Origin of the sequence: Providencia sp. PROV130 (genome assembly GCF_028482225.1) — a bacterium.
GTDB lineage: Bacteria > Pseudomonadota > Gammaproteobacteria > Enterobacterales > Enterobacteriaceae > Providencia > Providencia rettgeri.
Window position 1 is genome coordinate 57,672 of sequence record NZ_JAMPQC010000030.1, and the last position, 44,736, is coordinate 102,407.

General features: G+C 41.2%; 33 protein-coding genes (1 of these 33 cut by a window edge). 10 read left to right on the top strand and 23 right to left on the bottom strand.

All coding sequences use genetic code 11. From position 1 onward, the window contains the following. On the bottom strand, positions 1-884 hold the 5' portion of the coding sequence (locus PSF28_RS19585) for a tyrosine-type recombinase/integrase (protein ID WP_272685513.1). 364 nt of this gene lie to the left of the window's left edge; only the first 884 of its 1,248 coding nucleotides appear in the window; it begins with the start codon at positions 882-884; its stop codon lies off the left edge, out of view. A 158-nt stretch (positions 885-1,042) separates the two neighbouring features. Then, on the bottom strand, positions 1,043-1,564 hold the full coding sequence (locus tag PSF28_RS19590) for a single-stranded DNA-binding protein (protein WP_109912589.1): 522 nt from the start codon (positions 1,562-1,564) through the stop codon (positions 1,043-1,045). Between the two features lie 540 nt (positions 1,565-2,104). Between PSF28_RS19590 and uvrA the strand changes: the two genes are divergently transcribed. Next, positions 2,105-4,939 carry an excinuclease ABC subunit UvrA gene (uvrA, locus tag PSF28_RS19595; RefSeq protein WP_210835817.1) on the top strand — a complete coding sequence of 945 codons (2,835 nt, stop codon included), beginning with the start codon at positions 2,105-2,107 and terminating at the stop codon, positions 4,937-4,939. A gap of 243 nt (positions 4,940-5,182) precedes the next feature. Continuing rightward, positions 5,183-6,382, top strand: coding sequence for a hypothetical protein (locus PSF28_RS19600; protein WP_210835819.1), 1,200 nt, complete (start codon positions 5,183-5,185; stop codon positions 6,380-6,382). Positions 6,383-6,450: 68 nt separating this feature from the next. On the opposite strand, the gene PSF28_RS19605 is transcribed toward PSF28_RS19600, so the two are convergent. The 10 genes from PSF28_RS19605 to dnaB form a co-directional block, all read right to left on the bottom strand. After that, positions 6,451-9,012, bottom strand: coding sequence for a fimbria/pilus outer membrane usher protein (locus tag PSF28_RS19605; protein WP_272685514.1), 2,562 nt, complete (start codon positions 9,010-9,012; stop codon positions 6,451-6,453). 66 nt (positions 9,013-9,078) lie between these two features. Continuing rightward, positions 9,079-9,831, bottom strand: a complete 753-nt coding sequence (locus PSF28_RS19610) for a fimbrial biogenesis chaperone (RefSeq protein WP_247605251.1) — start codon at positions 9,829-9,831, stop codon at positions 9,079-9,081. A gap of 1 nt (position 9,832) precedes the next feature. After that, the gene (locus PSF28_RS19615; protein WP_210835822.1) at positions 9,833-10,537 is read right to left on the bottom strand and encodes a fimbrial biogenesis chaperone; all 705 of its coding nucleotides are present in this window, start codon (positions 10,535-10,537) and stop codon (positions 9,833-9,835) included. A 10-nt stretch (positions 10,538-10,547) separates the two neighbouring features. Beyond that, complete coding sequence (locus tag PSF28_RS19620) at positions 10,548-11,081, bottom strand: fimbrial protein (protein WP_210835824.1); 534 nt, start codon at positions 11,079-11,081, stop codon at positions 10,548-10,550. Between the two features lie 8 nt (positions 11,082-11,089). Continuing rightward, positions 11,090-11,668: a fimbrial protein gene (locus PSF28_RS19625; RefSeq protein WP_272666226.1), complete on the bottom strand. Its 579-nt coding sequence runs from the start codon at positions 11,666-11,668 to the stop codon at positions 11,090-11,092. Further along, complete coding sequence (locus tag PSF28_RS19630) at positions 11,643-12,356, bottom strand: fimbrial biogenesis chaperone (protein WP_210835828.1); 714 nt, start codon at positions 12,354-12,356, stop codon at positions 11,643-11,645. Before PSF28_RS19630 ends, PSF28_RS19625 begins: the two co-directional genes overlap by 26 nt. Before the next feature lie 93 nt (positions 12,357-12,449). Continuing rightward, the gene (locus PSF28_RS19635; RefSeq protein ID WP_210835830.1) at positions 12,450-13,010 is read right to left on the bottom strand and encodes a fimbrial protein; all 561 of its coding nucleotides are present in this window, start codon (positions 13,008-13,010) and stop codon (positions 12,450-12,452) included. Positions 13,011-13,436: 426 nt separating this feature from the next. Beyond that, positions 13,437-14,633, bottom strand: a complete 1,197-nt coding sequence (locus PSF28_RS19640) for an amino acid aminotransferase (RefSeq protein WP_115166560.1) — start codon at positions 14,631-14,633, stop codon at positions 13,437-13,439. A 104-nt stretch (positions 14,634-14,737) separates the two neighbouring features. Further along, positions 14,738-15,820 (bottom strand): alanine racemase, encoded by a 1,083-nt coding sequence (gene alr / locus PSF28_RS19645; protein WP_210835835.1) that lies wholly within the window; start codon positions 15,818-15,820, stop codon positions 14,738-14,740. Positions 15,821-16,114: 294 nt separating this feature from the next. Beyond that, positions 16,115-17,527, bottom strand: a complete 1,413-nt coding sequence (dnaB, locus tag PSF28_RS19650) for a replicative DNA helicase (protein ID WP_042848859.1) — start codon at positions 17,525-17,527, stop codon at positions 16,115-16,117. Positions 17,528-17,740: 213 nt separating this feature from the next. Here dnaB and PSF28_RS19655 point away from each other — a divergent pair, with 213 nt between their 5' ends. Further along, on the top strand, positions 17,741-18,724 hold the full coding sequence (locus PSF28_RS19655; RefSeq protein WP_210835686.1) for a quinone oxidoreductase: 984 nt from the start codon (positions 17,741-17,743) through the stop codon (positions 18,722-18,724). 60 nt (positions 18,725-18,784) lie between these two features. On the opposite strand, the gene dusA is transcribed toward PSF28_RS19655, so the two are convergent. Beyond that, positions 18,785-19,822, bottom strand: a complete 1,038-nt coding sequence (gene dusA, locus PSF28_RS19660) for a tRNA dihydrouridine(20/20a) synthase DusA (protein WP_210835748.1) — start codon at positions 19,820-19,822, stop codon at positions 18,785-18,787. Between the two features lie 229 nt (positions 19,823-20,051). On the opposite strand from dusA, the gene PSF28_RS19665 reads away from it, so the two are divergent. Beyond that, on the top strand, positions 20,052-21,569 hold the full coding sequence (locus PSF28_RS19665) for a phosphoethanolamine transferase (RefSeq protein WP_272685515.1): 1,518 nt from the start codon (positions 20,052-20,054) through the stop codon (positions 21,567-21,569). A gap of 74 nt (positions 21,570-21,643) precedes the next feature. On the opposite strand, the gene ycaC is transcribed toward PSF28_RS19665, so the two are convergent. The 6 genes from ycaC to PSF28_RS19695 all read right to left on the bottom strand — a co-directional run bounded on the left by ycaC (position 21,644) and on the right by PSF28_RS19695 (position 27,819). Next, positions 21,644-22,270 carry an isochorismate family cysteine hydrolase YcaC gene (gene ycaC / locus PSF28_RS19670; protein ID WP_210835690.1) on the bottom strand — a complete coding sequence of 209 codons (627 nt, stop codon included), beginning with the start codon at positions 22,268-22,270 and terminating at the stop codon, positions 21,644-21,646. Positions 22,271-22,406: 136 nt separating this feature from the next. Further along, complete coding sequence (locus tag PSF28_RS19675; protein ID WP_109912594.1) at positions 22,407-22,616, bottom strand: YdgH/BhsA/McbA-like domain containing protein; 210 nt, start codon at positions 22,614-22,616, stop codon at positions 22,407-22,409. Positions 22,617-22,856: 240 nt separating this feature from the next. Next, a complete protein-coding gene (locus PSF28_RS19680) occupies positions 22,857-23,330 on the bottom strand; it encodes a DUF6882 domain-containing protein (RefSeq protein WP_210835692.1) in 474 nt (157 codons plus the stop codon). 3 nt (positions 23,331-23,333) lie between these two features. After that, on the bottom strand, positions 23,334-24,269 hold the full coding sequence (gene uriH, locus PSF28_RS19685; protein WP_272685516.1) for a uridine-preferring nucleoside hydrolase UriH: 936 nt from the start codon (positions 24,267-24,269) through the stop codon (positions 23,334-23,336). Positions 24,270-24,367: 98 nt separating this feature from the next. Then, positions 24,368-26,527 carry an ornithine decarboxylase gene (locus PSF28_RS19690; protein ID WP_272685517.1) on the bottom strand — a complete coding sequence of 720 codons (2,160 nt, stop codon included), beginning with the start codon at positions 26,525-26,527 and terminating at the stop codon, positions 24,368-24,370. Positions 26,528-26,799: 272 nt separating this feature from the next. Further along, entirely contained in the window at positions 26,800-27,819 is a 1,020-nt protein-coding gene (locus PSF28_RS19695) for a mechanosensitive ion channel family protein (RefSeq protein ID WP_210835695.1), read from the bottom strand. A 143-nt stretch (positions 27,820-27,962) separates the two neighbouring features. Between PSF28_RS19695 and PSF28_RS19700 the strand changes: the two genes are divergently transcribed. Further along, positions 27,963-28,370 (top strand): DUF2750 domain-containing protein, encoded by a 408-nt coding sequence (locus tag PSF28_RS19700; RefSeq protein WP_272685518.1) that lies wholly within the window; start codon positions 27,963-27,965, stop codon positions 28,368-28,370. Positions 28,371-28,403: 33 nt separating this feature from the next. On the opposite strand, the gene PSF28_RS19705 is transcribed toward PSF28_RS19700, so the two are convergent. The 3 genes from PSF28_RS19705 to rbsK all read right to left on the bottom strand — a co-directional run bounded on the left by PSF28_RS19705 (position 28,404) and on the right by rbsK (position 31,824). After that, positions 28,404-29,420, bottom strand: a complete 1,017-nt coding sequence (locus PSF28_RS19705; protein WP_272685519.1) for an aldose 1-epimerase family protein — start codon at positions 29,418-29,420, stop codon at positions 28,404-28,406. Between the two features lie 58 nt (positions 29,421-29,478). Continuing rightward, positions 29,479-30,786 (bottom strand): L-fucose:H+ symporter permease, encoded by a 1,308-nt coding sequence (gene fucP / locus PSF28_RS19710; protein WP_210835698.1) that lies wholly within the window; start codon positions 30,784-30,786, stop codon positions 29,479-29,481. Between the two features lie 108 nt (positions 30,787-30,894). Further along, the gene (rbsK, locus tag PSF28_RS19715) at positions 30,895-31,824 is read right to left on the bottom strand and encodes a ribokinase (RefSeq protein ID WP_004915011.1); all 930 of its coding nucleotides are present in this window, start codon (positions 31,822-31,824) and stop codon (positions 30,895-30,897) included. Between the two features lie 168 nt (positions 31,825-31,992). Between rbsK and deoC the strand changes: the two genes are divergently transcribed. Further along, the gene (deoC, locus tag PSF28_RS19720; RefSeq protein ID WP_272685520.1) at positions 31,993-32,661 is read left to right on the top strand and encodes a deoxyribose-phosphate aldolase; all 669 of its coding nucleotides are present in this window, start codon (positions 31,993-31,995) and stop codon (positions 32,659-32,661) included. A gap of 55 nt (positions 32,662-32,716) precedes the next feature. Further along, on the top strand, positions 32,717-33,496 hold the full coding sequence (deoR, locus tag PSF28_RS19725) for a DNA-binding transcriptional repressor DeoR (RefSeq protein WP_272685521.1): 780 nt from the start codon (positions 32,717-32,719) through the stop codon (positions 33,494-33,496). Between the two features lie 42 nt (positions 33,497-33,538). On the opposite strand, the gene rnz is transcribed toward deoR, so the two are convergent. Next, on the bottom strand, positions 33,539-34,453 hold the full coding sequence (rnz, locus tag PSF28_RS19730) for a ribonuclease Z (protein WP_272685522.1): 915 nt from the start codon (positions 34,451-34,453) through the stop codon (positions 33,539-33,541). 226 nt (positions 34,454-34,679) lie between these two features. Between rnz and PSF28_RS19735 the strand changes: the two genes are divergently transcribed. From PSF28_RS19735 to PSF28_RS19745, 3 genes are all read left to right on the top strand, one after another. Further along, positions 34,680-36,962, top strand: a complete 2,283-nt coding sequence (locus PSF28_RS19735; protein ID WP_272685523.1) for an inverse autotransporter beta domain-containing protein — start codon at positions 34,680-34,682, stop codon at positions 36,960-36,962. A 164-nt stretch (positions 36,963-37,126) separates the two neighbouring features. Beyond that, a complete protein-coding gene (locus PSF28_RS19740) occupies positions 37,127-39,316 on the top strand; it encodes an inverse autotransporter beta domain-containing protein (RefSeq protein WP_272685524.1) in 2,190 nt (729 codons plus the stop codon). Positions 39,317-39,753: 437 nt separating this feature from the next. Then, positions 39,754-44,736: inverse autotransporter beta domain-containing protein (locus PSF28_RS19745; RefSeq protein ID WP_272685525.1), on the top strand; the 4,983-nt coding region annotated here is incomplete at its 3' end.

The window sequence follows — 44,736 nt, forward strand, 5'->3', positions numbered from 1 at the left end:
TCATTTTTCTTTGCATTTCGGACTTTCCGGCGATCTTGGATGATATAACTATGTAGTTCTTGAACTAGGGATTCAGCCAATGGCAAGAGCCGGTCTCTCGTTTTAGCATGGGGCTGATTGGTTCTAGAATCAGCTAGCTCATCTGCTCGCCTAAATATACGGATCCTGTTAGTACTAAAATCAATATCTTGTATTCTGATGTTTAACAATTCCCCACCTCGAATACCAAGATAAAACAGAAGTAAGATCATCAGCCGATTGCGACGCTGAACATCTATTGAGAAAGGATTTAAATCTGATCCCGGCTTGATAACTTCAAATAGCGTATCCAATTGCACATCATTCAATGACCTGTCTTGCCATTCACTGTTTCTGCGCTTTTTCGACGGTCGACGTATCTTTATGTGCTGCAACATTTCATTGATCTGTTCGACAACGCCCGGTTCTGCCGTCTTTAAAATATGCATTGCATACCAACCTAAATATTTGGCATATGTTGTCAGCCGGGAATGCAATGTTCCGTTATCAACAGTATCGCTACTCGCATCTTCCAACCAAGGTGTAGAAGAAGCAACTAACAGCTTCTTTCCCTGCTTGCGCTGAGCAAAATCCCGCAGATCGTCCAGTTCGTAAGGTTTGAAGAAATTTTTGGTCAAAAATCGCTGTTCTAGGTCAATGCCACGATTATCTAAGAAGCGTAGCAGCACAACAAGGTTGCTAGCTGCTGCTAGCATAGTTGAAAAAGCATCCCCTCTGTTGCGGATTTGGGTTGTTAAAAAAAGAGTCGGGTAATACACGGGAAGGCAAGAAGAACGATCCACCACCATGCAGTATCGCTCGCCACTGTCCATGACAAATGTTGTAACCTTGTAGTTATCCTTCATGTGCCCATACCCCATACACTTTACATAATTGCAAGGTACACAGTATGTTAGGAAGATATCAATTACGATTTGACACTTTTGAGACGCGGCAAATAAAAAGCCCCTGTATTAACAGAGGCCTGATAGATAATTAATTACATAAACGTCTTAGGTAAATCCTAGAATGGAATATCGTCATCAAAATCCATTGGTGGTTCATTGGTTTGTGGTGCAGGTGCTGATGGGCGTGCGGCTGGCGCTCCACCACCACTGAATTGTTGTGCTGCTTGGGGCTGCTGTGGTTGGCCCCAACCACCTTGACCGCCTTGACCTTGTGATGGTGCATCACCGCCACGGCCACCTAACATTTGCATTGAGCCACCGATATTCACAACAACTTCTGTCGTATAACGATCTTGACCGCTTTGATCTTGCCATTTACGTGTTTGCAGAGAACCTTCGATATAGACTTGTGAACCTTTTTTTAGGTATTCACCTGCTACTTCAGCAAGTTTGCCGAAAATAACGACTCGGTGCCATTCGGTTTTTTCACGCATCTCACCGGTTTGCTTGTCACGCCAACTTTCAGAAGTTGCCAGAGTCAGGTTCGCCACAGCTCCGCCGTTAGGCATATAACGGATTTCTGGATCTTGTCCTAGGTTACCGATAAGAATTACTTTATTTACGCCTCTGCTGGCCATTTATTACTCCTGATGCATTGAATTTTAATCTCTGGATTAGCCGTGAAGTTTACCACGACCTCGCTTTTTTGCACCACGAAATTGAAACTACTGAGCGTTCTTGCGAAACGCTTTCCAACTTTTGGTGAAACGCTACCGTGCCAATTTTCAGTATAGACACAAAATAGTTCACACCGTATCTATCTTTTCGATAAATTCAGATCGCTGTTTTTCTGTTTTTCTGTTTTTCTGTTTTTCTGTTTTTCTGTTTTTCTGTTTTTCTGTTTTTCTGTTTTTCTGTTTTTCTGTTTCACCATTAAAATCTTACTCTAAATAGTTCAAGCTGTGGCTAGGCGGCAAACGAAGATATCGTAGGGAGCATACAAAAGTTATGTGACCTACGTAGCTGAGCGCAGCCAACCCACTGTGGATTGAAATATGACGAGTAGGAAAATATGACATGCAGGAAAATATGACAACCACTGTATATCCATTCAGCCATAAATATGTGATAATAGTCTCTTGCGATTGTTCAATATCAAATCATCCGGGAAGTGGTAAATGGATAATATCGAAGTCCGCGGCGCACGTACGCATAATCTGAAAAACATCAATCTCATCATCCCTCGCGACAAACTCATTGTTATTACTGGGTTATCTGGTTCAGGGAAATCATCTTTAGCTTTTGATACCCTGTATGCAGAGGGTCAGCGCCGTTATGTTGAATCTTTATCTGCTTATGCCCGCCAGTTTCTTTCTTTAATGGAAAAACCGGATGTCGATCATATTGAAGGGTTATCTCCTGCTATTTCAATTGAACAAAAATCCACTTCACATAACCCACGTTCGACGGTCGGAACCATCACAGAAATTCATGACTATCTGCGATTATTATTTGCCCGTGTTGGTGAACCTCGCTGCCCTGATCACGACATACCGCTTGCGGCTCAAACGGTTAGCCAGATGGTCGATAATGTTTTGGCTCAGCCCACCGATCGCCGAATGATGCTACTTGCTCCTGTCGTTAAAGAACGTAAAGGGGAGCATGTTAAGTTACTCGATAACTTGGCCAGCCAAGGCTATATCCGCGCCCGAATTGATGGAGAAGTTTGCGATCTATCAGACCCACCAACGCTTGAATTACAAAAAAAACATACAATTGAAGTCATTGTTGACCGTTTCAAAATTCGTGATGATATTGCTCAGCGTTTAGCCGAATCTTTTGAAACCGCACTAGAACTATCTGGTGGTACCGCAATTGTCGCGGATATGGATGACACAAACGCAGAAGAGCTGGTTTTTTCAGCAAATTTTGCCTGCTCCGTTTGCGGCTATAGTATGATAGAACTTGAACCTCGCCTATTTTCTTTTAACAACCCAGCTGGAGCCTGTCCAAGCTGTGATGGCTTAGGTGTCCAGCAGTTTTTTGATCCCGAAAGAGTCATCCAAAATACCGAAATCTCACTTGCCGGTGGCGCAATTCGGGGTTGGGATCGCCGTAACTTTTATTATTTTCAAATGCTGATGTCATTAGCTGAGCATTATAAATTTGATGTGGAAGCACCTTACGACACCCTGAGCCCCGCTATCCAAAAAATTATTTTATATGGTTCAGGCAAAGAAACGATTGAGTTTAAATACCGTAATGACCGTGGCGATATCACTGTACGCCGACACCCTTTTGAAGGCGTACTCAATAATATGGAGCGCCGCTATAAAGAAACGGAATCAACGGCTGTCCGTGAAGAATTAGCGAAATATATCAGTAACCGTCCATGTGTCTCTTGCCATGGAACACGCTTACGTAAAGAAGCGCGATTTGTCTTTGTTGAAAATACGACTTTGCCGGAAATCGCAGATTACAGCATTGGCCACGCAATGGAGTTTTTCCAAAACCTAAAACTCACTGGCCAGCGTGCTCAAATCGCAGAAAAAGTCTTAAAAGAAATTGGCGATCGCCTGAAGTTTCTCGTCAATGTTGGGCTTAATTATCTGACCCTATCACGCTCTGCCGACACCTTGTCCGGTGGTGAAGCACAACGCATCCGTTTAGCAAGCCAAATTGGTGCAGGTTTAGTGGGCGTGATGTATGTCCTTGATGAACCATCAATTGGCTTACACCAACGTGATAATGACCGATTACTTGAAACATTGATCCACCTACGCGATCTAGGAAATACCGTGATCGTGGTTGAACATGACGAAGACGCGATCCGCGCCGCAGACCATGTGATTGATATCGGCCCTGGTGCTGGGGTGCATGGCGGGCAAATTGTTGCCCAAGGAACATTGGAAGATATTGTCGCAAACCCAGATTCACTCACAGGTAAATTTTTAAGTGGTGAGCGCAGAATTGACATCCCGCAAAAACGCGTTCCAATTAATAAAGATAAAATGCTGACCGTGTTTGGGGCAAAAGGTAACAACCTGAAAAATGTGACATTAAAAGTCCCAGTTGGGTTATTTACTTGTATTACGGGTGTATCGGGTTCCGGTAAATCGACCTTAATAAACGACACGTTGTTCCCTATTGCTCAACGCCAATTAAATGGCGCGACCACCATCACACCCGCGCCTTATTTGGATGTCGAAGGCTTAGAGCACTTTGATAAAGTGATTGATATTGACCAGAGCCCAATAGGCCGGACACCACGTTCGAACCCTGCCACCTATACTGGTGTGTTTACACCTGTGCGTGAGTTATTTGCTGGTGTACCTGAATCTCGGACTCGCGGTTATAACCCAGGACGTTTTAGCTTTAACGTAAAAGGTGGCCGTTGTGAGGCTTGTCAAGGTGATGGAGTCATCAAGGTTGAAATGCACTTCTTACCTGATGTGTATGTCCCTTGTGACCAATGTAAAGGTAAACGCTATAACCGTGAAACTTTAGAGATTAAATATAAAGGTAAAAATATCCATGAAGTTCTGGATATGACTATCGAAGAGTCTCGTGAATTCTTTGATGCTGTACCCGCCCTTGCCCGCAAGCTACAAACTTTGATGGACGTTGGTTTATCCTATATCCGTCTCGGTCAGTCAGCCACAACTCTATCAGGGGGTGAGGCACAACGTGTGAAATTAGCTAAAGAGTTGTCTAAACGCGGAACAGGCCAAACTATCTATATTTTGGATGAACCAACAACAGGTCTGCATTTTGCTGATATCCAACAACTTTTAGTTGTTTTACATCAGCTTCGTGATCAAGGAAATACCATTGTGGTGATTGAGCACAACCTTGATGTCATTAAGACAGCGGACTGGATTGTCGATTTAGGCCCAGAAGGTGGTAGTGGTGGCGGTGAAATTTTAATTGCTGGCACACCAGAAGAAGTCGCTGAGTGTGAAAAATCGCACACTGCAAGGTTCTTGAAAACAATTTTAGAACGCGGCTATTAATCAACAAAACATAAGGGAAAGCCGATATTGCTTTCCCTTTACTTTATCGATATTCACTCAAGTTTCGCAGCAATAACGAGCAAATTATCGCCGAAACCTCGACATTCTATTTATCTTAGCAATTTCTATGACGAAGAAATTAAAACAACGTATATTATACGAAATACTTCTTTCAATGTAGATTAGTATCTATGAAGTACTAAGTCTCCTTTTCTTTTATGTGGTCAGGATATGACAATAGCGATGAACACAAACATACATAAAAAAAACACTTATACGCGATCGAGCCTCATCGCTATGTTATTTGTTGGTATGTTAGGGGTATCTCTTTCATCTGAGTCAGCCGTTGTTGGTACCGCGACACTAAAATTACATGGCGTCATTGATCTAACTTTATCAGATCGGTTCGCACAAGAAGTACAAGGAACGTTAACTGGAGATACAGTCTTAGATGCCGAACCTATTTTTGATAATGTAGAAAAAAAATACTGGTTAGAAACCATCCCCTTGTTAGGTATCAGTAATAACCAATCACAATGTGACTTATCCGGCTTTGCTAAAATTCCTTATATGATTGCTAATACTTATGGTGCACCACTCGTCAATAATGAAGGGGGAGTAAATGCATATGTGGTTCCGCAACTAGATTATGATTTAATTATTAGTAAATATTCTAACCGGTTAGAACCTGCATACCATGGTACCTTTTTTACCCGAGATAATAGCTCGAAACTCAGCCATATCCCGAAACCTGGGGTCACCGGGGCTTGTTTTATTCCGTCAGACAGCTATAACACTGTCCCTAAAGGTGGTCATAAAAACCTAACATTATCTGTTTCGCGTCCCCAATTACTGTATGTTGATAGCAATTTACCTTCAGGTAAGATGCAATACAGTAATAAAGTTCCATTGTATTTTATGACCAGTGGATATATTAATGCAGCAAAAAGCGCCATCCGCTTAAATATTGATGCGGATATTACTATATTGCGCTATTGCGAAGTCAGTAATCTCACTAACAGCCAAATTAAACACTCTTTCTCAGATGAAATGCAATCATTACATAAATCTTCACTCACAATAACCTGTAATGGTAGTAAACAGGACAGTGTCAGAATGATAGCAAAAGCAAAAGACACCGATTTTGATGCAAGTAATCCCAAAAAATTACTCTTAAAACCTGTTGATACCACCGTTAAGTCAGAGGTTTTACCTTGGGTTATTGGTCGCATTTATGAATCAGGGAAATCTGCATCCTTAAACTGTAATGATTCCACCAATTCACAATTAATGAGTTTCCACGGTGAGGAAGTCGATCTTGGTGTAAAAAACACCCAAAAAGCGATGTTGTTTGATATTTCTTGGGCATTGTGTAGAACACCGGAGGTACCAAGTGGGGAGTATCAAGGTAAAGCAGATCTAGAATTTTTTATTAAAAGTTAGTTTTCATGACGTGACTAAATAGATGAGAAGACGTGCTAATGTTAATGCACGTCTTTTTATTTTTTATATTAACGAACACAATTTAGAGAAAGTGTCCTGATGGGATTATCTGGGGTTGGCGTTATATTTTGCAAATCACTGAAATGCACATCGCATGATTGTTTATTTTGCATTCCCCATTGAATGCGCAACACTCCCGAGTTTGGCAACCCACTCATATACAATTGGCCGTCATCCCCGACTAACCCTGTATTTTCCTCTGTTACAGAATCATCCACTAATGTGGCAACTGCTCCAAATGGAATGATCCCATTATCATCATTTAGTTGAATAATAGCCTGATAACCTATACGGGTATCAAATTTCACTTTAACAATAGCGCCTGAGGTTGGATAAATATTTTTCGATGTTTGTGTTAGTGTCACATCATCAGGAAGAGAGTTGACATCTAAACCGACACTATTTTTTGAATATTCAGAGAGATAAGGATAAATTGCCTGGCCTTGAGCATTGATTTGCGTACTCCCTATCGCTAGATGGGTTCCTTCAGCACCTTCAGCTTCAACAATAGCAAAGCTATCACTCATACTACGACCAAATAATAACCCTCCCGAATAAATGACCATTCCGCCATTAATTCCCGCATTTACAGAATTATAACTATTTGAATAATTATACCCTGCAGAAACGGTTCCTTTTGAGCCTGCATAGTTAGTGTAAAGGCTGCCTGAACTACGTTGGTTTTGGTTACCCCAGCTTTGTGAAACGCCATAAGTCAGTTTTGAATCTAATAAGCTCCCACTAACACCTGCTTGCTGAATTGTTTTACCGTTATTATCGTGGCTAATAGAGTAAGTGCTGCTAATGTTACGGGCCGCTGGTGAATTCGAAAATAAACTAAAAGGGATACTGAGGTTAAAACTTATTTGGCGATTTTCTGGCCATTGCTCGCTATTTTTAGTTCTATCAATGCTGTAATTGATACCGTATGAGACCCCTTTAATACTGGTATTGTAACCCGCTGAAACTTGAGTGACATTCTGTTCATCATTCCAATATTCATTACGACTTCCAGAAAAATATAGGTTGCCATAGTTTCCCAGCGGTTGCGAGATTGAGGCCGAATATTGTCGACGTTCCTGTATCCCCGTCCAAGGTGCAACATAATCAACATATCGATAGTTATAATTATTAAAATTATTGAAAGTATAATAATCTTTCGAGGTATAATGTGTTCCAGATAAATCAATTGAGGTATTCGTGGCTACAATATTTTTTGCGTAGCGCACACGATAGGCCTGTGCTTGGTGAGTTTGTTGATCTAACGTTGCCTGAGCATGGGTAATATCAGCAGAAATAGCACCGATATCTCCCATTGAAAACCCAATCCCAGAAACACCAGACCAATAGTCTTGTGCTGCAATCACTCCCCCATAAATCGTAATATCATTTGGCAAGCCATAGATACCACTAGCCAGAAGAAAATCAGACTCTTTTGACCCAACAGTTACACCACCATCATAGCGACCTGTTGTGAGTTCATATTGCCATCCGCCAGGGCGCTGCATAATCGGCAAAGACGAAAAGGCCACCGTAAATGTCCGCTCAGAACCATCTTCTTCCTTTACGGTGACATCTAATGCCCCCGAATTACTACCTGTTGCAAGGTCTTGGATACTAAAAGGCCCAGGAGATACGTAGGTTTGATAAATAACATAACCATTTTGACGTACGGTAATTTGGGCATTTGATTGAGCAATCCCTTTGATATCAGGAGCAAAACCACGGAGACTACTTGGCAGCATTTGATCGTTAGAGCTTAATTGAACCCCTTTAAAAGGGATCGAGTTAAATAGCTCACCACGAGTACTGCTTTCACCAACCAATAATTCAGAACGCATGCTATACAAATTTCGAGAGACCGCTGTATTTGAAAAGTGGCTTCTCGTTTGATTATGGCGAGTACCATTACCATACTGACGATTAACGGTATGAGAAAAATTTGAACGAAGTCGCCATGCACCAACGTTAAAACCATTATTTAGATTAATAAATAAATTATCGTTCTTTTGCTTTCCTGATGAAAACTGCTCATTCGTTGAATGGTTACCTGTTATCATATAATTTGTTTTTAATGCCGTAATACCATCATCAAGAAGTTCATTGGGAATATAGCCTTCTGCGGTATTATCCATCGCAATTTGTGGAATACTGATATTGACACTTAGTGTTGATAAATGTGTATCGACACTTGCATCTTCAATAAAATCAGGTAGTTCCGTAATAATATAATCTTTAGGCAACCCTCGTAATTTAGAAATAGCATCAATTTTTACACCGAGAGAAGACAACAATTCAATCGTTAGTTCGGGGACTACAACATCATGCTTATTAATAATAAAGTTAAGACGATGTTCACCTTTAGGTTGCTGGTTAACGAAAACCTGCAAAGTATATTCCCCTGTAGGGGTGCTGTTATTTTTTGTAAACTGGCTTAGGTTGATATCACTGGCATCAATACCAAGCTGTTCATTGAGTAAATTCGGATCAAAATATTCATCACCTTGACTCATAAAAGGCAATAAAACTAATGAAGGCAGTAAGCCAATTTTAAAATAAGGTAACTTCATGATAAGTTCATCGCCTGTGCTGTTCTGCTGAGTCATAGACAAAATAACAGTAAAAAATTCTAATAATTATTTTATTAAGCTTACTTTTTGTTTTGTTGGTAATAAGTATTCATCTAAAATTGCCCACGAAACAGAACCTGATGGTAGGTTATCATAATAAAACCGCTGCTCTGAAAAAGGCGGAACTGATAAAAAAAGCACCTCTTCACTAAATGTATGCCCATTTATTGAAAGGTTATCAAAAGTGGCATAAATAGGGCTGTTATTTTTAACTACCAATGCATTCTTTTCACGTTGAAAGGACAGATTTTCCGCCACCTGTTCTAACGTTATTTCTTTTAATTCCACTGGTCGATAATACACTTTAAACAATAAAGAACGCGTAACCGTAAACTGTAGTGATTGCTCAATTTGACGTTCTGTCGAAGGAATAGCTTTTAGCTGAACAAGGAAAACGCTTTCCCTATCTGATGGTAAATTTTGCGTTTGCCCAGTAAACATAATCCGCCAACTATAATACTCACCACCATTTAATTTATGCAGGGGAGGTGTAACAGTAAAAGGAATTCTTTCACTTTTATTGAGAATATTAATACCTGTTCTTTCATCAAGCCACTGCATATTCGCTTGAATTAAGTAAGCATGGGTACTTACATTACGCAAGCTAACTGAAACGCTTTTTTCTCCCGTCACATAAGTGAGCCGTTGTAATGAAAATTTTAGGTTATCAGAGTCCGCTTTAACTGAAAAATAAGTTAGCGCCCCGATAATCAGTACTAAAACTCTCAGTAACCTTAACAAATTAAAATGTAGTCCCATGTTATTTTACCGATGAAGGGGCTAAGGGATAATGAAAAAAATCAGATAACCCACCAAAATCATTGATCATTTGCCAGCTTGCTGTCGTGATTTTACCATTAACACCATCAATAGTTGTTTGGTTAAATGGGGGTAACGTCAGGTTTTTTTTATAAGTTTGTTGGTTTATTTTTATGTTCACAACAGTGAGATAATAAGGTGTTGGATTATTAAATTGCCATTCAGTCCCTTTTGGGATTAACGTCACTTGCTCAAATATATTAGTGTTTGGTACCGCTAAATGATTTGGACGATATAAGACCTTAATGATGATATTGGTCACAAAGGTAAGTTTAGCATTACTTTCCTGCTCGTTTGGCTGTTGTGTGGCAGGAATAGCACGAGTATAAAGATAAAAAAGTGATTCTTTATCGGTTGGTAACTCTTTCTTATTATTAACTAATATTTTTGCACTAAATTTACTTTTTGCATCTAATCTAAATAATGGCGGCGTTACAATGAAAAAAGGTGACTTTTTTCCTTCCAGCTTATCGGTAACCGCTGTTTGAATTAAGTATGGTGAATTATCATCATTCAAAATACTAAAAACTTGGCTAGCACTGTCACTATTTATAATGACTCTGGTTTGGTCTAATCGAATTCCATCGGCCTGAGCAGTCAAGCTTAATGAAAATGCCAAAAATAACAGCGTAATTAATTGCTTCATATCGCCTCAGTTAATCCACAATAAAAGAAAATGTAATCGTGGATTGAAAGTTCCCGACTTGCGGATCACAAGGTGTTCCCGATGCACATCTCACGTATGTATAGAGTGTTTTATCCAACTTATTTGCATCAATTTGAGTCCAGACATTCGATTCTTTTTCCATAAAATCACTGATGTTCGCTGAACTTGCAACATTGTCATTCTCAGAAAAACTAATCCCAAAACCTTTGGTTGGATCATCAATGAAAGTAATCGTATCAAGATAGTTTTTTGGTGATATTTTCACCGAAGAGTTAGTGAAGTTTTTGGTTAAACAATCTGATAGAGAAATTTTAATCGGAATGGGCTGAACTTTATTTGCTTGGATATCGGAGAATGTTAAGTTACCAAAATCAACTTCATTAGTCGACGTGCCAGTTACTGATATTTTGCACATTTGAGCAATAACTTTCACATTAAAAGTAAACTCTGCATTATTATTTGATAATGCGAAAGGTGAGATAAACAACAAACTAAATAAAATAAAGCTAAATATTAATTTCATTATTCTCCTCATGGCTGTAAGAACGTAAAAACAATAGCCGCACTGAGTTTTCCTGGTTTTATCGCTGAATCGTCTAATTTAACCACTTTAGCTTCAAAATGTTTTTCGTTATCTCCATTTTGAATTGGAAAATCAAGAATGCTTTCATGGTTAGTAAAATTAATTGTTGTGCAATTTTTTTTCAAACTATCACATTGCAAGAAAGTAAAGGCTGCATTCGTCATATTATTCTTTGGTGACAGTTTACCCTCTATAATTTGAGACTGACTATCCGCTGCCATTGTTACCTGTAAGTCAGGCAATATTTCATTATTATAGTCTTGGCACTGGTATTCCACTGAAAAAGGCTCTACAAGTCTTGTATTATCTATATTATTAATATCTTTTACTGTCAGCACTCGAGAGAAATTAACCACTTTATGGCTAAAGGTAAAACCGCACGTACCTTTTGATACATGACCTTTAACAATCAAGTCAACATTCGCATCTTGTTCCGTAAGCGAATACGCTGAATGATATGCTGTACTCAGAGAAAAGATAACAGCACAGCAAGCTAGGAATTTAAGGAAGCTGCGCTTTAAACTCATTCGTTCCACCTAAATCAGTGATAGCACGCCAAGTAATTGTTCCTTTCTGCATATTGGATGAAATTGGGTAAGTTAATGATGAATAGGGAGCAATTGTTGTATTTCCTTTTTCCATACTCATACTGATTTTTTGTTTATTAATATTTATTTGGGCAAGATTAATATAGTAAGGAGAGTCATTCGTCACTTTCAATTGGTTACCCTGACTTTGAAATGACAGTTTTTTCTGTGCTTCTTCTGAGGTTAATTTCAAATTTTTGGGTCGATAAAATACTTTAATAACATGATCATAACCAATATTTAAACCATCACCATCTACCTTTTCAGATTGACCTGCAATCATTGTGGCATGAAAAAAGAATAGTGATTCTCTATCACTCGGTAAATTATTGCTCTTTTCTAAAATTCTCACTTCTTGTTGAGACCTGGGCGCTATCTTAAATACAGGCGGCGTTGTCTCAAATGGTACATTACGATCATTATTCGTTGAGGTAATAAAAGTTCGCGTTAAATATGAAACTTGTGAATGACTATTTTTTATAGATATCGATACACTTTTATCCCCTTGAGGATAAACAATACGAGTCGCATCTAAGCTGACACCATCAGCAAAAGAAAATGTTGAAGCTAACAATAACAATGAACTAAAACTAAATATTTTGGTGGTGTGAAACATTTCAAATTTCATATTGTTACCTTAATGTTCAAAGTCCCCAAAGGGACTCTGAAAATATTTCTATTGCTAATGTAGCATAATATTAATATTTTTTAACCTGTACTTTTAATTATAGGATACAGTGAAAGTTACAGGTACTTTCAAGCTATCACCTACAGTCGCTTGATTAACCATAATGAGTCGTGCTTGCATCGGAATATTAGCAAAACCATCTTTAGCAATCGTATCTTCAATAGTCATCTGGGTTTCTTTATTTGGTAAAATATCTTGTGCTTTATTATCAGCATCGATTGCTTTTAATTCAACTGCCAGAGATTTCGCCGCAGAGTTAGCAAATAATGATGGATTAAATGGTGAAGCAGCACCTGATGCATGAACAAAGACAGTTGAATCACCAGCGTCTGCTGCTGAGCACTCAGTTAATGTTAAATGGAAATTTTTAGTTTCGCCAATCGCATTCCCTTTAGTTGCGCTTGCTAATTCTTGAGTCGTAAATACTCCCCAGTTAACCATTGAACCTTCTGTTGTTGATGACACATTACAGCTTGCTGCACGTACTAAGGCTTCAAATGTAATTGTTGCTGCTTGATTTTCAGCAAATGCAGCTGGCATAGATAATGTTGATGCAATGATAAATGCTGGAGCAATTTTATTTAATAAAGTCATGTGTGTGTCTCTCATATTAAAGTTTAAGTTTTAAAAGTTTTAAATTCTTTTTTACATTCATTAATTAAAAATAAAGACTGGTTTTAATTAATAAAGCAGCTTATATCTCTTGTTTCGATGAGAGAATAATACGAATATTGTTTTTAGAAATAAACATTAAATGTGTAAGATAACTCAGATTAAGTGTGAATAATTTTAAAAACAAATAAAGAACAAAACCAAAATAAACCATAAAAATCAATTATTTAATAATTTCACATTGAAATATTTGTTCACATTTCATGAAAATATACTTAAATACTATTAATCTGTAGTCGCATTGTTTTTATTTGAGAATGGCTAATATCATTAACTATGGGATATAAAGAAATAAAAAAACGCAGGCTAAGCCTACGTTTTTTAACAACTCTTTTGGGGAGTAAATAATTATTGGCTAACGGCGGCAAATGCTTCCACAATACGTTTAACATTATGGCGATTAACACCTGCCATACAAACACGGCCAGTTCCAACCAAGTAAACCGCAAACTCGTCTTTCAGGCGAGCCACTTGCTCTTTAGAAAAACCCGTGTAGCTGAACATACCGCGTTGCTTTAATAAGTGGTCGAAATTTTGGTTTGGTAGTGCCTTTTTCAGCTCATTAACCAGTACCGTACGCATGTCTAAAATACGTAAGCGCATCTCTTCCACTTCCGCTAGCCATTTGGCTTTTTCAGCGCTATTGGTTAATACCGCAGCAACAATTTTTGCGCCATTAGATGGTGGGCTAGAATATAAACGGCGAACACCCGCTTTTAGCTGACCTAACACACGGTCACGTTCATCTTGGTTTTCACAGATCACCGACAGGCCACCTGCGCGTTCGCCGTAGATACCAAAGATTTTAGAAAATGAATTACTAACAAATACGGGTAAACCCGCTTTAACCATCGCTCGGATAGCATAAGCATCTTCATTAATGCCTTCTGCAAAACCTTGATAAGCAATGTCTAAAAATGGGATCAGTTTGTGTTCTAATGCCACCTTAGTGACTTCATCCCATTGTGCAGGAGTCAGGTCGGAGCCTGTTGGGTTATGACAACACGGGTGCATTAGGATGATGCTATTTGCTGGCAATTTTTTGAATGTTGCTAGCATTTCATCAAATTTAACGCCTTTGGTTTTTTCATCAAAATACGGGTAGTAATGCACTTTTGTCCCCGCGCCTGAAAAAATAGAGGCATGGTTTTCCCAAGTTGGGTCACTGCACCACACTTCGGAATCGGGATAATATTGATGTAAAAAATCAGCACCAATTTTTAACGCACCAGAACCACCAATCGTTTGGACAGTAGCGATACGTTCCTGTGCAATTAGCGGGCAATCCTCACCAAAGACTAATTTTTGTAATTCAGTACGGTAATCTTTCAAACCTTCCATAGGCAAATACAGTGATGCGCTTGCTGGCAGTTTATTTAACGCCGCTTTTGCTGTACCGACTGTCGCCAGTTCAGGGGTTTTTCCTTCACCATCATAGTAAAGACCGATACTCAAATTAATTTTATTTTCACGAGTGTCTTTATTAAATTCATCCATTAACGACAGAATTGGGTCGCCCGGATAAGCATCAACATGTTCGAACACAGGACATCTCCTAATCATTGTTTTACGCTAAATAAACCAAGCGATAATTTGCCATATTTAGCACCATTTTTTTACGTTGTTATCTGAAAATAACCCTTTGCTGACTATTCGTCTACATATTCCATTGCAACTCTAGAGGTTAACTTCGTCAGTAACTCATAGTTTATAATGCCTGTTTGTGTGGCGATTTCTTCAACTGGCAGTTGATTTCCCCATAAAATAACGTCGTCTCCCACTTTATCTTCGGCATTTAATCCCAAATCCACCACGGTCATATCCATGGAAATTCGCCCAACAATAGGCACTTTTCGCCCATTAATTAACACGGGTGTGCCTGAAGGAACGTTACGTGGATAGCCATCCCCATAACCGATGGCAACAACACCAAGCAGCGTATCTTTATCACTGCACCATGTTTCACCGTAACCCACACATTGCCCAGCCGAATGTTCCCTAATTGCAATTAATGTTGATTTTAATGTCATCACAGGAAGTAAACCGAAGTCTTTTGCACTTTTCCCTTCTTGTGGGGATGCACCATACATCATGATCCCTGGGCGAACCCAGTCATAGTGAGCTTCTGGCCACAGTAAAATTCCGGCGGAGGCGGCAATGGATTTTTCTCCCTCTTTACCCGCAATAAACTGTTTAAAACAAGTAATTTGTTTTTCAGTTGTCGGTAAATGAGGTGCATCTGCTTGGCAAAAATGGCTAACAATATTAATAGGAAGCTGAACTTGTTGGCAGCGTTGTAAACGTTGATAAAAGTCTTCAGCATCTTTCGGCAGTACACCAAGGCGGTGCATGCCTGTATCCAGTTTCATCCAAACTTTAAGAGGATAAGGTAATTTGGTCGCTTCTAGCATTTCAAGCTGTTCAATACAATGGATCACGGTGTCAATCTGGTGCTCTGCCATCAACAGCAAGTCAGACTGCTCAAAAAAACCCTCCAGTAAAACAATCGGTTTTATCACGCCATGCTGTCGTAAAAGTAGCGCCTCATTGAGTCTTGCCACACCAAAGCCATCCACCAGCTCTTCTACTGCCTGACCAACCCCTACTAATCCATGACCATAAGCGTTTGCTTTGACAACTGCAATCATTCGGCTATTTGGTGCAATTTCTTTCACCCGTTGCAAGTTGTGTCGCAGAGCGCGGCGGTTTATCAATGCGGTTGCCGCTTTCATTGTTTCCTCGTTCTTTTTCTCTAAACCCGCTAAAAATTGAGCTGCCATTTGGCAGCTCAATATGTTCTCTATTTGTTATACGCTAAAAAATATCAATTTCCATTCGATCTTGTTTCTTTATAAAGAAAAAAATCATTTAAGGTAGTTTCGCTTTAATACTCTAACGTCAATACTCTAAATAGTTTGCAGTGTCGCTAGGCGGCAAGCGAAGATATCGCGGGGAGCATACATAAGTATGTGGCTCGCGTAGTTGAGTGTAACCAACACCGCGACAGTGTAAAATATGACGAGTATTTAGTCTTCGTCGTTATACGCAGGCCCCGCGTAATTATCAAACCGAGACCACTGCCCATTAAACGTCAACCGCACCGTACCAATTGGCCCGTTACGTTGCTTACCGAGAATGATTTCCGCAACGCCTTTGAGTTCACTGTTATCGTGATAAACTTCATCACGGTAGATAAACATGATTAAGTCCGCATCCTGCTCGATAGACCCTGATTCACGCAAGTCCGAGTTAACAGGGCGTTTATCTGCACGCTGCTCAAGACTACGGTTTAACTGTGACAACGCCACTACGGGAACATTAAGCTCTTTTGCTAACGCTTTAAGTGAGCGAGAAATTTCAGCAATTTCTAACGTTCGGTTATCAGAAAGAGCAGGAACTCGCATCAATTGGAGGTAGTCAATCATGATCAAACTTAAACCACCATGCTCACGATAAATGCGACGCGCACGTGAACGTACCTCTGTAGGAGTCAGGCCCGAAGAGTCATCGATGTACATGTTGCGCTTTTCCATCAAAATACCCATCGTGCTTGAAATTCGCGCCCAATCCTCATCATCTAACTGCCCAGTACGAATGCGAGTTTGGTCAACGCGGGATAATGATGCCAACATACGCATCATAATTTGGTTGCCGGGCATCTCCAAGCTGAAGATCAGTACCGGTTTTTCTTCCGTCATTGCTGCATTTTCACACAAGTTCATCGCAAAGGTGGTTTTCCCCATCGACGGACGTGCAGCGACAATAATTAAATCAGAGCCTTGTAAGCCTGCTGTTTTTTTATCGAGATCTTGATAACCTGTTGAAACCCCAGTAACACCGTCGTGTGGTTGTTGGTAAAGTTGCTCAATTTTCTCAACGGTTTCCGACAAAATGGCTTCGATGCCTTTCGGCCCTTCGTCTTTATTCGCACGAGATTCTGCAATTTGGAAAACTTTGGTTTCGGCAAAATCGAGAAGATCTTCACTACTACGCCCCTGAGGATCATACCCTGCATCCGCAATATCATTAGCGACAGAGATCATATCACGCACAATGGCACGTTCGCGGACGATGTCAGCATAAGCATTAATATTCGCCGCACTTGGAGTGTTTTTCGATAACTCGGCTAAGTAAGCAAAGCCCCCAACGCTATCCAGCTCACCTTGTTGTTCAAGGGATTCTGACAAGGTGATTAAGTCAATGGGCTTACCCTGCTCAAGCAGGATCTGCATTTGTGCAAAAATAGTACGGTGGGGACGGCTAAAAAAGTCAGCATGGGTAACACGCTCTGAGACTGTATCCCAACGCTCATTATCCAACATTAACCCCCCTAAAACAGACTGCTCCGCTTCGAGAGAATGAGGTGGAAGTTTCAACCCTTCCATTTGATGGTCTCGAGGGGCGTCAGTTTTAAAATTCGATGAGGGTTTTTTAGCCATACATTAATATCCAAGTCTATAATTAACCAAGAGAGCCGTAGTATACGCCAATCTGCTTTGAGTTGTGGTTTTCTTTACGTCTTTCCTTTGCAAGATACCAATCAAAATAAACAATACAAAGCACAAACCAATAATTCTTCTGATTGAAACATGGCGTTATGATAAAACGATTGTTATTGTAATTAAAACGAATAGTCCTTATTGGAGATTGTCATGGCAAAACGTATTGAATTCGCGCAACATGGCGGCGCTGACGTACTTAACTTGGTAGATTATTCCCCAGCAAATCCAGCAGATAACGAAATTCAAATTGAAAACCGGGCTATCGGGATTAACTTTATCGATACCTACGTTCGCAGCGGCTTATATCCTGTTGCTCAACTTCCCTGTGGTCTAGGTACAGAAGCAGCGGGTGTTGTTGTGAAAACAGGTGCACATGTTACAGGTTTCAAACCAGGTGACCGTGTCGTTTATGCGCAAGGCCCTTTAGGCGCTTATAGCGAAATCCATAACGTGCCTGAGAGTGCGGTTGCCCATCTCCCTGATAGTATTACTTTTGAACAAGCCGCCGCCAGCTCATTAAAAGGCATGACGGTTTATTACTTATTCCATCAAACCTATCAACTGAAACGTGATGAAGCCTTTCTGTTCCATGCCGCAGCAGGTGGTGTTGGGCTGATAGCTTGCCAGTGGGCAAACGCACTCGGTGCTAAGATGATAGGCACTGTGGGTTCTGCGGATAAAGCATTAAGAGCCAAAGATGCCGGGGCATGGGAAGTCATCAACTACCAAACAGAAGACATTGCAGCTCGCGTGAAAGAAATCACTAATGGCGAAAAAGTAAATGTGGCGTATGATTCTGTAGGGCAATCCACATGGCTTGCCTCGTTAGACTCGCTCAAACGCCGTGGCTTGATGGTTAGTTTTGGTAATGCCTCAGGCCCTGTCACCGGTGTAAATTTAGGGATTTTAAACCAAAAAGGCGGGTTATATGTCACTCGCCCATCACTTGGTGTGTATGTGACTAACCGCGCTGAGCTAGACCAAGCTAGTAATGCCTTATTTGATATGATTTTAAGCGGAAAAGTGAATGTAGATGTGCCGCAATCACAAATTTTTGCCCTAAAAGATGCGCAAAAAGCCCATATCACCATCGAATCGAGGAAAACCCAAGGCTCAAGTTTATTAATTCCGTAATCAGCCGCCCAACATACAAAAAGCGCCAATTGGCGCTTTTTCTTTTCTCTTCGCACTAAGCTATTCACCGCGAGTGACAAACTCCAGAGCTTGCTCAACAACGGCTAAGTCAGCGCCTTTTTTATGTGCATTTTCACTTAAATGACGGCGCCATTGGCGTGCACCGGGGATACCTTGAAAAATTCCTAACATATGGCGAGTCATATGGCCTAAATAAGCGCCTTTTGTTAATTCATTTTCTATATAAGGGTACATTGCCCTAACCGCATCAACACCATTGGTGACAGGAAAGTGCTCACCAAACAATTGGTTATCGACTGCGGTTAAAATTGACGGATTTTGATAGGCTTCACGCCCCACCATCACACCATCTAAATATTGAAGGTGCTGTTTGGCTTCTTCTAAGGTTTTAATACCGCCATTAATGGCCATCGTCAGATGCGGAAAATCACGTTTTAGCTGGTAAACACGCGGGTAGTCTAACGGTGGGATTTCACGATTTTCTTTTGGGCTAAGGCCTGATAACCATGCTTTACGCGCATGAATAATAAACATTTCGCAACCGCCTTTATCAGAAACGGTTTCAATAAAATCACATAAAAACGCGTAACTGTCTTGCTCATCAATTCCAATACGCGTTTTTACGGTTACCGGGATAGAAACCACGTCTTGCATGGCCTTCACACAATCGGCAACCAATTGGGCATCACCCATTAAACAAGCGCCAAAACGCCCATTTTGGACGCGATCTGATGGGCATCCCACATTTAAGTTAATTTCATCATAACCACGTTCTTGAGCCAGTTTCGCACACTGTGCTAATGCAGTTGGATCGCTGCCGCCAAGTTGTAATGCGACTGGATGCTCTTCCTCACTAAAAGCAAGGTAATCCCCTTTCCCGTAAAGAATCGCTCCCGTTGTGACCATTTCGGTATACAACAAGGTATTTTTGCTTAATAGGCGGTGAAAGTAACGGCAATGGCGATCTGTCCAATCGAGCATCGGCGCAACGGAAAATCGGTTTAGGTTGGTATAGTGTGTCTTACCTTGAAAACTCTTGTTTTCATTGTTTTTTATATTTGTCGTGTTTCCGTGCATTTTTACCTGGTTGAATGTCATCAATGTATTAATTTGGCATAAAAAGTTAAGATAGATTATTATAGCACAGGCAAAAATGAGGATAGAGTAGAAGTTATGCGGCAATACCACTCTCATTGTTCTTACAATGACAAAAAATTAATAGCTAAAGAACCAATTTTCGTGACAAGATAAAAGTATGTTGTTACATTTTTCATAAAGTTAACGTATAAAACCCCAAAATAAAAATATGCCAGTAGCAAAATTTCTCACTAAAAACAGTTTCTTATTAAATGTACTCTTAATATTTCTATTTTTTACGCTTGTCCATTATGCTATGGGGTATCACTTTAAGCCTTTTTATGTACTGGCTATTACGGGATTCGCTATATTCTTAAATAAGTATAGAAAACTCTATTTGGCTACTATCTTATTTTACACTGTAGTTGCATCGTTTTATTTCCCTGTTGGCGTACTTTATGGTCCTCCTGACTATAATATTTTTTCATCCTTTTATTATACTAATACCGAAGAAGCTAAAGGGTTTATTAGCAATATAAACTTAAGGTACTATATCTGGTCTATCCTACTATTCTTTTTTGGAATTTTTATTTGCCGAATTAAATTCAATTTTAGTAAGAAAATAAGAATAGGTGGATTTTCATTTTTTATTATCGTGGTACTGATACAACCATTCAAAGCGGTTTATAGCAACAGCCCGAAACTGTTTTTAACATCTGGCCTTCCTGAAATTAGATTTTTTACTGAAAGTTTGTACTATTTAGACTACTTAGATAAAGAAAAAAAATCGATAGAAGGGGATAACACTTTCGGTTCTCTCACCACTGATAGTCCATATGACACTTATGTTGTCATCATAGGCGAAAGTGTGCGCCGTGATTTCATGAATAACTATGGGTTTCCTATCAATAACACACCTTTTATGAACAACGTTAATGGCGTTTTTTATAATAACTACATCTCAGCAGCAGGATCTACGAATTTATCATTATCAAGAAGCCTTTCTATGTACCCAACAATGCCTAACAACATCATTACATTGGCAAACAAAGCAGGCTTTAGTACGTTTTGGATATCACGACAAGGACAAAGTGGTAAACATGATGGCCCTGTCGCTTCTATTGCTAAAAAAGCGGGAAAAACGTACTTTGTTAGTGGTAAAGCAAAAATTTCTGATACGGTAATCTCGGATGATGGTCCAGTCTTACCTAAGTTTATTGAATCACTTAATAACCCTGCCCCTAAAAAGTTAATTGTTATTCACTTAATTGGTAGCCACTCACCATTTTGCACAAGAGTTTCTGAGCAGTACGATACATTTTATAAAAGCAAAGACTTATCTTGTTATATTCAGAGTATAAAAAATACCGATTTACTTCTTTCTCAAGTGTACGCTGAACTATCAAAAACCCAAAAAACTTGGTCTATGTTATATTTTTCAGACCATGGGCTCTCTTTTATCGACCAACAGCAAGACCTAATTCATGGCTATAGCCGCCATCAAAATTTTGATGTCCCACTTTTTATCACCTCATCTGATTCTGATAAGAAAGAAATAATACAAGCACGAAGAAGTGGGCTTTATTTATTTGATTTATTTTCAGAATGGCTAGGAATAAAACAAGATAATAGAAATACATCTTGTAAAATGTTATCGAATGACGACTGTAGTAACCAAAATACAGTTGTTAACTCCGACCAACAACACATCGATTATGACCAGCTATCAGATGATAGTATTAAATAAATAACCCCCGATATGCGCAAATACATATCGGGGGTTACTAAACCAATTATGTCATTTTAATACTCAGTCACACACTATTTTTTCGCAGAAAGCAGTGCATAGCTAGTCATTAAGTTACGGTAATCAGGGATATGGTTTGAAAACAACGTCCCTAACCCTTCCACATCATTACGCCAGTCACGGTGTAATTCACAAGCAGCACCAAACCAGCTCATTAGCTGAGCTCCTGCTTTTGACATTCTATCCCATGCGGCATCACGTGTTATTGGGTTAAATGTACCTGAGGCATCAGTAATAACAAAAACTTCATAGCCTTCTTCCAGTGCAGATAGTGCAGGAAAGGCCACACACACTTCTGTCACAACACCGGCAATAATTAGCTGCTTTTTACCCGTGGCTTTGACAGCTTTGACAAACTCTTCGTTATCCCACGCGTTGATTTGGCCTGGGCGGGCAATGAAAGGGGCATCCGGAAATATTTCTTTTAATTCAGGAACTAATGGGCCATTAGGACCATCTTCAAAAGATGTCGTCAAAATAGTTGGTAAGTTAAAATACTTTGCCAGATCGGCTAGTGCTAACACGCTATTCTTGAATTTGTCTGGATCTTGGTCACGAACTAGCGATAACAAACCCGTTTGATGGTCGACAAGTAATACAGCTGCATTATCTTTATCTAGGCGGTTATATTTAAAGCTCATATCAGCGACTCCTCAATGATTAGAAAAGTACTCTATGTTGGTTTAGATAAAACAAAAGTGGCATTTAATCTACTTACTGCTCTAAAACACCACTTTTCATCAAAAATATTTCAACAAGATGAATTCACACAATTCGTTATTTAGTTTCTGCACTCATTGTGACAAAATTTCCCATACGAGCACTGGTGATTGTATAGCTATCCGCACCGGCTGCTTTCGCTTTAGCTGCAATTTTTGCTTCTGTTGAAGCCAGCGTATCACCTGTTGCAGTAATTGTTGCTGCTGATGCACCAAATGCAACGAAAGATAATACAGAAGCTGTCATCAAAGTTTTTAACATGTTCATAGTTTAATTCCTTCACTTATTATTCAATGAGACAACCCTTGTTGTCTGCGATGAAGGTATCTTATCGATAATCACATTTAGGTTAAAGCTAATAATATCGCCCATCTAGTTCAATTAAATTGAATGATATATATGTAAGTGAAATAAGAAAGAGATTTATTGATGGTTAAGTGGAGAAATACATCGAGCTAAATAAGGTGTTTAAATGCCTTATTTAATGCGTCATAAGGCATTCAAATACTAGATTTGTTGAAGAGAAACCTCACCAAATGTCATAAAGATCAAAGTATGCCCCGCAATTCCACGGTATACTCCTTGTTGACTATTGAGTTCGCAGGCTAATGCCGTTAATTGCCATACGTCATATTCTTCGATTTGACTAATGCGAGCGGTTAATAATGCATTGTCTTTCCGCTCACCATAAGCTTTCACCGCGATTGCATCTTGTGTTAAAGCGCTGTCGATAGAACTGTTTGCCCAACTCCACATCCAACTACCTTGGCTTTGGTCATAAGTACCAACAATTTGCACCGGTGCTGTTGCCATAAGATTATCAGGTGCATGAAAAATAATGGTTCCTTCATCTTGGTTTACTGACCAATCTGCTTCATCTAATTTCCATGTATCACAATGAAATTGGTTTTTAGCCTGTAACGCGTTCATGCTACGTTCAATTAATGCCTCATAAGGCATTTGTTCTATTTCATTATCCATTGATTACCCAATATTTTTTAATGCATTGATAATTAACTGCCAAAATTTATGATGATCTAATTTAACAGCAACTTGAGTATGGCAATTTTCAGGCGCTGGATGGCGGAAATCAGCCACTGTCATGCCTAACGTGTGTGTCCCAGTAAGCTCAATATTTATAGGGACTTTTTGTGTGGTCATTACAGTCGGATCAATAACATAAGCAACCGCACAAGGGTCATGTACGGGGGGCGCATCGAAGCCTTGGGCTTGCTTGTACATTTTCCCAAAGAAATCCAGTAGTTCGACGACAAACTGTGAACAATCACTGCCAATCGCAGCAATTTTATTCACCACATCAGAAGTTGCCAGCGCTTGATGGGTAAGGTCTAAGCCCACCATGGTTAACGGCCATTTTTCATTGAAAACAATATGAGCCGCTTCTGGGTCTATTTTGATGTTAAATTCAGCTACCGCACTCCAATTCCCAACATGATAGCCCCCTCCCATCAGCACCACTTCTTTAACTCGCTCGACAATACGAGGCTCAAGGCGAGCAGCAAGCGCAATATTGGTTAATGCGCCAGTAGGCACTAAAGTTACCGTTTTAGGGGGGTGAGACATAATAGTTTCGATAATCAGTGAAACGGCATGTCTTTCATCAAGCTTCAATGTTGGGGTCGGTAATACAGGCCCATCAAGCCCTGAATCCCCATGAATGTCAGGTGCAACTTCAATTTCTCGAACTAAAGGACGTACCGAGCCAGCAGCAAAGGGAATATCTGTAATTTTCGCCATTTCAGCGATAGCGAGTGCATTATGAGTCACTTTTTCGAGGGTTTGATTGCCAGCAACCGTTGTTACCGCTAATAGATCAATATCTGGGTTACCGTAAGCCAGTAATAACGCAATAGCATCGTCATGGCCGGGGTCACAATCGAGGATTATTTTTTTGCTCATACCTTACCTTATTAAAATTGGAGTCAGAAATGGCACTGACTCCAATTTAACGAGCTAGTAAGGTAAAATCTATGCTTAATATCTGAATATTAGGAAATTTATTTTAAAACATGTGCATAGACACGTTTTTTCTCACCTTCATTCTTCGAAATATACACGCCTTGTAATTCAGGAGCGAAACCGGGTAGCGCATTAATACCGGTTTCTAACGCTTTGAAATAACGCAGTACTGGCCCCGACCATACTTCACCAGGTACAACACACAATACGCCCGGAGGGTACGGTAATGCCCCTTCAACGGCAATACGCCCTTCTAATTCATCCAATGGCAATAATTCACAATTACCACGAATAAATTCTAAATGTGCTTGCTGCGGTGCCATTTTCACTTCAGGGAAGTGCGCTTTACGGAACATCTCTTTTTGCAACTGCTTAATGTTGTCATTCACACTGAGCTGGTGCATTTCTTGGCACAAACGACGCAAGGTGTAGCCTTGGTAATGCGCCTGATAACGCTGATAAACCGATGGCAAAACCTCTTCCAATAGTGCATCTTCATCCAGTAATTGCTCAAAACGAACTAAATGAGATACTAATAGTTCCAGTTTTTCATGTGTTTCTGCAGGAGTTAACAAAAATAAAATTGAGTTTAGGTCACATTTTTCAGGGATCACGCCATGTTCACGCAAAAAATGCGCCAAAATCGTCGCAGGTACACCAAAAGCTTCATATTCTCCACTTTCAACATCAATACCCGGGGTCGTTAGCATCAATTTGCAAGGGTCCACAAAGTACTGATCCTGCGCATAACCCTCAAATGCATGCCAACGCTCTTGCGGTATGAAGTTAAAGAAACGCTGCTCAGCGGCGATCTGCTCTGTAGGGTATTCTTGCCATAACTTGCCATCAACAATTTCAGGGACAAAAGGCTTAAAATAGCGGCAGTGCTGAAATATCGATTTTCTTACCTCAATTCCCACTTTCACACAGTCCATCCACATCATTTTACCTGCATCACCTTGGTGAATACGTGCATTGACATCTAAAGAAGCAAATAGAGGATAAAATGGGCTGGTAGAGGCGTGCATCATAAAAGCATTATTGAGTTTTTTGTGTGAAACAAAGCGCTCTTGACCCTTGATATGATTATCTTTTTTATGGATTTGTGACGCTTGAGAAAAACCAGCCAGTTGTTTATGAACTGACTGAGTGACCATGATCCCGGGATCGTTTTCATTTAATTCAAGTAGCAATGGCGAGCACTGGCGCATCATGGGAATAAATTGTTCGTAACCGACCCACGCAGAATCGAATAAAATGTAATCACATAAATGACCTATTTTATCAACGACTTGCCTTGCGTTATACACAGTGCCGTCATAAGTTCCAAGTTGGATCACTGCTAAGCGAAATGGCCGTTTAGCTTGCGCTTTTTCTGGCATCACTTCTTGGATAAGTCTACGTAAATAACCTTCGCTAAAGCAGTGCGCATCAATACCACCAATAAAACCAAAAGGATTACGTGCCGTTTCAAGGTAGATAGGTGTTGCCCCTGCCTGTATCAGCGCCCCATGGTGGTTTGATTTATGATTATTACGATCGAACAAAACTAAATCACCCGGTGTTAATAGCGCGTTTAGCACCACTTTATTGGATGATGAAGTGCCATTTAATACAAAATAAGTTTTGTCCGCATTGAACACTTTCGCAGCAAATTTCTGCGCTTCTTTAGCTGCGCCTTCGTGGATCAATAAATCGCCCATTGCGACATCCGCATTACATAAATCGGTACGGAACAGGTTTTCACCATAAAATTGATAAAACTGTTCCCCTGTCGGGTGGCGACGGAAAAATTGGCCGCCTTGGTGCCCTGGGCAGGCAAAAGTCACATTATGACCCGCAGCATAATCCATCATTCGAGCAAAAAATGGCGGTAATAACTGCTCAAGATATTGATTCGCAGCATCAAGTAATTGACGACTATTTTCTTCACGAGCAGCAGGGGCGGGTGGTAATAGCGCCGTCAAATAAGGCGGTAAATTTTCATCGGTTGCCCGCTGTTTATCACTGATGATAAACAGCGGAATACTCAGCTGACTCTCAACGACTCTTTCCCACAGCCCTTGGTTGGCATCTTGTTCAGATAGCACTACAGCGGCAATATTGTTTAACTGTGCATCGCGAATATCTACCCACTGAAATTGATTAGTGAAATAGATTGCGACCCCCTGGCTACATGCCACATTGATTTTGTTCATAGCAGTCTGGCTCTTAGTTAGCTGAGGAAAAGAGGCGGACAATATACTTGATAGATCAGGGAATTGAAATGATTAGCATGGTAAGAAAAGATAGCTAGATTTAGAAAGTCGAATATATTTTATAAGCCACTGGTTAATAGCATAAAAATTCTATCTCATCACACTCCACTCCCCCATACTTTAGGCCATCATAAAGATAATAAAAAGATAAATTAACCAATTAACCCGGTGATCACCACCAATTAATCGGTCAATTTATCCGTAATGGGACGTTAGTTGTTTTTTTCCACATACAAAGTCTGTGATGGGAATGCAAAGTCCGCATCGTGGCGTTTAACTATTTCAATGATCTTCAAATACACGGCTTGTTGCGCCGCTAACCATTCAGCCCAAACTGTTGTTTTGGTAAAACAATACACCATAATATTTAACGAAGAGTCGGCAAAAGCATCGAAATAAACTAATAAGGTTTGACTGGTATCGATATTCGCATCTTGTTGTAACATTGTGCGGATATCGTCGACAATCGCCCCAATTTTGTCTGAATCTTCGTAACGTAAACCAATTTCAGTTTTAATGCGCCGGTTAGTCATGCGCCCTGGGTTTTCCACACTAATAGAAGAAAAAACCGAGTTGGGGATATATAGCGGGCGGTGGTCAAACGTAATAATTTTGGTGATCCGCCAACCGATTTCAACCACCGTTCCTTCGATATTTCGATCCGGTGAGCTGACCCAGTCACCAATGTTGAAGGGCCGATCAAAATAGAGCATTAACCCAGAGAAAAAGTTACTCAGGATATCTTTGCCGGCCATACCAATAGCAATACCGCCAATCCCGCCAAATGCCATCAAACCAGAAAGGCTCATCCCAAAATGCTCACCAAACAGTAGCACCATAATGACAAATATTGCGGTTTTAAATACACGGGCGACAATACGTGCCGAAGTAGGGTCACTACCTTTTTTAATCTGCGTTTTTTCTAATCGGTTAGCTAACTGGAACAGCTTCCTCATTAAAATCAATGTAATCAATGAGATGGTGACAAAATTAACCAGAGAAGTTGAAATAAAGGTTAAATCAAAATCCGTTGCTGCCATGTCTACATATTGAGCAATAACGATAACCACGCCACACAGCACAAGAGTTTGAACCACATGGATCAAAATACTTTTGCGCTTATGTTTATGTTTACGTCGTTTATGTACAACCTCAAAAACTAAATAGACTGCGAGAAAAGCCGCAATTAAGGTCATGCCAATCGCATATTTTTCAAGTAATACTTCTATCATTTCTAACCGCCCTAAAATTTACCTGATAGATCTTATTTTTATTTGTTTTACTGTGTATTATTTCTCGTTATCTTGTTATTAAGATAACAATTATAAAGATAATTTTCCCAATAATTATCAGTTACTTTTTAGATTATCCAATAATGAATAACAACCTATTTTCCCCAAATGACAAAGAAATAGACAATGTCCATGCACTTAGGCTGTCCCAACAGTATAACTATTTCATTGGTAAAATAGCTGACTGGGAGCAGGTATGGAGCCTCGGTGATGGGGAAAACCTCGTTACCGCATGGAATGATGAAAAATGCCTCTTTCTGCCCCTCTGGCCTGCCAAAGCGTATGTTGAGTTGTGTTTAACGGGTGAGTGGGCGAATTTTACGCCAATGCTATTTACTCTTGAACACTTGATGACAGAAATTTTACCTGATATGCATGAAGCAAATATTAAGGTTGCGTTGATGATGCAACCTGATGGGAAAAAAACATTAGTTTATGATGCGGCGGCATTTCTCGCTGATTTAGAAGAAGAATGTCAGCAATATGAGTAAAAGGCAGCAATTCACTGCCTTTTATTACGAGAACTACTTTTCAACACCGGTGGTCACGGTGAATTCACGGGTTTGCCCCGCTTCTAACCAAATCAGAGTTTGGCTATTTTTTGCGGCTAAAAAGCCTTCTGGACGACAAGTGGCAGGCAATACAAATGCGCCAACTTTTTGGTCACCATTGTACAAAATCCAACGAGTTGCATAATTTAGTTGGTTAGATTTAAAACGCGTAACAAACGTATCTCCTGCGGGTGAAATCATCCTAAACTCAGGCGTTGCGGTATATTGGCTGAGGTCATCCATAAAAAACACAATTTCAGGGTCACACATTTGTGGCTGATTAAGCTGATTTAATGAGACTTTGCCAGATTTCAATGCTTCATTAAATTCGAGCCATTTTTCAGTTGGCTGTACATGCCCCGGTATTGATTCACGCAATTTAATCGCATTTTCAGGAATATTTTGTGTTAGCGTTGCATTCTCCACGTAAGCATAATTCATATGGCACATATATTGGAGAGGCATAGGAACCGATGCTAAATTGGTGACTGACATATGAATATCAAATAATGCACTGCCCGCATTTAATTGCACTGACGGTGTCGCATGGTAATGGTGACCAAAACCCATCACATACTCATATTCGCCGACAACGTTCAAACTTTCGTCTGTCAGTTCCAGCCAAGCGCTATCCATTGATGCACAGGGCATTTCTCCATGTAATGGATGTGAATCTTCTGGAGAAGGACAACCATTGCTGATTAAACCTGAATGGAATGCAAAGCAACCGTAGGTTTCAACTACTGTTGGAACACGTTTTGGCGCTGAAAACATATTTTCCATTTTCAGATTTTGGCCACAAAATTCCGCATCCCAAATCATTTGTCCTAAAAAAGGCAAAATAGTTAAATGCCCTTGTTGATTTTCAATTCGTAACCCTTCCACGCCAGTGTGATAACGAAATGCCGTGGCAGTAAATTGGTTATTTTTTAGAATAAGCGTCGGGTTTTCCGTAAATAAGCTTTTGTGAAGCGGTATCAATGTTTTCATTTTCATACTCACGGTTTAATAAAAGAAGTTGGGTAGCACACGCTACCCAGTTTGAAGACTATTTCGTGGCTTGTTTCGCTTTAAAACGGCGTTCACCAACAAAGTAAATACCGACATACACGAAACACAACATGGAAACGAGGAATGAAAGTTGTAATGAGTGCAGCATATCTGCGACATAGCCTTGAACAGCAGGGACAACCGCAGCACCGACAATCGCCATCACAATGACCGCCCCGGCCATTTCAGTATGCTCATTATCCACAGTATCCAAAGTGCCTGCATAAATGGTTGCCCAGCAAGGTCCAAATAGAATACTGACCATCACCGCTGCATAGACCGCTGTAAAACTCGGAATAAATGCAACATAAATTAGGAACAGCGCGCCAATCACCGAGTAAATAATCAATACTTTTTCTGCATTAAAACGCGTCATTAAAATATTGGCGATAAACTTACCTATGAAGAAACAAGCGAAGCTATACACCATGAAATTCGATGCATCGCGTTCGTTGATATCCCCCATTTCTAATGCGAGGCGAATAGTAAATGACCATACTGCCACTTGCATTCCGACATATAAGAATTGGGCGATAATCCCTTTTCTAAAGCGGCTATTTTTCGCCAAGTACTTGAGCGTATCCAATGCGGATGGGCGCTTATGGTCTTGCGTTTCTGCCACCTTACATTTAGGGAACTTGGTAATAAGGAATAAAATCATTACAACGACCAATACCATAATCATATAACGGTACGGTTCGAGGGTATTTTCCAGCATGGCTAAACGGAATTCATGGATTTGCTCCGCATTCATACCGGCCATTTGGTTTTGTAAGCTATCCCCTTCAGAGAAGACGAGATATTTACCCAGCAAAATCCCACCCGCTGCACCAATTGGGTAGAAAGTTTGGCTGATATTTAAACGCAACGTGGCGTATTGTTTCGGGCCAATCATTGAACTGTAGGTATTCGCGGCAGTTTCAAGAAAGCTTAAACCAATCGCAATCGCAAAAATGGCCGCTAAAAACATGGTGTAAGTCGCCATATGGGAAGCTGGGAAGAACATACTGCAACCCGCGATATACAGGATCAGTCCCACCATAATGGCATATTTATAACTGGTTTTTTTGATCACTAACGACGCAGGAATGGCGATTAAAAAATAACCACCATAGAATGCGCTTTGTACTAAAGCCGAGGCGAAGTTGCTGAGTTCAAAAACACTTTTAAACTGTGTGATTAAAATATCATTCAATGCTGCGGCACATCCCCACAGTGGGAACAGGCACGATAGTAGGATAAATTGGAATAGAGGCGTCTTACTCAGGTAGCCATCCGGTAACTGAGTGATGTTCTTAATGTTCATAGTAACCCTTATATTTTTATAATTTATACCCGATGAGTGGCTATGTGGTTCTGATGACCACTTAATTATTCAAAGGGTATATAGCTACGTTGGACTATTATTATTTAGCTATTCATTAGCGGTGTTGATTTGCACAAATTCATTAAATTGCTCAACACTTGGATAAGAAGATTGAGTCCCTTTCCCTGTCACACTGAAGGCCGAAAACAGAACGGCTTTTTTCAGTGCTTCTTCAATATTCCCCGTATGGACGTAGTAATGAGAGAAACAACCGATAAAGGCATCCCCTGCACCACTGGTGTCAATGGCATTCACTTTAATTGCGGGTATATGTAACTCGCTGTCGCGGGTCATCCATAACGCCCCTTTTTCCCCTAATGTTACGATGACGTTTTTTAGCCCTTTATCCAATAAAGACTGTGCAGCACGGCGAATGTTATCCATGGTGTCGACTGGCATATTGGTTAAAATTTCAAGTTCCGTTTCATTCGGGACAAAGAAATCACAACGGCAAGCAAAATCGAGATCGAGTGTACGTTGTGCGGGGGCGGGATTCAGTAACACAGGGATCCCGTGTTTATTACCGAATGAGATCGCGTGATAAACCGTCTCCAGCTGGACTTCTAATTGCAGAACGATCAACTTACATTTTTTCAGATCCTCCGCCGCGCGATCGATATCTTCTGGGGATAAAAACTTATTTGCTCCTTTGACGATCAAAATGCTATTTGAGGAGTTTTGATTAACAAAAATAGGGGCGACGCCACTTGACGTACAAGGTACTTTTTCCACATAACGGGTGTTAATACCGTAAGACTCCAAGTTACGGATCGTATTATCTGCAAAAATGTCATCCCCCACTTTGGTTAACATGATCACTTTTGAATTCAACTTAGCAGCAGCAACCGCTTGGTTCGCACCTTTACCACCGCAACCAATTTTGAAAGCTGGCGCTTCTAACGTTTCGCCTTCTTTTGGCATTTGATCGATGTAAGTGATCAAATCAACCATGTTTGAACCAATAACTGCTATATCCATAATGTCCCTCGTGTTAAATAAATCACATAATGATATGATAACAACATTATCATGTTGCAAAAATATCATTTGTGATTAGGATCTCGAATAACGAATGATCAAGTGTTATATCTACCACATTTCCTCATTCTTTGTTGTCTATCCCACATTTATATAGGAAAGTTGAAAATGCAAGACTTAGCAAAATATATTGATCACACTTTACTTGCTGCTAATACCACTGTTAATGATATTAAAACATTGTGTGCCGAAGCGGCAGAACATCATTTTGCATCTGTGTGTGTGAACACGGGTTATGTTCCTTTGGCCAGCGAATGCCTGAAAAACAGCGACGTTAAGGTTTGCTGTGTGGTAGGCTTCCCACTCGGTGCAGGCTTAACGGAAACCAAAGCATTTGAAGCCGCAGAAGCCGTGCGCCGTGGTGCCGATGAAGTGGATATGGTTATCAACGTCGGAATGCTAAAAAGTGGCGACTTAGACTTTGTTCGCAAAGACATTGAAGCGGTATTTGCTGCCTGTGGTAAAGCAACATTAAAAGTTATTTTAGAAAATTGCCTGTTAACGGATGAAGAAATTACTCAAGTTTGTGAAATTTGCCGCACAATTAAAGTCGGTTTTGTGAAAACTTCAACAGGTTTCAGTACAATGGGGGCAACCGAACACCACGTGGCACTGATGCGTAAAGTGGTTGGTGATGAAGTGGGAGTCAAAGCCTCCGGTGGTGTACGTGATCGTGAAACGGCGATTAAAATGATTGAAGCGGGTGCAAACCGTGTTGGCGCAAGTGCTAGCGTTGCCATTGTCACAGGCAATAACATCAAACTAAGTGACTACTAAGTGATGGGGCGCGGGCCAACCGCGCCAATTTTGTGTATTGAAAAAGGATTGTAGGGTGATAGAAACTAAACAAAAAGAACGCCTTCGCCGCTTAAGTGAATGTTTAAAACGTTCAGGACGCATTCATCTTAAAGAAGCAGCTAGAATACTCGAAGTTTCAGAGATGACTATTCGTCGAGACCTGAGCGCAGATGCGGAAGGCCCCATCCCCATGTCACTCCTCGGTGGCTACATAGTTTCTGTTACTCAACCTGCTAATTTACTGGCCCAAGAGCCGCAAGCGGACATTTTCACCCCCGATCAAACGGAAGAGTTATATATCCCGAACCTTGCTGCGAGCATGGTGACCGAAGATGATGTGATCTTCTTTGATAACGGCATTGAAATGGCAACCCTGATTTCCCTCATTCCTGAAGATATCAATTTTACGGGCATTTGTTACTCACATAACGTTTTTCTCGCCCTTAGCCAAAAGAAAAATGCCACTGCGCTATTATGTGGTGGGGAATATCGCCCCAAAAGTGACTCATTTTACAATCCCACCCTGCCTTCATTACTCGATTCAATCAATCCCAAAAAAGCGTTTATTTCAGCGGCAGGTGTACACGGCAATTTTGGCGTAACTTGCTATAATCTCGATGATTTACCCATGAAGAAAAAAGCAATGGAAAAATCTATTCGTAAGATTTTACTCGCCCCTTATAACTTATTTGATGAAGTCGCCACCGCCAATATGGGAGAATTATCACAATTTGATGTGATAGTCACAAATAGGCAACTTTCCGATGAGTATGAGACATATTGTCGTAATGGCTTTGTGAAAGTGATTTATTAAAATCATCAATAGATTAAGCGGACAATATCTTGCCCGCTGACATTAAATCTTCACCGTTAGGTAATCTTCTGCAATTTCACTCGCAGGGAACACAGCTTGGCATTCCGCGAGTAACTTTGGAATATCCTCACTCGTATAGCGGCCACTCAAGTGAGTGGCAATGAAACGCTTAACCCCTGCCGCACGAGCTAGCTCAGCTGCCTGTACCGTCGTCGAGTGCCCTCTTTCATTGGCTTTTTGTGCAAACTCCGCTTCTAAGGTCGTTTCATGGATCATCACATCGGCATTTCTTGCGAGTTCCAACGCTTGCTCTGTCGGTTGCGTATCGCCAAAAATCGCAATAATCTTTCCGGGGATAGGCTCACCAAGGTAATCAGCGCCATTCACTGTTCGTCCATCATCAAGAACTATCGTTTCCCCTGCTTTGAGTGCCTGCATCCAAGGGCCACGAGGAATATTGTCATTAGCTAATTTCACTGCATCTAATGCGCCACGTTTCGGATGTTCTTCAATACGATAACCATAACACTCAACGCGGTGGTCAAGGGCATAGGCCGTCACAATCAGTTCTCCATCGTCAAATAATTGGCCAGCTTCAATTTCCACTATCTCCAGTGGATATGTCATATAAGACACGCTCACGGTGAGTACCGTTTCAATATATTGTTTTAACCCTTTCGGCCCATAAACAATCAATGGGTCTGTTGCTCCCCCCATTGAGCGGCTGCATAACAACCCGGGTAAACCAAAAATATGGTCGCCATGCAAATGAGTAATAAAAATTTTCTCAATTTTGGGCGCTTTAAATGGGCTGTTTAAAATGCGGTGCTGTGTCCCTTCGCCACAATCAAATAACCAGTAGCTTTTACGGATACCGACTAAATTTAATATCATACTGGTGACATTTCGCTCTTTTGTCGGTACTCCAGCACTGGTTCCTAGAAATGTTAATTCCATAAAACCCTCTTCTAATCTTTTGTTTTTATTATGGTAAGATTTTTTCCAATAGCGAAATTATTCATTTTTTTCATCTATTTTTCAATTATAAGTAAACGTCGGTTATTCCTAATTTTTCCCAATAAGTAAATCCCTTTTCTGTATTAATCCAATTAATTCCTAAGCGTTTTTTACAACACCTATTTCAAAATAGTAGAAATGATTATCCAATCTAGGAATGTATTGAATGCTTTGCTCCAAAAAGAAATTTACCGTCCCTTTAGCCTTATTGATAGCGGTTTGGTCATTAACTATTATGCCAACATTGCCCAGCGATGCAAAAATGCTAACACCGGATGAACTCCCGATTTTAGGTAGTTCACTCCCAACACTAGAAAGTAACGACAGCGAACGCAACTTAGCGCAATACAGTAAAACGGCCGCATCATGGCTCGTAGAACAAAAAAATAGCCATGAAATTTCGCAAATGGCGCAAAGTTATCTCAGTAATCAAGCGGCTAACGCCGCGATAGAAGAGATTACCTACTGGCTATCAAAGTCCGGTAATGTGAAAATCAGTCTGAATTTTGATAAGCAATTATCACTTAAAAATAGCCATTTTGATTGGCTGATCCCTTGGTATCAACACGCTAACATGCTGTTATTTACCCAACACAGTATTCACAATACAGATGGGCGACTACAAACCAATAATGGGGTTGGCCTGCGTCATTTCAACGAGCAGAGCACTGTGGGTGTCAATGCATTCTTTGACCATGACCTTTCGCATTATCACTCCCGCTTAGGCGTTGGCGCTGAATACTGGCAAGATTACGTAAAACTCAGTGCGAATACCTATTTCCCCGTTTCCTCATGGCGTAGTTCATCTGAGCAAACTCGCGCTTATGATGCACGTCCTGCACGTGGATGGGATGTACAGGCTCAGGGATGGCTACCGGCTTACCCGCAACTGGGGGCTAATCTTAAGTTTGAACAATATGTCGGTCATAATGTTGCTCTAATGGGGAAAAATAAACTTCAAGAAGACCCAACCGCAGCCACTTTAGGGGTAAATTGGACCCCTTTTACCCTTGTCACCTTGGGTGCAGAACACAAGATTAGCAGTGGATTACAAGACACCAGTGCCAAAGTGCAGTTTAACTGGGTATTTGATAAGAATTTCATTGAGCAAATTGACCCTGCTAGAGTCGGTGGATCACGACGTGTTTCGGGTAACCGCCTTGATTTCGTCAATCGCAATAACAATATTGTGCTTGATTATCGAAAGAAAACAGCAATTCAATTGAAACTCGCGGCAAAAATTCAAGGTGAAGCCGGACAAGAGTTGCCATTGGTACAATCAATAACAACGCAATATCCACTGAAGAAAATTGTCTGGAATGCACCTGAATTACTCGCTGCGGGGGGTGTTATTCGTTCATCGGGCCAAAATGCGACGGTAAAATTACCCGCTTATCAGACAGCACCAACACCATCAGAACGCGAAAAATTAAATCGCTATCGCTTAAGCGGTATTGCTTATGATATTCATGGTAATGCGTCATCAACCAGCAATACCCTAATTGAAGTCACCAGCAAAAACACCGCAACAACGGGCCAACCGTTAATACAAAATTTTAGCATCGTTCAGACAGCAGCCTTGGCCGATGGTAAAGCAGTCAACATGGTTTCAGCCTATATCACTGATGCTCTAGGCAATCCCATCGCAGGGGAAACGGTCAGTTTTAGTGCGACTCGTGGCAAAATTTCCGCTCAAGGGGTGACCAATCAAAAAGGGATCATTGAGATGCCACTCACCAGTATGACAAGTGGTATCAGTGAGATTACCGCCACCATTAATGGCCACAGTGAAACCGTTGCAGTCTATTTTATGAGTGGAAACTTGAAAAAAATTGAGATCTTAAACACGCAATCAACCTATGCAGGTGAAAAGACAGCGATTGTACTCAAGCTAATCGATGAAAATAACAATCCCGTTTCTGGCGCGGATGGGATCATCACAGTCAATATTGGCAATAAGCAAGTTCCTGTCGAGATTGAAGAAAGTTCAGTTCATTTAGGTGAGTATAACGGGTTACTTGCAGGGCAAATGGCGGGGGATTACACCATTACGGCCTCTTTAAATGGAAAAACATCAGCTAAGCATCGTTTAACGGTGAATCCACCACTGACAATTAGTGCGATTAACTCTGATGGCAGCGGCCCTCAAGGTCAGTTAGGTGTCGTCGAAAACATCGAAATATCTACATCATCCACGCATAGTGTCACCGTTGGCGGTGATGTGCTCATTACGGTCACTCTCAGCGATGCCTTTGGCAACACGCTTGAAGGCGTAAACCCGAACAATATTAGTCTTGGCAACCATAACGCCAATATATTGGGCTGGAATGAAGAACGTGATGGTGACTATGTTACCTACTTAACCCTATTAACACAGGGTAACATTGATATTATTGCTGCTATCAATGGGCATTCTAGCCCTAAATTTACAGTGCCTGTGACACCTTAACTCGCCTTAAACTTTCCCCCCTCATCTTTAGAGGGGGAAATAAAAATACTGACGAATCAATAGATAACAATAACCATTCCTAACGATTCCATAACTCACGTTTTCTTTCCGTTTAAGTCCAATCAATTCACAAGCACTGAGCACTTTCTGCCCTGAAAATAGCGATGTTAATATTGATATCAGGAATAAGTTCGATGCTCTCCCCTTCGTCAAAATTGAAACCAAAGCGACCAAACCCGTGGGTACTCTCTACCGCAATTTGCGCCATAACGATTGTGCCAGTGATGCCAAGTTATGCCCAAGTCGCCCATTTAGACGATTTACCGACACTGGGTAGTAATGCCATTCAATTTGAAGAAAGACAGCCGGACGATAGTACTGAACGTTTTTTAGCGGAATATGGGCAAAATGCTGCAAACTTTGCTGCTACAGAAAACAACACCAAAAACTTGGCAGAGATGGCACAAGACTATGCACGCCATAAAGCCGCGAATGTTGCAACTGATGAAATAACGCATTGGTTATCCCAAGCAGGGAATGCTAGGTTGAACATTAACCTCGATAAAAAACTGTCAATTAAGACGTCTCAATTAGATTGGTTAGTGCCTTGGTACGACCAACAAGATTTGTTGTTATTTTCCCAACATAGCATTCATCGTACTGATGGTCGATTGCAGACCAATAACGGCCTTGGGTTACGTCATTTCCAGCAAAATAGTATGGTGGGGGTAAATGCTTTCTTTGATCATGATTTATCCCATTACCATTCGCGCTTAGGGTTTGGTGTGGAGTATGCACAAGATTATGTTCGAATGAGTGCGAATAGCTATCTGGGGTTATCAACTTGGCGTAGTGCGTCCGAATTAGCCTATGATTATAACGCACGTCCTGCGAACGGCTGGGATATTCAACTTGAAGGCTGGTTACCCACGTATGCTAATTTAGGTGCAAATCTCAAGGTGGAGCAATATTATGGCGATGATGTGGCGCTATTTGGTCAAAATGAGCGCCAGAAAAACCCAATGGCGGCAACTGTCGGTGTCAATTGGTCTCCGTTTCCCCTCATCGCGCTAAATGCAGAACATAAAATAGGCAATAATGGCGCAAATGAAACAAGCGCAAAAGTTGCGTTCAATTGGTTGCTTGGAAGAAGCTTAGCGCAACATCTTGATGCTTCAGCGGTAGAGACCACTCGTCATATCTCCAGCAACCGCTATGATTTTGTTAACCGTAATAACAATATTGTGTTGGAGTACCAAAAGAAAACCTTGATTTCATTGTCATTACCGAAAGTAATTCAGGGTATAACCGGAGAAGAACTCTCGATTATCCGTAACTTAACCAGCAAATATCCACTCGAAAAAGTGGTCATAGACGCCCCTGAATTGATAGTAGCTGGGGGAGAAATTCATCTTAATGGCATAGAAAGCTCTGTCAAATTGCCGTCTTATAAAATTGCCAGTGACGCAGTTAAAAACCCACAACTCAATCTCTATCGCTTAACCGTAACGGCTTATGACACCAATGGAAATGTTTCACCACAAACGGAAACGTTAATTGAAGTGACTAGTACAGGCACTCTTACCATCACCCATGAAAATAGCGCAAAAAGAAACAATGCTGTTGCTGATGGGAAAGACTCAAATACATTCGCTGTAGTAATCAAAGATGCGCTTGGTCACCCAGTACCCAATGCAAAAGTCAACTTCACTCTGCCTGCAAACCTTAAATCTAGCGATCAAAAAAATATAGGATACTATTCATTACTTAATCATTTTATGTGGAAGGCTCAGGCAGCAAAATCGGTTTCGAAGCAACCCCATAGCATCATTGCCAACAGTAAAGGTGAGGCCTTCATTCAATTTACTACTTTTATATCTGGAAGTTATGCAATAAAGGCAAACACGAGTCAGGGGGCGGAAATTAATGAAATGTTTAACTTTAAACCCGATATTAGCCAATCATTTATTAGTAATATTGATATTGTTCAAAACAATGTGGTGGCAGATGGGGTCAGTAAAAACAAAATTAAACTTCATGTCGTGAATAATAGCCGACAAAGCATTGCTGGCGCACAGGTTCATTTTACCACGCCAAATGGCGTGACCTCTTCGGCTAAGCTGACTGATGAACAGGGAAATACAGAACTAGAAGTCAGTAGCTTAGTTGCAGGCTCCATGGGCATCATTGCGACTCTCAATGGCGATAGTCGAACCCTACACGTTAACTTTCTAAGAAATGGATCTGCGATAAATATTCAGCCAAGCACAGGAACTCTTTTCAAATCGCCAATAAATGAGTACAACAGACCGACACGCACACCGTTAAGTTTGTTAAGACAGCTATTTCAATAAATGGGATAACACCTTTCGTAAGAAATAGACTTCATTTAACTGTGCTTTCAGCCTCAAAATTAGCCCCCTAACAGGGGCATTTTTATTTCAACTGACCTCGTTCATGGCTTTATTGCATCACGACGAAATTGGCTATCTTACCCACCCAATATCACATTTTATTCATGCAGTTAAAAACCTTATTCTAACGTGAGTGTTTTGCTTTTTTATCCGCTAATAAATTGTTTTTATTCAAGTAAGATTAATTCCCAACCGATAAAAAATACCGTTATGTAAGCGAGGAGGTTATTCTTCAGCGCTATCAATAAAAGTCGCCTATTCCACGCTTTTCCACCTTGCAAATTCCGCTTCAGTTTAAGTCAAACTAATTCACAAGCTCTTACCTGTATAAGCATTCAACAATAGCCAAGTTAATATTGAAACTAGGAATAAATTGAATGAACCCCGCTACGTCAACCACAAAACCAACATTGAGACATAAAATCTCAAATGGCTTTGTCTTCTTTACCGCAATATGGTCTTCAGCCGTCATGCCGGTTATGCCAAGCTATGCAAAAATGCTCCCCCCTGATGACCTTCCAACTCTAGGGAGTGACTCTGTACTCAGCAATAGCAATGATGATAAAACAGAGAAGTTTATTGCTGAATATAGCCAAAGCGCGGCACGTTTTATCTCTGATAAGAAAAAGGCGGCAGACCTTGCTGATATGGCACAAGACTTCGCTCGCAGTAAGGTCACAAACGCCGCAACAGATGAAATAAATCGTTGGTTATCTAAAACGGGTAATGCCCAATTCCGTGTTGACGTAGATAAAAAATTATCCATTAAAAATACCCAATTAGATTGGTTAGTGCCTTGGTATGACAGTACCGACTTATTATTGTTTACCCAACATAATATTCATCGTACTGATGGCCGATTACAGACCAATAACGGTATTGGGGTTCGTCGCTTTACCCCAGAGAGCATGGTGGGCGTCAATGCCTTTTTTGATCATGACTTATCTCGCTACCACTCTCGCCTAGGTTTCGGGGCCGAGTACGCACAAGATTTCTTAAAACTGAGCGCCAATACCTATTTACGTACATCAGCATGGCGCAGCGCTTCTGAATTAAATCATGACTACAATGCCCGCCCTGCGAATGGATGGGATTTACAGGCTGAGGGCTGGTTGCCTTCTTATCCCAATATTGGCGGAAATCTTAAATTTGAGCAGTATTTTGGCGACGATGTCGCCCTATTCGGTAAAGATAAACGCCAAAAAGACCCGCTCGCCACGACGGTTGGCGTAAATTGGACGCCGTTCTCCCTGATGACCTTAAGTGCAGAACATAAAATCAGTGGTGGATTAAGTGAAACTAATGCCAAAGTCCAGTTCACTTGGGCATTGGGCAAAAGCCTAGCTGAGCAGCTAGACCCAAGCAAAGTGGGTGATGCTCGTCGTTTAATGGGTAGCCGTTATGATTTCGTTAACCGTAATAACAATATTGTATTGGAATACCAAGAGAAAGCGCTAATTTCCCTTTCATTGCCGACCATTATTCAAGGAAAAACTGGCGATGTATTGCCACTTATCAATACCCTCAACACCAAGTACCCGTTAGACAAACTGACCATACAAGCGCCTGAATTTTTAATGGCAGGGGGAGAAATCATCCTTGATGGCGTGGCGACAAAAATCAAATTACCCTCCTACAAGGTGGCAATGACCGAGCAGGAGAGGAAAAAAATCAACCTCTACCGATTCACAGTAACTGCCTCTGACAGCAAAGGAAATATTTCACCGCAAGCCACAGCATTCGTTGAAGTCACTAACTCCGGCGTGTTATCAATCAACCACAGCGAAGTCATCAAACAAGGAAACTCCGTCGCTAATGGGTTAGATATCAACACGTTAACAGTGACAGCCAGAGATAGCTTAAATAACATCGCAGCAGACTCAACAGTGACCTTTATTCTCCCAGCAGAGCTTAAACTCGTCATACCAAAAGCCACATCTTCAAGCATGGCATTTAGCAATTTATTCAAAAAAATGCAGGCAGTAAAATCAAACGATCTGCAGAAGCACCGAGTTGTCACCAATATGAAAGGAGAAGCGTCTGTTCAGTTCACGTCTCTGGTCACGGGTGAACACCGCGTCCAAGCCGTCGCTAATGGTGGCGTCCCCATTGAAACCGCTTTTTCCTTTATTGCCGATACGCAGCAAGCACATATTAATCATTTCAATATTCAGAGTGATAATGCCGTTGCCGATGGTAAATCTAAAAATAAAATTCAATTCCATATCACCGACAACCACGCTCACCCAATTCAAGGTGCCATGCTGCAACTTGATGCGATAAATGCCAATGCCACACAATTGAGCCCGACTGATGAACAGGGCAACACTGACGTTGAGGTAACAAGTCAAGTCGCAGGGCCTGTGAAAATAACGGCGACACTGAATGAACAAAATGTAACGGTAGAAACGCATTTTGTGTTTGGCCAACTAGCCCATGTCACCATTTTGGAGCTCACGAAAGCTGAGGCTGGCACAGACAGCAATATTACCATTTCATTAACGGATGCACATGGCAATGCTGTATCGGGGGCTGATGGTACTGTGACCGTCAATATCGATGGTAAACCTACGCCAATCACCATTAGCGAAACCTTTCCGAGTAGTGGCGTTTATACAGGAAAATTACCGGGGCAGCATAGCGGCACGCCAAATGTCACCGTCACTGTTGATGGGCAAACCTCTTCCCCTGAAACATTGATTGTTGAGCAACCTAAACCAATTTCACCAAACAATACGAACGGTACAGGCCCAAAAGGGGAAAAAGGCGTTATTGATAACATCATTATCACCCCAAACAAGAACCAGGGTTTACAATCAGGGGATACCCTTGATGTGACAGTGACCATTACCGATACCTTTGGCAATGGGTTATCAGGCTTAAATACCGGCAATATCAATATCGGCAAGCACAAAGGCGACACGCTAACATGGACAGATAATGGTGATGGCTCGTACACCACCACCTTGCCATTAACTGAAGTCGGCAACAATGATCTCACTGCCACCATCAATGGTACCACGAGTTCAAAAACTGACGTTTTTGTCAATAATGCCACCGGAACGGTTCACGTTGATAACGTCAAAATCATCAAAACAGAGAAACCAGCGGCTGGGATGGATAGCACCATTACCCTCGAATTAACCGATAAACATGGCAATCCGGTTGTCGGGGAAACCGAAATCACGGTCAATATTGATGGCCAAGCGCACAGGTTACCGGCGATAGAAACCTCGCCGGGGGTTTATGACGTAATTATTCACGGGCAACACGCAGGTAACCATGATATTTCGGTCACCGTTAACGGTGAAAAATCACCAAAAGAGTTGCTGATTGTTGATAAACCACAACCGATTAAACCTAAAGATCCAAGCGGTAACGGGCAAACGGGTGAACAAGGCGTTGTCGATACAATCGAGATCAAAACAGGTAATACCGTCGGCCTACAATCTGGTGATAAACTTGAGATCACCGTCACTGTCACTGATGCCTTTAATAATGGCTTATCAGGCTTAAACACCCATAATATCGATATTGGTAAGCATAAAGGCGATACGTTGGCATGGGTTGACAACGGTGATGGTTCTTACACGACCACCTTACCCCTCACCGAAGTCGGCAATAATGACCTCACCGCTTCCATCAATGGCTCTACAAGTTCGCAAAAACAAGTCCAAATTGGCAATGCCAGCGGGAAAGATAAGGTCAGCAACGTTGACATCATCAAAATAGAACAACCTGCCGCCGGTTCAAGTAGCACCCTGACAGTGACATTGACTGACATCCATGGTAACGCCGTAACTGGTGAGCAAGAAATCGTCATTGAGATTGATGGCAACTCACACACTTTACCCGCCAAAGAAACAAAGCCCGGTGTTTATGACGTCACGCTGCCAGCACTACAAGCGGGCGACCATGATATTCGTGCAAGTGTGAATAGCACGTCATCTAACAAAGAAAACATCGCTGTTGAGCCACCAAAACCGATTTCCCCGAACAACACGAACGGAATCGGTCAAAAGGGCGAAAAAGGCGTGATTGATAAGGTGGCTATCACACTTGATCACACTCACCGATTTGAATCCGGCAATCCCCTTGAAGTCACCGTCACCGTGACAGATGCGTTTGGTAATGGCTTAGCAGGGTTAAATACCGACAATATCGATCTCGGTAAGCACAAAGGTCATACCTTAAACTGGGTAGATAATGGCGATGGCTCTTACACCGCCACCTTGATCTTAACTGACGTGGGTAGCAATGATTTAACCACCTCCGTTAATGGTACCCGTAGCCCACTGACTGAAGTGCAAGTGAATAACGCCACCGGAACGGTTCACGTTGATACGGTAAAAATCATCAAAACAGAAAAACCCGCAGCGGGCTCTAACAGTACATTAACCGTTGAGTTAACCGATAAACACGGCAATCCGGTTGTCGGGGAAACCGAAATCACCGTCAATATTGATGGGCAATCCCATCCGCTTCCGGCAAAAGAAGGAAAGCCGGGTATTTACGAAGTGACCTTACCTGCATTACAAGCGGGTAATCACGATATTAGCGCCAATGTGAATGGTAAGCACTCAACTGATGCAACCTTAGTGGTTACCCCACCAACGCCAATTAAACCGAATAACACCGGCAAACCGGGGGAAAAAGGGGTTATCAACAATATTGCCATGACAACGGGCGATACCCGTAACTTGCACTCTGGCGATCCACTTGAAATCACCGTGACCATCACCGATGCCTTCAACAACGGTTTAACTGGGCTCAAGACCGATGCCATTACCCTTGACGGATTTAACGGTAAGCCAGTCTGGGCCGATAAAGGCGATGGCTCTTACACCACCACCATCACACTAACCGAAATTGACACGAAAGATTTAGTGGCCTCAATCAATGGCACTAAAACCACGGCAAAACCGATTAACGTTGCCCATGCCAACGGGAAAGATAAGGTCAGCAACGTTGACATCATCAAAACAGAACAACCTGCCGCCGGTTCAAGTAGCACCCTGACAGTATCATTGACCGACATCCATGGTAACGCCGTAACTGGTGAGCAGGAAATCGTCATTGAGATTGATGGCAACTCACTTTCTTTACCCGCCAAAGAAGGGAAACCGGGGATTTATGACGTCACTCTGCCAGCACTACACGCGGGCGACCATGATATCCATGCAAAGGTGAATAACATATCATCCACCAAGAAAAACGTCGCTGTTGAGCCAACAAAACCGATTTCCCCGAACAACGCAAACGGCACTGGTCAACAAGGTGAGAAAGGGGTTATTGATAGCATTAACATAACCACTAGCAATACCACTAACCTGCACTCAGGAGATACCCTTGATATCACT

Bases quoted from the DNA above. Each gene is read 5' to 3' on its own strand.
- rbsK (WP_004915011.1), bottom strand. From the start codon at position 31,824: ATGGATATAGCAGTTATTGGTTCAAACATGGTTGATTTGATCACTTAC.
- PSF28_RS19705 (WP_272685519.1), bottom strand. From the start codon at position 29,420: ATGAAAACATTGATACCGCTTCACAAAAGCTTATTTACGGAAAACCCG.
- PSF28_RS19690 (WP_272685517.1), bottom strand. From the start codon at position 26,527: ATGAACAAAATCAATGTGGCATGTAGCCAGGGGGTCGCAATCTATTTC.
- PSF28_RS19630 (WP_210835828.1), bottom strand. From the start codon at position 12,356: ATGAAATTTGAAATGTTTCACACCACCAAAATATTTAGTTTTAGTTCA.
- deoC (WP_272685520.1), top strand. From the start codon at position 31,993: ATGCAAGACTTAGCAAAATATATTGATCACACTTTACTTGCTGCTAAT.
- dnaB (WP_042848859.1), bottom strand. From the start codon at position 17,527: ATGGCTAAAAAACCCTCATCGAATTTTAAAACTGACGCCCCTCGAGAC.
- rnz (WP_272685522.1), bottom strand. From the start codon at position 34,453: ATGGAATTAACATTTCTAGGAACCAGTGCTGGAGTACCGACAAAAGAG.
- PSF28_RS19665 (WP_272685515.1), top strand. From the start codon at position 20,052: ATGCCAGTAGCAAAATTTCTCACTAAAAACAGTTTCTTATTAAATGTA.
- PSF28_RS19625 (WP_272666226.1), bottom strand. From the start codon at position 11,668: ATGAGTTTAAAGCGCAGCTTCCTTAAATTCCTAGCTTGCTGTGCTGTT.
- uvrA (WP_210835817.1), top strand. From the start codon at position 2,105: ATGGATAATATCGAAGTCCGCGGCGCACGTACGCATAATCTGAAAAAC.
- PSF28_RS19615 (WP_210835822.1), bottom strand. From the start codon at position 10,537: ATGAAGCAATTAATTACGCTGTTATTTTTGGCATTTTCATTAAGCTTG.
- ycaC (WP_210835690.1), bottom strand. From the start codon at position 22,270: ATGAGCTTTAAATATAACCGCCTAGATAAAGATAATGCAGCTGTATTA.
- PSF28_RS19735 (WP_272685523.1), top strand. From the start codon at position 34,680: ATGCTTTGCTCCAAAAAGAAATTTACCGTCCCTTTAGCCTTATTGATA.
- PSF28_RS19605 (WP_272685514.1), bottom strand. From the start codon at position 9,012: ATGAAGTTACCTTATTTTAAAATTGGCTTACTGCCTTCATTAGTTTTA.
- fucP (WP_210835698.1), bottom strand. From the start codon at position 30,786: ATGAACATTAAGAACATCACTCAGTTACCGGATGGCTACCTGAGTAAG.
- PSF28_RS19740 (WP_272685524.1), top strand. From the start codon at position 37,127: ATGTTAATATTGATATCAGGAATAAGTTCGATGCTCTCCCCTTCGTCA.
- PSF28_RS19600 (WP_210835819.1), top strand. From the start codon at position 5,183: ATGAACACAAACATACATAAAAAAAACACTTATACGCGATCGAGCCTC.
- PSF28_RS19695 (WP_210835695.1), bottom strand. From the start codon at position 27,819: ATGATAGAAGTATTACTTGAAAAATATGCGATTGGCATGACCTTAATT.
- dusA (WP_210835748.1), bottom strand. From the start codon at position 19,822: ATGCACGGAAACACGACAAATATAAAAAACAATGAAAACAAGAGTTTT.
- PSF28_RS19655 (WP_210835686.1), top strand. From the start codon at position 17,741: ATGGCAAAACGTATTGAATTCGCGCAACATGGCGGCGCTGACGTACTT.
- PSF28_RS19700 (WP_272685518.1), top strand. From the start codon at position 27,963: ATGAATAACAACCTATTTTCCCCAAATGACAAAGAAATAGACAATGTC.
- PSF28_RS19675 (WP_109912594.1), bottom strand. From the start codon at position 22,616: ATGAACATGTTAAAAACTTTGATGACAGCTTCTGTATTATCTTTCGTT.
- PSF28_RS19610 (WP_247605251.1), bottom strand. From the start codon at position 9,831: ATGGGACTACATTTTAATTTGTTAAGGTTACTGAGAGTTTTAGTACTG.
- PSF28_RS19680 (WP_210835692.1), bottom strand. From the start codon at position 23,330: ATGGATAATGAAATAGAACAAATGCCTTATGAGGCATTAATTGAACGT.
- alr (WP_210835835.1), bottom strand. From the start codon at position 15,820: ATGAAAGCGGCAACCGCATTGATAAACCGCCGCGCTCTGCGACACAAC.
- PSF28_RS19635 (WP_210835830.1), bottom strand. From the start codon at position 13,010: ATGACTTTATTAAATAAAATTGCTCCAGCATTTATCATTGCATCAACA.
- uriH (WP_272685516.1), bottom strand. From the start codon at position 24,269: ATGAGCAAAAAAATAATCCTCGATTGTGACCCCGGCCATGACGATGCT.
- PSF28_RS19590 (WP_109912589.1), bottom strand. From the start codon at position 1,564: ATGGCCAGCAGAGGCGTAAATAAAGTAATTCTTATCGGTAACCTAGGA.
- PSF28_RS19620 (WP_210835824.1), bottom strand. From the start codon at position 11,081: ATGAAATTAATATTTAGCTTTATTTTATTTAGTTTGTTGTTTATCTCA.